We start from the raw sequence: 53,962 nt of genomic DNA, 5'->3' as shown, positions 1-53,962 counted from the left end.
GCCGCGCAGCACCCCGACCGCCCCGGGGACACCCCGCAGGCGGCCCCGGCATCCCCTGAATCCCCCGCAGCGTCCCCGAAATCCACCCCACCCCAAGGCCCCCTCGGAGCGACCCGATGACCACCAGCGGAACCGGCACCGGCCCCACCGGCATACGCCTCACCGCCCCCGCCCCCGGGTGGTCCGTCACGGCGGACGTCGTCGTGGTGGGCTCCGGGGTGGCCGGACTGACTGCGGCGCTGCGCTGCGCCGCCGCCGGCCGCCGGGCCGTCGTCGTCACCAAGGCCCGGCTCGACGACGGCTCCACCCGTTGGGCGCAGGGCGGTATCGCCGCGGCCCTGGGGGACGGCGATACGCCCGAGCAGCACCTGGGGGACACCCTCGTGGCGGGCGCCGGCCTGTGCGACGAGGCGGCCGTGCGGGCGCTGGTCACCGAGGGCCCGGACGCCGTCCACCGGCTGATCGGGGCGGGCGCCCGCTTCGACACCGCGCCCGGCAGCGAGGAGATCGCGCTCACCAGGGAGGGCGGCCACCACCGCAGCCGGATCGCACACGCCGGTGGCGACGCCACCGGCGCGGAGATCTCCCGCGCGCTGGTCGCCGCGGTGCGGACCGCGGGCCTGCGCACCATCGAGAACGCACTGGTCCTCGACCTCCTCACCGACGCCTACGGCCGCACCGCCGGCGTCACCCTGCACGTGATGGGGGAGGGCCAGCACGACGGTGTCGGGGCGGTGCACGCCCCGGCGGTGGTGCTCGCCACCGGGGGCATGGGGCAGGTCTTCTCCGCGACCACCAATCCGGCCGTCTCCACGGGCGACGGGGTGGCCCTGGCGCTGCGCTCCGGCGCCGAGGTCTCGGACCTCGAATTCGTCCAATTCCACCCCACCGTCCTGTATTTGGGGCCGGAAGCGGAGGGTCAGCAGCCGCTGATCTCGGAGGCCGTGCGGGGCGAGGGCGCGTATCTGGTCGATGCGGCCGGCACCCGTTTCATGGTCGGGCAGCACGAGCTCGCCGAGCTGGCGCCGCGCGACATCGTGGCCAAGGCGATCACGCGGCGGGCGCAGGAACAGGGCGTCGAGCACATGTACTTGGACGCCCGCCACTTCGGCGCGGAGATGTGGCAGCACCGCTTCCCGACGATCCTGGCCGCCTGCCGATCCCACGGCATCGACCCGGTCACCGAGCCGATACCGGTCGCCCCGGCCGCGCACTACGCCTCCGGCGGCGTCCGCACCGATCTGCGCGGCCGGACGACCGTCCCGGGCCTCTACGCGTGCGGCGAGGTCGCCTGCACCGGCGTCCACGGCGCCAACCGCCTGGCCTCCAACTCCCTTCTGGAAGGCCTGGTGTTCGCGGAGCGGATCGCCGCGGACATCGCCGCCGGCGGGGCGGCGGACGGCGCTCCGGAGCCGGTCCCGCCCGCCGTCGAGGAGCGCCGGCCGCCGCGCGCGCTGCCCCTCCTGGCGCCCGAGACCCGCGCCGCCGTCCAGCGCATCATGACCACCGGCGCCGGAGTCCTGCGCAGCGCCCGGAGCCTCGCCCGGGCCGCCGCCGAACTCGACGTCCTGCACTGCGAGGCGACCGAGGCGGCGCGGGCGCCCGGTGCCGCCGGGGGAGCGGACGTCCCGCCGACGTCCACCAAGGCCCCCGAGCCCGGCGTGGAGGCCTGGGAGGCCACCAACCTCCTGTGCGTCGCCCGGGTCCTGGTCGCCGCCGCGCAGCGCCGCGAGGAGACCCGCGGCTGCCATTGGCGCGAGGACCACCCGGAGCGCGACGATGCCTCCTGGCGCCGGCACTTCCGCATCACCCTCGGCGCGGACCGCGCCCTGAGCATCCGCACGACGGCGACCGCCGACTTCCCGCCGACCACCGGCACGACCTCTCAGCCCGCCCCCACCCCCGATACGGAGCCCGCCCCGTGAGCAGCACCCCCGGTACCCCCGATGGCCTTCCCCTCCTCCAGATCGGCCGGCCCGGTGCCGTCCCCGCCGGAGGCGGCTGCGGCGACGCCTGCGGGTGCGCCGGCGACGACGACTCGTACGAGCTCGACCCGCTGACCTGCGGGCTCGACCCCGACCTGGCCGCGCTCCTGGTGGCCGCCGGGCTCGACCCCGTACAGGTCGAGGACATCGCGCACATGGCCATCGAGGAGGACCTCGACCAGGGAGTGGACGTCACCACCGTGGCGACCGTCCCCGAAGACGCCGTCGCCACCGGGGACTTCACCGCCCGGCAGGCCGGTACGGTCGCCGGGCTGCGGGTCGCCGAGGCGGTGCTGTCCATCGTCTGCACCGACGAGTTCGCGGTCGAGCGGCACGTGGCGGACGGCGACCGGGTCACCCCCGGGCAGAAGCTGCTGTCGGTCACCACCCGCACCCGCGACCTGCTCACCGCCGAGCGCAGCGCGCTGAACCTGCTGGGCCGGCTGTCCGGTATCGCGACCGCGACCCGGGAGTGGGCGGACGTCCTCGCAGGCACCAAGGCGAAGGTCCGCGACACCCGTAAGACGACGCCGGGCCTGCGCGCCCTGGAGAAGTTCGCGGTGCGCTGCGGCGGCGGCGTCAACCACCGCATGTCGCTGTCGGACGCGGCGCTGATCAAGGACAACCACGTCGTCGCGGCGGGCGGCGTCGCCGCGGCGTTCGCCGCCGTACGGACCGAGTTCCCCGGTGTGCCGATCGAGGTGGAGGTGGACCGGCTCGACCAGATCCCGCCGATCCTCGCCGAGGGCGCCGACCTCATCCTGCTGGACAACTTCACGCCGGAGCAGACCAAGGAGGCCGTCGAACTCGTCGCCGGCCGCGCGATCCTGGAGTCCTCCGGCCGGCTCACCCTCGCCAACGCCCGTACGTACGCGGAGACCGGCGTCGACTTCCTGGCGGTGGGCGCGCTCACCCACTCCGCCCCGGTCCTCGACATCGGCCTGGACCTGCGCGAGAGCGCCGCCGACGATCACGAGTCCGCCGGCGAGAGCGCCGGCGCACGCGATCACGAGGACCGCTGACCACCATGCTGCTGACCATCGACGTAGGCAACACCCACACCGTCCTCGGGCTCTTCGACGGCGAGGAGATCGTCGAGCACTGGCGGATCTCCACCGACGCCCGCCGCACCGCCGACGAACTGGCGGTGCTCCTCCAAGGCCTGATGGGCATGCACCCGCTGCTCGGCGACGACCTGGGCGACGGCATCGAGGGCATCTCCATCTGCTCGACCGTGCCGTCCGTGCTGCACGAACTGCGCGAGGTGACCCGGCGCTACTACGGGGACGTCCCGGCCGTCCTCGTGGAGCCGGGCGTCAAGACCGGCGTGCCGATCCTCATGGACAACCCGAAGGAGGTCGGCGCCGACCGGATCATCAACGCGCTGGCGGCCGTCGAGCTGTACGGCGGCCCCGCGGTGGTCGTCGACTTCGGTACGGCCACCACCTTCGACGCGGTCAGCGCGCGCGGCGAGTACGTGGGCGGTGTGATCGCGCCGGGTATCGAGATCTCCGTGGACGCGCTGGGCGTCAAGGGCGCCCAGCTCCGCAAGATCGAGCTGGCCCGGCCGCGCAGCGTCATCGGCAAGAACACCGTCGAGGCGATGCAGTCCGGCATCCTCTACGGCTTCGCCGGCCAGGTGGACGGCGTGGTGCACCGGATGGCCCGGGAGCTGGCGGACGACCCGGAGGACGTGACCGTGATCGCCACCGGCGGGCTGGCGCCGATGGTGCTCGGCGAGTCCTCGGTGATCGACGAGCACGAGCCCTGGCTGACCCTGATCGGCCTGCGGCTGGTGTACGAGCGGAACATCAGCCGCGCGTAGCCGGCGGCGGGTCTTGCTGGCGCGCCCGTGTGACCGCACGGCCCGCTGCCGCGCCACCGCATGCGAATTAAGAGGCTTTTGTCCGAATCGGTCGTAAAGTCGCCGCATGCCAATGCCATACGGATCCCGCGGCGGCATGGCCTTCGGCGCCGATGAGCTGCGTGTGCTCCGTCGCGCCCTCGCCCATGCCCTCCAGTCGACGTCCCACACCGTCCCGCTGGACGTCCTCGGCCCGGACCGGTCGCAGGACGTCCAGGAATACCTGCGGCTGGCCGAGGCGGTGGACGAGGCGGTCCGCGAAGGGGCCCGCCTGCGCGCCTTCCTGCTCGCCGACCTCGACCGCTACCGCGCCGCCCTGCCCGGTGCAGCCGCCGGCTACCTCACCCGGCTCGGGGAGGCGCTGACGGCCGGCCACGTCCCCGGTCCCGACGACCTCGCCGCGCTGCGCTCCCTGCTGGCGCGGCCCACCGGCGCCGCCGAGCGCAAGCGCCGCAGCGCCCTGCTGGGGCACTGCGAGCGGCTGGCCGAGCACTCCGTGCGGGCGCGCCTGCGCGCGCTGCCGGGCGGGCGCTCGGGCGGCTCCCCGGACGGTCTCCCGGGCGGTCGCCCCGGCGCCCGGCCGGGTCCCGACTCGGGCCCCGGCCCCGAGCGGGACCCCCAGCAGGAGCCGCGGCCCGACCCACAGCGGGAGCGCCCGCGCCCCGCACCCAAGGAGCCGCGCCCGGACCGCCCCATCCCGACCCCGGGCGAGGTGTTCCCGCCGCGGCGCAAGCCCACCCCGCCCCCCGAGGCCCGCAGCGCATGAGCGCTGCGTACCCTGGCTGAGTACTTTCGCGGGCTCGCGCCTATAAGGAGGCCCATGCCATGGATTACGTCTCAGCGCTGCTGCCGCCCGTAGTGATGGCCGTGGCCTTCACTTGCCTGATCGTGACGATGATCAAGAGCCAGGGCGGCCAGAACAAGTCCAAGGAAGACGCGGCGGTCGACGAGGCGTTCGCCCGCGCCGAGGCCGCCGGGCAGAAGCCCAAGCCCTTCAGCGCCTGATCCGCCACCGCCATTTCCGGCGGTCCGCGCGCACAGTACGGCCCGGGATTGACCATCCCGGGCCGTACCTCCTTTTTCCGGGCCAAACGCAACGAGATCAACCGGCATTCGCGACATCTCCCACTATTCTTCTTGTGTGCCGAGACGCTTGGGTGATCTGGAAGACGCGGTGATGACGCGGGTCTGGGAGTGGAACCGCCCGGTCACCGTTCGAGAAGTCCTGGAAGATCTCCAGAAGGAACGGTCGATCGCCTACACAACGGTCATGACCGTATTGGACAACCTCCATCAGAAGGGCTGGGTACGCCGCGAAGCGGAAGGCCGCGCCTATCGATATGAAGCGGTCTCCACTCGCGCCGCCTACTCGGCCGCACTGATGAACGAAGCGTGGTCCGCCAGTGACAACCCCGCCGCCGCTCTTGTGGCGTTCTTCGGCATGATGTCGCCGGAACAACGGCATGCTCTGCGCGATGCCGTACGGATGGTGCAGGCCGACGATCCGGGCACGGCAGAGGAAGAACAGAGGCCCGCCCGGGAAGAACAGCGGCACGTACAGCCACAAGCCGTGGATGACCCCCCGCCCGGCGATGGAGATGAACCCGGAGCGGGCGCGGACAGCAAGGGGCGATAGCGTCCGGGCATGCCTGCGCATTCAAAAGGGCTCACCGTCCGCCGTGCCCGGACCAGCGATGTACCGGACGTACGCCGCCTCATCGACGCCTACTCGCGCGACGGGATCCTGCTCGACAAAGCCACCGTCACGCTTTACGAGGACATCCAGGAGTTCTGGGTCGCCGAGCGCGACGAAGACGCCGAGGTCGTCGGCTGCGGAGCACTCCACGTCATGTGGGAAGACCTGGCCGAGGTCCGCACCCTGGCGGTGGATCCGGAGCTGAAGGGATCGGGAGTCGGCCACCAAGTCCTGGACAAGCTGCTGCGTACCGCAAGGTGGCTCGGAGTGCGACGAATTTTCTGTCTCACCTTCGAAGTCGACTTCTTCGTCAAGCACGGCTTCGTGGAGATCGGCGAGACTCCCGTAGACGGTGATGTCTACAGCGAACTGCTGCGTTCCTATGACGAGGGGGTTGCGGAGTTCCTCGGCCTCGAACGAGTGAAGCCCAACACCCTGGGTAACAGTCGCATGCTTCTGCACCTGTGATCAGCGTTCTATGTCCGAATCGCTCCCCTATCTCATGGCTACGGAAGCATGCGTTCCCCGCTCACTGGGCAAGTGAACCCTACCCAAGGGTTTGTGTTTTTCCCGGAAAAGCGGTTTGCTTTCCGTCGTAATCCACATTCGATGAAAGGGAAACCCGGTGGCACAGAAGGTTCAGGTTCTTCTTGTGGACGACCTCGACGGCGGCGAGGCCCACGAGACCGTGACGTTCGCGCTCGACGGTAAGTCCTACGAGATCGACCTCTCCGACGCCAACGCCGACAAGCTTCGCGAGTCGCTCGCCGACTTCGTGAAGGCCGGCCGCAAGACCGGTGGCCGTTCCGGAGGTCGCGGCAAGGTTCGCGCCGCTTCCGCCGGCTCTCCCGACACCGCGAAGATCCGTGCGTGGGCCAAGGAGAACGGCTACAACGTCAATGACCGCGGCCGTGTCCCCGCCGAGATTCGCGAGGCATTCGAGAAGGCCAACGCCTGATCGCCGCACGCGCGATCAGATTGAGCATTACGAGCACGTACCAACCGGGCACGGTGGCACTCCGTCGCCGCCGCGCTCACGAGCCGTACGAGGTCGGGGGCGCCCCCACCGTCCCCGATTCCTGCCCCGAGCCCCGTGGTGGGCAGGGAATTCTCCGCCTCGTACCCAGGCCGGGGAGGCCGCACCCATCCCGCGGCCTCCCGCGCGCCGAATCCGCCTGACGCCCGGCCCCCCGAGGGCCACGCCGGCGCGGGCATGCGCTCTCCGGCGCCGCGTGCCGTGAGATCCGCCGCGAGTGCGCCCCACTCCAGCCATTCCAGGATTCCCGGGAGTTCCTCGGCGCCCCCGGCCGCGATGAGCATGAGCAATTTCGGCCGATCCCCGAGGTGTTTCCCGCCGCGTCCACCCCTGAGGAACGCGACCGGCCCCGTTTGCGGCACCCGCTGCAACACGGCGATTCCCGCGTCGGCCGGCATCTCCAGGGCGTCGAAGCACACGCCGGTGAGGAGTTCCACCGGCTCCGTGCCCGTGGTCGGCCAGCCCATTTCCTCCTCGTACCACCGGCGGACGGCGGAGAGGGGGGAGCGGGGTCGCGGAAGCGCGCGGGCCATGCCCGGTGCAACTCCCGCCACCGCGGGAAGTTACGTTGGGTATGCGTAAGGATGCGCTCCGTATATCTCCGGGGGGAGTGCGGGCGCGTCCGGTGGTGTGCGGATGTTCGCCCGTAGCGGATGGAAAAGGTCCACGCCGCATGGAGTGTCAGTGGCAGCGGGTAAGAAAGTCTCAGTGGGAAGAGACGCTGTGACCGGCGCTCGGAGCGGTCCGCCGCGGTCTTCGGCCGATGGCCGACGGCGTGTCGAGGAGGGCCGCGTTCGCCACGGGCGTAGTGGTGGCGGGCGTATATGCCTGGCCTGCGGGAACATCGTCTCGCACCATCGAGTTGGAGCAGATGTCAGCTGTTCGGCAGTAAATTTCCCCGTCGGAGCGGGGTGATCCGGACGGGTGTCGGCAGTTGGAATGAGCTGTCCCGCCCTGCGGGACTAGCATGCGGAAGGACAGGGAGGGGACCGACCCCTAACTGCCTGACCGCTCTGAGGAGCGATTAACGATGTTCGAGAGGTTCACCGACCGTGCGCGGCGGGTTGTCGTCCTGGCTCAGGAAGAAGCCCGGATGCTCAACCACAACTACATCGGCACCGAACACATCCTCCTGGGTCTGATCCACGAGGGTGAGGGTGTCGCCGCTAAGGCCCTGGAGAGCCTCGGCATTTCGCTTGAGGCGGTCCGCCAGCAGGTGGAGGAGATCATCGGCCAGGGCCAGCAGGCCCCGTCCGGCCACATTCCCTTCACTCCCCGTGCCAAGAAGGTCCTGGAGCTGTCGCTCCGCGAGGCCCTCCAGCTCGGCCACAACTACATCGGCACCGAGCACATCCTGCTCGGCCTGATCCGCGAGGGCGAGGGCGTCGCCGCCCAGGTCCTCGTGAAGCTCGGCGCCGATCTCAACCGGGTGCGGCAGCAGGTCATCCAGCTGCTCTCCGGCTACCAAGGCAAGGAAGCCGCCACCGCAGGCGGCCCGGCCGAGGGCACGCCCTCGACCTCGCTCGTCCTGGACCAGTTCGGCCGCAACCTCACGCAGGCCGCCCGGGAAACCAAGCTCGACCCGGTCATCGGGCGCGAGAAGGAAATCGAGCGGGTCATGCAGGTGCTGTCCCGCCGTACGAAGAACAACCCGGTCCTCATCGGCGAGCCCGGCGTCGGCAAGACGGCGGTCGTCGAGGGCCTGGCGCAGGCCATCGTCAAGGGCGAGGTGCCCGAGACCCTCAAGGACAAGCACCTCTACACCCTCGACCTGGGCGCGCTGGTCGCCGGCTCCCGCTACCGGGGTGACTTCGAAGAGCGCCTGAAGAAGGTCCTCAAGGAGATCCGCACCCGCGGCGACATCATCCTGTTCATCGACGAGCTGCACACCCTGGTCGGCGCGGGCGCCGCAGAGGGTGCCATCGACGCCGCGAGCATCCTCAAGCCGATGCTGGCGCGCGGCGAGCTCCAGACCATCGGTGCGACGACGCTGGACGAGTACCGCAAGCACCTGGAGAAGGACGCGGCCCTGGAGCGCCGCTTCCAGCCGATCCAGGTCGCCGAGCCGTCGCTGCCGCACACCATCGAGATCCTCAAGGGCCTGCGGGACCGCTACGAGGCGCACCACCGCGTGTCCATCACGGACTCCGCGCTGGTCGCCGCGGCCACCCTCGCCGACCGCTACATCTCCGACCGCTTCCTGCCGGACAAGGCGATCGACCTGATCGACGAGGCCGGCTCCCGGATGCGGATCCGCCGGATGACCGCGCCGCCGGACCTGCGCGAGTTCGACGAGAAGATCGCCGACGTGCGCCGGGAGAAGGAGTCCGCGATCGACTCGCAGGACTTCGAGATGGCCGCCGGCCTGCGCGACAAGGAGAAGCAGCTCCTGGCCGCGAAGGCGAAGCGGGAGAAGGAGTGGAAGGCCGGCGACATGGACGTCGTCGCCGAGGTGGACGAGGAGCTGATCGCCGAGGTCCTGGCCACGGCCACGGGCATTCCGGTCTTCAAGCTCACCGAGGAGGAGTCCTCGCGTCTCCTGCGGATGGAAGACGAGCTGCACAAGCGCGTCATCGGCCAGAAGGACGCCATCAGGGCGCTCTCCCAGGCCATCCGCCGCACCCGTGCCGGCCTGAAGGACCCCAAGCGTCCCGGTGGCTCGTTCATCTTCGCCGGCCCGTCCGGTGTCGGTAAGACCGAGTTGTCCAAGACGCTCGCCGAGTTCCTCTTCGGCGACGAGGACGCGCTGATCTCCCTCGACATGTCGGAGTTCAGCGAGAAGCACACCGTCTCGCGGCTCTTCGGCTCGCCTCCCGGCTACGTCGGCTACGAAGAGGGCGGCCAGCTGACCGAGAAGGTCCGCCGCAAGCCGTTCTCGGTGGTCCTCTTCGACGAGGTCGAGAAGGCTCACCCGGACATCTTCAACTCGCTGTTGCAGATCCTGGAGGACGGTCGCCTGACCGACTCCCAGGGCCGGGTCGTGGACTTCAAGAACACGGTCATCATCATGACCACCAACCTCGGCACCCGGGACATCTCCAAGGGCTTCAACCTGGGCTTCGCCGCCCAGGGCGACGTCAAGACCGGCTACGAGCGGATGAAGAACAAGGTCAACGAAGAGCTCAAGCAGCACTTCCGCCCCGAGTTCCTCAACCGTGTCGACGACACCGTCGTCTTCCACCAGCTCACCGAGGAAGACATCATCCAGATCGTCGACCTCATGATCGCCAAGGTGGACGAGCGGCTCAAGGACCGCGACATGGGCATCGAGCTCAGCGGCGAGGCCAAGTCGCTGCTGGCCAAGCGCGGGTACGACCCGGTGCTCGGCGCCCGTCCGCTGCGCCGCACGATCCAGCGCGAGATCGAGGACGCCCTCTCGGAGAAGATCCTCTTCAGCGAGCTGCGTCCCGGCCACATCGTGGTCGTCGATGTCGAGGGCGAGGGTGAGACCGCCAGGTTCACCTTCCGCGGCGAGGAGAAGTCGGCGGTGCCGAGCGCCCCGCCGGTGGAGTCCGCGGCGGGTGGCGGCTCGGGCCCGAACCTGAGCAAGGACGCGTAGTCCCTGACATACGCAGCCGCCCCGGAACCGTTCCACGGTTCCGGGGCGGTTTTTGCGTGGGAGGGCTCTTTTTACGTGCGGGGGCGGGGGTAGAGGGTGACGTCGATATGGGGCGGGACGGCGTAGCAGGGGGCCGGGGTGAGATACGAGAGATAGAGGCTCTGGAGGGCGGGGAGGGTCGCTACGGGCGAGAGGTCGATGGGGGCGCCGATCATGCCGTAGAGCCCGAGTCTGTGGACGGCGGGGAAGGCCGGGAGGGCGGTGCGCAGCTGCTCGGTCAGTTCGGTCGGGGAGCGGCGTGCCGGATTGAGCAGGCTGAGGTTCTTCACCTGCGGCAATGTCAGGCCAGGGGGAACACACAGGCCGCTCTCGCCCTCCGCCAGGCCGAGGGAGAAGTCCTCCAGCTCGGTGAGGTCGCAGAGTGCACGCCACTGGTCCTCGGCGAAATCGTCGGTGAGGCGTTGCAACTGCATGCCTTTCAAGCCCGGCCAGGAGGCGATACGCGTGAAGTCGGGGCGAATGCGCTGGCCGAGGACCAGGTGGGTCAACGGAGCATCTGCCGGGAAGGCGTCCAGGCCCTCGCGGGGAAGCGGGACGAGGAGTGTCAGGGACCGGAGATGGCGCAGGCGGTCGAGCCCGCGTGGTGTGCGCACGCCGCTGCCGTCCGCCCCGCTGATGGCCAGGATCTGTAGATGCAGGTCCGAGAGGGGCGCGGCATCGTCGACCCCGGGGCAGTCCCGCAGGGTGAGCGACCTCAGTGCGGGGAAATTCCGGAGGAATGCGAGATCGCTGATCGCCGGGTTGTCGAAGAGCATGAGGTGGGTGAGCTGCTCGGGGTGGATCGCGTCGAGGAGTTCCCCGGCCGTGAACCGGCCGCTCACGGTCGTCATCGGGTGACCACCGAGCGCCTTGAGGGCGGCCAGCTCGGCGGGGTTGGCGACGGTGGTGGGGGCATCGGTGCCGACGTGCCGGATGACGTCCTCGGCGTAGCGGCCGGTCTCGAACGCCGGCCAGTGCATGCTGAGTTGGCCGCGGACGGAGACCTCGGGGTGGTCCCGGAAGCGCTTGATGCATTCCAGGGCGGCGTCGGAGCCGATGGACGCGGCGGTGGCCACCACTTCCTGTGCCTCGTCGACCTCCAGGCCGTCCGGGCTGGGCAGGAGTTCCAGGACGATGGGGCCGGCCGCGGCCAGCATTTCGGACTCCTCGCGGGTACGCGGCGGCAGGATCGCCTTCGCGCGGGAGTTGACCTCCTCGCGGACCGTCGGGTCCAGTTCCGTCGCGTGTTCCAGGCAGGCGACGGCGAGGAGGTGGACGCGGAGACGGGCGCTCGGGTCGTCCAGTCCGTCGCCCTTGGTGATCAACTCCCGTAGCAGATCGGCCCGTTCGCGGGGGCGGGCGTGGGCCACGGCCATGCGGATGACGTCCTCCCACTGGGAGTCCGCCGCATGCGCCACCAGGAGGCCGAAGTCGCCCTCCTCGATGGCGGCTCTGGCGCCCAGGTAGTCCTGGAAGGTGCGGTGCACGAAGTCCACGGAACCGGGGGCGGGTTCGCGGAGGAGGCCGCTGCGGAGGAGGAGGTGGCGGAAGACGGCGGGGGCCGGGCCCTGGGAGGCGGCGGCGGGGACGGCGGGGAGGGCGTCGGCGACGAGGCGTTCGGCGCGGTCGCGGTCGAGTTCGGTACGGCCGTTGCGGATGAGCCAGTAGGCCAGGCGCTGGAGGAGCTGGATCTGCGGCTCGTCGCTGAGCTCGATGCCGTCCGGGCCGCGCATGTCGCGTTCCCGGTCGCGGCGGGAGAGCAGCATGCCCAGGGCGGCGTCGTAGAGCTCCTTGCGGCCGTGCGGGAGGTAGCCGCAGCGGTCGCGGTGCAGGGCGCAGATCAGGCCGCACATCAGGGGGTTGGTGGCGAGCCGGCCGAGGTCGGGCTTGGTGCGGACGGCGGTGCGGAGGGACTGCTCGTAGGCGTCGAGGCGGTCGGTGTCGTCGGCGTCGTGGCGTGCGGCCCGGTGCCAGCGGCCGATGAAGGCGGCGACCTCGTCGCGGCTCATGGGGGAGAGGGTCAGCTCGTCGAAGCCGTCGGCGGCCAGCCAGTCCTCGCGTACGGCGGAGGGGCGGGTGGTGACCAGCCAGAGGTTGCCCGGGAAGGCGTCGAGCAGATCGCGGAGCCAGCGGCGGGTGTGGTCGCGTTCGCGTTCCGGGATCTCGTCCAGGCCGTCGACGAGGAGGAGGCCGCGGCCGGAGGCGAGGACGCGTTCCGCCCAGCCGGCGGGCTGGGAGCCGGAGACCGGGCAGCCGGTGGCGGCGAGGAAGCGGTCGGGGGTGGGGAGGGCGGCGCCGGAGCGGGTGAGGGTGCGGAGCGGGAGGACGAAGGGGATGCGGCCGTAGAGGTGGGGGAGGGCGGTCTCGCCGGCGGGTTTGGTGCAGGAGACGGCCAGCCACTGGACGAGGGTGCTCTTGCCGGAGCCGGCGACGCCGCGGAGGAGGACCCGGTCGCGGCCGGCGAGCGCCTGGTCGGCGCGGACGGCGGCACGGGGCGGAAGGTCCTCGAAGGGGCCTTCCGCGATGTTCGGGCCGGTCGCCTCCAGGCTCATGTAGGCGGCGTCGAGCGGCCAGCGGTCCGGGGAGTTGTGCAGGTCGATGCCGTAGATGGTGAGGCGGCCGTGCTTGCGGGCGAGGTGGGCGAGGTATCCGCGCTCGAAGGCGGCGTCGGCGGTGCGGGGCGACGGATGCCGCTCGATGAACTCGTCGACGATCGTGATCAACGCGTCCAGGCTGCGGCTCTGCTGGACCAGCGTGCGGGCGACGAACGTCGAGCGCTGGGTGAAGAAGTGGACGATGTGCAGGCAGGCGGTGCCGACGAGGGTCTGGAGGAGGAGTTCGGCGTCCCGGGACAGCCCGCGGGCCGCGTGCGGGGCGGCGGCCGTCAGGCGCTCCGCCAGGGCGGTGGAGCCGAGGGCGACGGCCTGGACGTCGTCCATGTCGAGGGTGCCGAGGGCGGCGAGGGTGGTGGCCAGGGCGTCGGCGACGGCGGTCTCCTCGTCCTCGGGGACCGGGCGCTCGCCGGGGCCGGCGGACCGTACGGCGCGCCGCACCAGCTCCGCCGCCAGTTTGTGCAGGTCCCGGTCGGTGAGGGTGCGCTGCTCGCCCCGGAAGGAGACCAGGGCGGAGATCCGTACGGGGGCGTCGACGAGGCCGGCGCCCGGACCCTCCTTGACGAAGAGCTTCTTGACGAGCGGTGCGACGACGCTCGACGCGAGCTTGACGCCTACTGCTGACGGGTCCACGTGCGGTCCGCCCTCCCCCTGTGCTGTGCCGACCTGATGACGTGCCGACGCGGTGACGTGTCGTGTTCGGGTCAGGTTAGAGCGGTGGGCCGGTGCCGGTCAGGTGCTTTCGGGAATCCACCGGGCGGGAATCCACCGGCGGGGAAATGAGTAACCCAGGTCACATCCGCACTCGATTTCGCGTAATGCGGGTCACAGTGAATCCCTTTCGGCTGGTGACTTGAGGCACATGGATTTGTGGCCTACTAAAAGCTTTAGGGGGAGGGGGGCGGGGTGGTTCCGGGGGGTCGGATTCTCCCGGGGAGGGGTGCCGGGGCGGGGTGTCGGCGATCGTGACGCGCCCAGGCCCCGTACGGAGAAATGCCAGGTCAGGGCGATCACGTGCGCGGTGATCGAGTCGGTTTGAGGTGCTTTGTGCCCACCCTGGCAGAGGCGGGGCAACGCCCTTGATCGGCGTCCCCGCATACGGACTCCGATAGTAGAAAGGGCCCCTTGGCGTCATGGCGAACGCGGGTTACCAAGGAATGGCGCTCCCGGACCGCAGCCGGGAAAACACCCATTCACTTTCCCTGGAGGGAAAACCCGCATGTCCAAGTTTGCCGCGATACGTAATTCTCGGAAGTCCGCCAACGCCGCGAAGTCGGCGCTGCGCAATCGTGTGGCCGTCGTGGCCGCCGGTGCCGGTATCGCCGCCGCGCTGGGCGCCGGTGTCGCCTCCGCCGCGGACGCCGGGCTGCTGCATCTGACCACCGCCACCAGCTCGGTCGTCAGTGCTCAGGCCGATGCGCAGCTCAAGGCCGTCGCCGATGCCAAGGCAGCCGCGGCGAAGGACAAGGTGGACGCGGCGAAGAGGGCCAACGCCTGGGTGAAGCCGGTCGAGAAGTACGTCCTCGGCGAACCCTTCGGCATCGCCGGCGTCCACTGGGCGCACAAGCACAGCGGTCAGGACTTCGTCGTGCCGACCGGCACCGCGGTCCACGCCGTGCACAAGGGCACGATCGTCAAGGCGGGCCCGTGGGGCGGCGGCGACGGTCCGGCCTACGGCAACGCGATCGTGATCAGGCACGCCGACGGCATGTACACCCAGTACGCGCACCTCTCAAAGATCGAGGTCCACGTCGGCCAGCAGGTCGCCACCGGCCAGCAGATCGGTCTCTCCGGGAGCACCGGCAACTCCACCGGTCCCCACCTGCACTTCGAGGTCCGCACCGGCCCCAACTACGGGTCGGGCATCGAGCCGACCGGATTCCTGCGGGCTCACGGCGACGCCGTCTGAGCTGAATCCGGCCGGGCTGGCCGGCGGCTCGGCGGGTTTGCCGCCGTGACCAGTTCCGTGGCGACCCTGAGGATGGCCTCGCGCTTCTCCTCGGGGTCGCCCACGACGTTCTGCATCGCGAACATGCCCGCATGCATCGAGAACAGCGCCGTGATGCAGCGCACCTGGTCCACCAGCTCCGCGTCGGGCTCCTTGAGCAGCCCGTAGAGCGTCAGCATCCGCTCCTTGAAGCCCTGGCCGATGGTGAGGTCCCGCACGGTGGCCTGGTTTTCCTGCATGAATCGGAAAAGGGCCTCGGAGGAGCGCAGCGACTCGCTGTAGCGGCGGACCAGCTCCTGCTTGGTCTCCAGGGTGCGCGGCTGCCCCTCGGCCCAGGTGATCAGCTCGTCGATGGGCCTGCACAGGTCCTCGAAGAGGCTGATGATGATGTCTTCCTTGGTCTTGAAGTGGTAGTAGAGCGCGGCCTTGGTGACCTCCAGCCGCTCGGCGATCTCGCGCAGCGAGGTCTTCTCGTAGCCCTGTTCCGCGAACAGCTCCAGAGCGACGTCCTGAATGCGCTGGCGGGTGTTCCCCCTGCGCGTGTGCGATGTGCCCATGGTGCTCTCCTGCGGTGACTGCGGTGTCGTTGCGGGCTGACGGCCTGCCCGTCCAGCAGACACTGCCCCGCTGGTCAGGCGCTACCCACCCGGCCCTCAAGAAACTTACTTGACGCCCGGCTAGTTGATTCTCTACCTTACGCACTGTACTGAACTAGCCGGGCGGCAAGTAAGTAAGAAAGATGGGGAAGTGATGGGGATGTCGCGGACAGCGGCCCCGACGGGGGACATACCGGAGCAGAGCACGGGCAGAAAGCCCGCCGGCGTACGGATGGTGCTCTTCGCGCTGATGATCGCGATGCTCCTCGCGATGCTGGACAACATGATCGTCGGCACCGCGATGCCGACGATCGTCGGTGAACTGGGCGGGCTGGCGCACCTGTCCTGGGTCGTCACCGCTTACACACTGGCCACGGCGGCCTCGACGCCGATCTGGGGCAAGCTCGGCGACATGTACGGGCGCAAGGGCGTCTTCCTCACGTCCATCGTGCTCTTCCTGATCGGCTCCGCGCTGTCCGGCATGGCGCAGGACATGAACCAGCTGATCGGCTTCCGCGCCGTCCAGGGCCTGGGCGCGGGCGGTCTGATGGTCGGCGTCATGGCCATCATGGGCGACCTGATCCCGCCGCGGGAGCGCGGCAAGTACCAGGGCATGATGGCCGGCGTCATGGCCATCGCGATGATCGGCGGGCCGCTCGTCGGCGGCACGATCACCGACCACCTCGGCTGGCGCTGGAGCTTCTACATCAACCTGCCGCTCGGTGCGATCGCGCTGATCATGGTCACCGCGGTGCTGCACCTCCCGAAGAAGCGCTCGCGCGCCCGGATCGACTACGCCGGCGCCGCGCTGCTCACGATCGGCATCACGTCGCTCGTGCTGATCACCACCTGGGGCGGCACCCAGTACGCCTGGCTCTCCGGCCAGATCGTGGGCCTCGGCATCCTCGGCGTCGTCGCGCTGATCGCCTTCCTCTTCGTCGAGCGCAAGGTCAGCGAGCCGGTCCTGCCGCTGCACATCTTCCGCAACGGCAACTTCTCGCTCGTCACGGTCATCGGCTTCCTGGTCGGCTTCGTGATGTTCGGCTCGATGACGTTCCTGCCGCTGTTCCAGCAGTCCGTGCAGGGCGCCTCGGCCACCAACTCCGGTCTGCTGCTGCTCCCGATGCTGCTGTCGATGATGGTGGTCTCGCTCATCGCGGGCCGGGTCACCACCCAGACCGGCAGGTACAAGATCTTCGTGACCCTCGGCGGCGCGCTGATCACCGTCGGCCTGGCCCTGCTCGCCCTGATGGACACCGGCACCACGCGCTTCACGTCCGGTGCGTACATGGCGGTGCTCGGCGCCGGTATGGGCTGCCTGATGCAGACCACGATGCTGATCGCGCAGAACAGCGTGGAGATGAAGGACATGGGCGTCGGATCCTCGTCCGCCACGCTCTTCCGCACCATCGGCGGCTCCTTCGGCGTCGCGATCCTCGGCGCGATCTTCACCAACGAGCTCCAGTCGACGATGGTCGCCCGCCTCGGCAAGGCCGCCGCCGCCAAGATGTCCAGCGGCGGTGCCCAGATGGACCCGAAGGGCCTGGCCAAGCTCCCGGCGCCGGTGAAGGACGCGTACGCCCACGCGGTGGCCTCCGGTACGCACCATGTGTTCCTGTGGGGCGCGGCGATCAGCGTCGTCGGCTTCATCGCGGCGTGGTTCCTGAAGGAGGTCCCGCTGCGGGGCGGTCCGGCCAAGCCGGCGGATGGCGCGGATGCGGAGGCTCCTGCGGAGCGGGCGATGGTCGTCGAGGCCGTCTGACGGCGCGCCTACCGCAAGCGGCCCCGGTGTACGTACGTCACGTACACCGGGGCCGCAGTGCTGATCGGCTGAACGGCCTTCAGGCGGTGGGGATTTGGCTCCCCTTAACGGCGCCGACGAACGCCGCCCACCCGGCGGCCGGGAACAGTAGCGCCGGTCCGTACGGGTCCTTGCTGTCCCGGACGGGGACGATGCCGGGGAGGTCGTCCATGACCTCGATGCAGTTGGCGCCATCACCGTTGCTGTAGGTGCTCTTGCGCCAGGTGGCAGCGTCGAGGAAGTCGTCCGATACCTCGATGCAGTTGCCGCCGTCGGCATTGCTGTAGCTGCTCTTGCGCCAAGTGGCAGTGCTCAGGTCAATCCTGTTGCTGCGCTTCATGTCGATAGCCCCTCGCCGCATCTTCGACCATGGCCAGGGACGCCTCAGGTGACAGTGCGGCGGCCCTCAGCAGATCGTACGACCTCCGGTACTCCATCACGAGCGGTGGAAAGTCAATGACTTGGCCACTGTGGGCGTTCTCGGTGTAGGTGATGACAGGCGCATCGGGGAAGGTCATGACTCGCAGATCGCCCATCATGATGGGGCCAGTTGCCGCGGCTTCGGGCAAGAGCTGGAGGACGCTCTCGCTGCTCCGGATCACTGCGGCGATGTGGTCCAGCTGGTCAGCCATCTGGTCGGGAGGCAGAGTCGGTCGGCGGATGAGCGACTCTTGCAGGATGCCCCAGTAATAGGCGTGGTCGCCGCGCTTCCAGAAGTCGGCGCGCGCCACTCGTGCGCGGACGAGCCTTTCGACCTCCCTGGCCTTCAGCCAGGGCTTTCCCGTCTGCGCGAGTCGCCGGACATAGGCTTCGGTCTGCAAAAGGCCAGGAATGACGCCGGGCGCCCACTCTTCGATCGTCGTCGCGCGTACCTCCATCTCTGCGACGTCCGCGAAGTACGTGGCGAGGCCGGAGCGGCGTGCCTGTTGCACCTTCTCGCAGTGCCGCTCGAAGAAGCCGCCCGTCTTGAGTTTCTTGTCGACGTGGACCGCAAGATCCATCGGCATGCCCAGTTCGCCACGCTCGATGCGGCTGAGCAGCGGTGCTCCTCGGAAGCTGCCCTCCACTAACTGGTCGAGCGTGAGGCCCGCGCTTTCCCGCAGGAAGCGCAACTCGGCGCCGTAGAAGCACGGAACGCTCGCCGACGGGTCCGGATCCTTACGGGGAGACACGACTCACCACCACCGCTTGTCAGTTGGGCACGAAAGCCCGATTCCCTTCCAAAGTACGGCGCGTGACGCCAGTCTGTGAGCGATTCATCACAATGCGCACAGGAAAGGTGAACGGCCATGGATGACGTGCACGAATGCGCTGAAGGGCTCAAGGTCGCGCTGAAGGCGAACGGGATCACGCTCCCCTCCCTCGGTGTCGATATGCCCTCGTTCGCGGGAGATTACCCGCCTCCGCTCGTCGCGCTGGGCAACTGCAACATGGCCACCGCGCGCAGGCTCGCCGAGGTGCTGCACAAGGCGGCGGCGCGGTGATGACGGTGCGGCTGCTGGCCGTACCGAAGGAGGTGCCGTTGCTGCGGCAGGCCGTGCGGGCGCATCTCGGTACGGCGGCGTCCTGCGAAGTCGAGCTGTGTGTGAGTGAGTTGGTCGGGAATGTGATTCGGCATGTGGGGGAGGGGACGCCGGTCGTCGTTCATGTCGCCAGGGCCGGGGACGGGCGGATGCGCGTCGAGGTGACCGATCCGGACCCGCGGGCGCTGCCCGTGCTGCTGCGGGCCGCCGTGGACGACGAGAACGGGCGGGGGATAGCGCTGCTGGACGCCGTTGCGCTCCGTTGGGGCGTACGACAGGGAACGGCGGGTAAGACGGTCTGGTGCGAGGTGGCGGGGGCGGGCTGAGCCCGCGCGCCGCGCCTGCGGGCCGCAGCCCTACTATGGCTCGGACGTATAAGCGAAGGGACTCCGCCGCCGCCACCGCAGGCCCGGCTGGATCAGCCCGGATGAACGGGGGGTACTTCTCGTGGGCTTCATGGACCGTGTACGCGGCGAGTTCATCGACATCCTGGAATGGACGGACGACAGCCGGGACACGATCGTCTGGCGTTTCCCGCGCTACGAGAACGAGATCAAGATGGGCGCCAAGCTCATCGTGCGCGAGTCGCAGGTGGCGGTCTTCGTGAACATGGGCCGGATCGCGGATGTCTTCGCGCCGGGCATGTACGAGCTCCAGACGGGGAACCTGCCGATCCTGTCGACGTTGCAGGGCTGGAAGTACGGCTTCCACTCGCCGTTCAAGGCAGAGGTCTACTTCGTCACCACCCGGCAGTTCACGGACATGAAGTGGGGCACGCAGAACCCGGTCACCGTGCGGGACCCGGAGTTCGGCATGGTGCGGCTGCGGGCGTTCGGCGGCTACGCGGCACGGGTGACCGACCCGGCGAAGCTGCTGACCGAGCTCGCCGGCACCGACCCGATGTTCCGCACCGAAGAGGTCGAGGAGTACTTCCGGCAGCTGATCGTCGGCAAGCTCGGCACGCTGCTGGGGAGTTCGGGCATTCCGATGCTCGACCTCGCCGCGCGCCAGGCCGAGCTGGGCGACCGGCTGGGCAAGATGCTGACCGACGAGCTGGCGGTGTCGCACGGCATCTCGGTCCCGAAGTTCATCATCGAGAACATCTCGCTGCCGCCCGAGGTCGAGCAGGCCATCGACGCCCGCAGCCGTATGGGCATCATCGGGAACCTCGACAACTACGCGCGCATGCAGGCCGCGGACGCGGTGCGGGACGCGGCGAACAACCCGGGCGGCGCCGGCGAGGGCATCGGCCTGGGCCTCGGCATGGCCGCGGGGCAGCAGATGGCGCAGGCGTTCGCGACGCCGCAGCAGAACCAGCCGGCCCAGCAGCAGCCGTACGCGCCCGCCGCGCCGGCGCCGGGCGGTGGGGCCGTTCCGCCGCCGCTGCCGGGTCAGCAGCAGTACCAGTGGTACGTCGCCGTGGACGGGCAGCAGCAGGGTCCCTACGACCATGCGACGTTCACCGGGCACATCAGCTCGGGGGCCGTACGGGCCGGGATGCTCGCCTGGCGTGACGGTATGGGGAGCTGGCAGCCGGTGGAGAACGTGCCCGAGCTCGCCCAGCACTTCCGCGCCACTCCGCCGCCGCTGCCGCCGCAGGCGTAACCGACCGCCAGGAGCCGGTGACCCCATGAGCTATCAGCCGTACCAGCCGCAGCAGCCGTATGGCCAGCAGCCCAGCCAGCAGCAGCCGTATCCGCCGCAGCAGCAGGCGTATCCGCAACAGCCGCAACAGCCGTATCCGCCGCAGCAGCCCTACCCGCAGCAGCCGGCGTACCCGCAGCAACAGCAGCCCTACCCGCCGCAGCAGCCGTACCAGCAGCCGCCGCAGCAACAGCAGTATCAGCAGCCCCCGCAGCAGCAACAGCAGCCGCCCGCTCAGCAGCAGCAGAGTGAGCCGCAGTCCCCGCAGTCCTACGCGTGCCAGTCCTGCGGTTCGACCTCCGAGTACGCCCCGGGGACGAACGTCCTGCGCTGTCCGCACTGCCGCTTCGAGCAGCCCATCGTGCCCGTCAACCGCGAGGTGCGGGAGCACGCCTGGGAGGAGCTGGCGAACCTGGTGCCCAAGCCGCGGGTGTCGGGCGGGCAGATCCTCAAGTGCCCGAGCTGCGGTGCGGCCAACCAGACCGACGCGCTGTCCGGCAACTGCCAGTTCTGCGCCACCCCGTTGGTCGCCTCGGCCGCCGAGGACCGGATCGTGCCGGAGGGCGTGGTGCCGTTCCGGGTCGAGAAGCGGGACGTGCACGAGAACCTGCGCAAGTGGGCCCGGTCCCGCTGGTTCGCGCCGAACGCCCTGAAGAAGGTGGGCTCGGCGGAGTCCCTGCACGGGACGTATGTGCCGCACTGGACGTACGACGCCCAGACCACCTCCTCGTACAGCGGCGAGCGCGGCGAGGAGTACACCGTCGGGTCCGGTGAGGACAAGGAGACCAGGGTCCGCTGGTACCGGGTCAACGGCACGGTCAACCGGTTCTTCGACGACGTCCTCGTCCCCGGTGTCGGAACCGTCGACACCAACCGGCTGTCGGCGCTGGAGCCCTGGCCGCTGAAGCAGGCGGTGGCCTACCAGGAGGCGTATCTGGCGGGCTTTCGGACCCTGCGGTACGAGGTCGAGCCGGAGGCGGGTTTCCAGACCGCGCAGCAGAAGATGGCCAAGGTCATCGAGGAGGACTGCAAGCGGGACATCGGCGGTGACCAGCAGCGGGTGCACGCGGTCAACACCAGCTACGGGGCGATGACGTTCAAGCTGATGCTGCTCCCGGTGTGGTTCGCGTCGTACGTCTACAACGGCAAGCAGTGGCAGGTCATGGTCAACGCCGATACCGGCGAGGTCACCGGTGAGCGCCCGTACAGCCCGTTGAAGATCGCGTGCGCGGTCGTCCTGGTGGCGGTGCTGGTGACGCTCTGGTTCGTGCTGAGCCGGCACCACCGGCACTGACACCGGTCCCGTCACCGAGTGGTGAGGCGGCGGTGGGGGTCCTTGGGGTCCTCCCCGCCGCCGCTGGCGTCAGCGGGCCGGGAGGCCGTCGGTGGTCCGGGAGGCCGTCAGCGGTCCGGGAGCTGGATGACCGGGAAGCTGCCGGTCGCGGTCGGGGCGTTCTCGGGGAGCCAGAGGACCGATACGGCGCCGGTGGAGCCGTCGGTCAGCTCGTCGGCGTTGCGGAAGGTGAGGCGGGCGCCGAGCACCCGGGCCTGGCCGGCGGCGATGGTCAGGCCCAGGCCGTGGCCGACACCGGCCCGGTCGCTGCTGCCGGTGCGGAACCGGCTCGGCCCCTCGCGCAGCAGCGCCTCCGGGAAGCCGACGCCGTGGTCGCGGACCCGCAGGACCCGGCCCTCCACCGTGACCTCGATGGGCGGCTTGCCGTGCCGCGCGGCGTTGGCGATGAGGTTGCCCAGGATGCGTTCGAGGCGACGCGGGTCGGTGGAGACCTCCGCGTCCCGCACGATCTCGACGGTGACGTCGGGGTCCAGCGCCCGCACCCGGCGGGTGACGAACTCGCCGAGGCACACGTCCTGGAGCTCGGCCCGCTCCGCGTAGCCGTCGAGGCGGGCCACCTCCAGCACGTCCTCGACGAGGGTCCGCATGGCCTGTGCGCGGTCGCGGACCAGCTCCGACGGCCGTCCGGGCGGCAGGAGTTCGGCGGCGGTCAGCAGGCCGGTCACCGGGGTCCGCAGCTCGTGGGCGATATCGGCGGTGACCCGCCGCTCCGCCTCGATGCGCTGCTGGAGGGCGTCCGACATGGCGTCCACCGCCCACGCAAGATCGTCCGTCTCGTCGTGGACCCGGCCTCTGCCGACCTCGTCGCGGATCCGGACGGAGGTGTCGCCGTCGGCCAGCTTCCCGGCCGCGGCGGCGGCCTTCCGCAGCCGCTTGGAGAGCCGCCCGCCGACCAGCACACCGAGTGCGCAGCCGCCGACCACCACGGCCGTGGAGCCCATCAGCAGCGCCTGGTCCAGGTCGTCCAGGACGGCGAAGCGGTCCGGGAAGCGGTCGTGGATGGAGAGCACTCGCCCGTTGCCGAGCGGGGTGGCGGCCCACACCTCGGGGGCGGTCTGGCCGGTGTCCTGGAGGAAGGTGGCGCGCTCGCCTTCGGTGACCTCCTTGTGGAGGGCCTTCGGCAGCGCCGGGTCGTCGATCTTCGCGCCGAACTGGAGGCGGTTGGTGGACTCGAAGATCTTCTGCGTGAAGTTGAGCCGTTCTATTTGGACGTCGCGGCTGTTGTCGAGCATGGAGACGCGGGCGGCGTTGTGCACGACAATGCTCAGCGCCACCGCGACCAGCGCCCCGACGAGCGCGATCGCGGCGCTGAGCTTCCATCTCAGGCCCGTTCGCAGGGCCAGCCGTACCACTGGAGGTGTCAGCCTCTCAGCTTGTATCCGAAGCCGCGGACCGTCTCGATCCGGTCCTGGCCGATCTTGCCGCGCAACCGCTGGACATGGACGTCCACGACCCGGGTGTCCCCGCCCCAGCCGTAGTCCCAGACCCGCTCCAGCAGCCGGTCGCGCGAGAGGACCGTACCCGGGGCGTTGGAGAACTCCAGCAGCAGCCGCATCTCGGTCGGCGTCAGGGCGACCGTCTCGCCGCCCTTGCGGACCTCCATGCCCTCGGTGTCGACCTCCAGGTCGCCGAAGCGGAGCACGGTCTCCTCAAGGATCTCCGCCTCCGCGGGGCCGCCGCCGGTGCGGTTCTGGCCGGCGTGCCCGAAGCGGCGCAGCACGGCGCGGATACGGGCGACGAGCACCGCACCGTCGAACGGCTTGGTGACGTAGTCGTCGGCGCCGGCCTCCAGGCCCAGCACCACGTCGATGGAGTCGGCGCGCGCCGAGAGCATGATCACCGGAACGGTGGACTCGTCGCGGATCCGGCGGCAGAGGCTGACGCCGTCGAGCCCCGGGACCATCACGTCGAGCAGGGCGATATCGGGGCGGTTCGCGCGGAACGCCTCCAGGCCGGCCAGCCCGTCGGGCATGGCGGTGACCACGAAACCGTCCCGTTCCAGAGCGAGTTGGGTGGCTTCGCGGATGACGTCGTCGTCCTCGACGAAGAGGACATGGGTGTCGGCCATGCGGTGGTCTCAGCCCTCCGATCCCGTGCCGCCGTCCGGTGAGGCGCCGGCGGTGGTCTTGCTGTAGTCGGTGTGATACCGGTCGAACTCGGTGAAACGGTCGTTCGCCCAGCGGTAGGTCATCACATCCTCCCCCGATGGGCAGCACACCTTGTCACCCGTGGCGTAGGTCTGCTTGGAGATCTCCAGGTCGCCTTTGTTCACCCCGGCGTACACCGACGGCTGCTCATTGGCGTACACGTTGTCATACCCATCGGGGGCGCCGGCCTGCTCGCGGTAGACGTACGAACCGAGACCGACCGAATCCGCGCAGGTCATGACGTTGACGATCACGTCCGGGGCGGAGCCGCCGGTGAGCGAGGCGTAGGTCACTTCGACCGGGTACGCGTCCGCGGCGCACGGCTTGGCGATGGAGTGCTTCACATCCGCGCTGACCTTCGGGTCGTCCTTGAGCAGCTTGACCGCGTTGACCTTCTGGTAGTGGGCGGTCGAGCTGGGAGAGGGCGACGCGCTCAGTGCGCCCCGGGGGGCGGGCGTGTGGGTGGCGGAGCCTTCCTTGCGGACGCCCCCGCCGCCGGGATTGCAGCCGGCCAGCAAAAGACCGACGGCGGCCACCCCCGCCGTGGCCGCGCCGCCCTTGGTCAAGCTGTTCCTGGCCAGGCTCCTGCCCGGCCTGTATCTGGACAATCCGCTCCCGCTCACCGTGCTGCTCGCACTGCCGCCGATCGCGCCGCTGCCGCGTACCGGGCTGCTGTTCCTGTGGAGATTGTCGCGCGCCTTGCTGTGAGCCGTGCTGTGGCGTCCGTTACGCCGGTTCTGCCGCCGCGGTGCGGTGCTGCCTGCGCCGCGGCCGTGCTGCCGGTGCGTGTGACGGGTGTGCTGCCGGGGGATGTGAGCTGTGTGACGCCGCCCGTCAGGCCGCGCACCGCTCCCGCTCCCCGCGCTCCAGCACCCGTGCGTCTATGTCGCGGCTCTCCAGCTCCTGGCGGAGCCGGGCCAGCGCCCGGTGGAGGGTGCTCTTGACCGTGCCGGTGGACATGCCCAGCGCGGCGGCGGTCTCCTCGGTGCTCATCTGCTCCCAGTGCCGCAGCACGACGACGCTGCGCTGCTTGGGGGCCAGCACGCCGAGGATGTCCATCAGCAGGGCGCGGTCGGCGCGCTGCTCGGTGCCGTCGTCGACGCTCGCGTCCGGGAGCTGCTCGGTGGGCACCTCCTCCAGCTTGCGGGCACGCCACCACTCGGTGCGGGTGTTGATCATGACGCGGCGGAGGTAGGCGTCCGCGAGCGACTTGTCCGCGATGCCGTCCCAGCGGCCGTACGTACGCACCAGGGCTGTCTGGAGCAGGTCCTGGGCGTCGACGGGGTCCGGCACCAGGCGTCGGGCGCTGCGCAGCAGTGCCTCCTGCCGGGTCCGTACGTACTCCTCGAAGTCCAGTACCTGGCCGCCACTGGTCGTCATTCCGACCCCTCCGATCCGCTTGCGTTTCCCCACGTTGACCGTGCCGGTGGTCATCTCCAGCACGGGAATGACGCTACGGAGAGGGTGTTGCGACGTAATGTGCGTCGACCCCACAAGGAGTGCACGGAAAACCCTCGGTTGTGTAACAGCCCGCCGGGGGTCATACCTCGGACGGACGGGGCCGCTGTCGGGGTCATACTCCCGACGGACAAGGGGCCCGGCCCAAGAGGGACGAAAGTCCTGCGGCCGTGAAATAGCGCCGAGTTGGGCGGCATTTCTGCCAATTTGCCCGAGATTGTTATGGCGCTATGTCGGCGCCGTGCCGGGTTATGGCGTACCGAAATGCGCACGGGCGTGGCCACCGGAGTGGCCACGCCCGTATAGATGCGGAATTCGGTCTCCGCGTTACATGAACGACGGATGTATTGCGGAGGCGAGGGGAGGCGATGCGCCCGTCATGCGTGCGGCAGCCGGTAGCGCCCGCCGGTCAGCGGCTCCACCAGGCCGTCCGAGACCAGCCCGTCCAGCGCGCGGGCCCGCTGCACCGGCTCGTCCCACACCGCGTCCAGCACCCCCTGCGGCACCGGTGTGACCGCCTCGCGCAGGACGGCCAGCAGCTTGCCGCGGACCTGGCGGTCGGTGCCGGCGTAGGTCTGGGTGCGGCGCGGCGGGCCCTCGTGCGCCGGCGACCCGGCCTGCTGCCAGGCGCACTGCGCCGCGATCGGGCAGCGGTGGCACTCGGGGCTGCGTGCGGTGCACACCAGCGCGCCCAGCTCCATCGTGGCCGCCGCCCATCGGGACGCGAGCCCCTCGTCCTCGGGGAGCAGCGCGCGGGCCAGCTTGCGCTCGGCGGCGGTGGTGGCGTTCGGCGGGTACTGCCGGCCGGCGACCGCGCGGGCGAAGACCCGCCGCACATTGGTGTCCAGCACCGCATGCCGCTGCCCGTACGCGAAGGAGGCGACGGCTGCCGCGGTGTACTCGCCGACGCCGGGCAGCGCCAGCAGCTGGGCGTGCTCGCGGGGGACGTCGCCGCCGTGGCGTTCCTGTATGGCGGAGGCCGCGGAGTGCAGCCGCAGGGCGCGTCGCGGGTAGCCGAGCCGGCCCCAGGCGCGCACCGCCTCGCCCGGCGCCTCGGCGGCCAGGTCGGCGGGCCGCGGCCAGCGGGCCAGCCACTGCTCGTACACCGGCAGCACACGGCTGACCGGGGTCTGCTGAAGCATGAACTCGCTCACCATCACACCCCAGGCGCCCGCTGCGGGGCGGCGCCAGGGCAGGTCGCGGGCGTGCTCGGCGAACCAGTCGGTGACGGGGCCGTGCAGGCCGGTCCCGTCCGCGGCCTCCGCGGCCGATACGGCGGCGGAGGCGGTGTCGTCGGCGGCGGTCATGAGCGTGGGGATGGCAGGAGTCGAAGTCATGGCACCGTCGATCCTGGCACGCCCGCGGGCCCCCGGGAAACGCACCGGCCCCGCCCCGCCGCACGCCCACCCACACGCAGGAAGGGGGCGGGGTACTACCGCCGGTATGCCCCGGGCCGGTGCGCCCGGGGCGGCGGGGGCGTACGAGGATGCGGGTATGGAGGAGACGTGCGGTAGGGAAGGCGCCGGTGGCGCGGACGGTGCGGGCTGCCCCGCGGCGATCCGGCGGGCGCTGGACGGGCACACGACGGTGACGCTGGCGTACGTGGACGAGGACGGGCCGCAGGCGTGTGCGGTGCTGTACGCGGCGGGGGCGGCGGCGGACGGGGCGCCCGCGCTGTACTTCGTGACCGCGGACACCACGCGGCACGGCCGGGCCCTGGGGGAGTCCGGCGCCCGGGTGGCGTTCACCGTGCAGCGGGACGGCCAGGAGTGGAGCGGGCTGACCGGACTCCAGGGGCGGGGCCGGTGCCGCCCGCTGAGCGGGGCCGAGCGGGCCGCCGGGTGGCGCGTCTACACCGCTCGCTTCCCCTTCGTCGAAGCGAGCGACCGGCTGCGCGCGGCCCTGGAGCGGACCGCGCTGTGGGAGCTGCGCCCCGACTGGCTGCGGCTGATCGACAACGGGCAGGGGTTCGGTCACAAGGAGGAGTGGCAGGCGTAGCGGGCTCGGGAGGTGGCAGGTGCAGCCGGTCCCCGGGGGCGGATGTCCGGTCATGGGGCGGGCAGGGCCCGGCGGCGGCCGTGCCGCATCCGTGCTCGGCACGGGGCGCCGGCCGGTGAGGGGCGCCGCGTCGAGCACCGCGGCCGGCGCGGTGGGCGTCGGGAGCAGCAGTACGCCGGAGGTACCGGTATCGGCCAAGGTGCGGAGCCGGCCGGCCGCCCGGTGCGCGCGAGCGGTCACCTTGCGGGAGAGGGGTGTTGTTCGTGATCGATGACGGTGCGGAATCGTCACCGGTGCACGGTATTTGACGAAATGTCAGATAGGGGTGGGGTGTTCGGGGATCGGTGGGGATGCACCTGTCGAACGTGAAGGCGGGGCGGCGGGGCGGTCGGCGGCGGGGGCCGGAAATGCGGGCGCGCGGCGGTGCGCGGGGCGCCCGGCGGGCCGATGATGTGAAAAGTTGCAGCCCGATGCGGCGGGTACTGGCCGGTGCGGGTGCGGATCTCTCGTAGAGTTTCCGCGTGGGATCACTGCGCAATCCGATCGGGCCGCTTCCGTCCTCCATCTACTGGCGGCGGAGGGCCGTTGCGCTGGCCATCGTCGCGCTCCTGGTCGCGCTGGTCGTGTGGGTCCTCACCATGGGCGGCGACAGCCCCACCGCCAACGAAGGCAAGGGCGCGAAGGGAACGGGGCCCGCGGCGTCCATCACGCCGGGGCCCGCGCCCACCGGTCCCGTGATCAGCCAGAAGCCGGGCGGGCGCGATGTGTCGGGTTCCGGGGGGAGTTCGGGCGGGGACTCCGGTTCCGGTGACGGGGCCGCCGGGGGCGGGTCCGGGTCGGACGGCAAGGGCAGCGGGTCCGGCGGTGCCGGCGGCGGCTCCGGTTCGGGCGGCTCCGGTTCCGGCTGGGCGCCGATCGGCGAGGGCACCGGCAGCAACGCCGTGGCGGCGGGTCCCACCGTCCCCAACTGCACATCCGGCGCGGTGCAGTTGACCGTGCGCAGCGTCAAGGACTCCTACGCGCCCGACGACCGACCGAAGTTCGAGCTGACGATGGAGAACTCCGGTGACGCGGCCTGCAAGGTGGACCTCGGGCGCAAGGCGGCGCTGCTGACCATCAGCGACACCGCGGGCGGCGACCGGGTGTGGTCCTCCGGCGACTGCCCGTCGACCGGCGGCCCGGCGTGGCTCCAGGTGCCGGCCGGCGACTCGGTGACCCGGACCGTCGCGTGGGACCGCCGGGCGAGCGGCCCCCAGTGCGCGACGCCGAGCGCGGCGGCGGTGCCGGCCGGTTCGTATCGCATCGAGGCGAAGGTGCCGGGGCTGACGGCGGCCCGGACGTCGTTCGAGCTGGCGCAGGACTGACCGCGGCGGATCCGCCGCACCGTCCCCCGGCGGCCCGGAACTTTGCGCTCCGCAAGTTCCGCCCGTAGGGAATCCGCTCAGAGCGTGCACCGCTGGCACCGGCGGCGCCCGCTGCGGCACAGTCGCCGCCATGAAGCTACTGATGCTGGGCGGAACGGAGTTCGTGGGCCGGGCGGTCACCGAGGCGGCGCTGGCGCGGGGTTGGCAGGTCACGGTGTTCCACCGCGGGCGGCATCCGGCGCCGGACGGGGCCGCCGTGCTGCACGGCGACCGGATGGCACCGGGCGGGCTCGCCGCCCTGGACGACGGCGAGTGGGACGCCGTCGTCGACACCTGGAGCGGGGCGCCTTCGGCGGTGCGGGACACCGCCCGGCTGCTGGCCGGCCGGGTCGGCCGGTACGCCTACGTCTCCACCGGCTCGGTGTACGCCTATCCGCCCACCCAGCGGCTCAGTGAGCGGGCCCCGCTCGTCGACGGCTCGCCCGACGCCACCGACGCCGACGACTACGCCGCGGCCAAGCGGGGCGCCGAAGTGGCCGCGACCGACGCCTTCGGGGACCGGGCGCTGCTCGTCCGCGCGGGGCTGATCCTCGGCCCGTACGAGAACATCGGGCGGCTTCCGTGGTGGCTGGGCCGGATCGCCCGCGGCGGACCGGTGCTCGCCCCGGGGCCGCGCGAGCTGCCCCTCCAGTACATCGACGCCCGCGACCTCGCGGAGTGGACCCTGGACGCCGTACGGGACGGGCGGGGCGGGGCGTACAACCTGGTGAGCGAGTCCGGGCACACCACGATGGGGGAGCTGTTGGAGAGCTGTGTGCGGGTCACCGGCTCCGCGGCCGAACTGCGCTGGACCGCACCGGAGGACGTCCTCGCGGCCGGCATCGAGCCGTGGACGGAGCTGCCGGTCTGGCTGCCGCCGGGGCAGCTCCACGACGTGATGCACGGCGGTGACGTCGCCAAGGCGCTGGCGGCGGGGCTGCGGTGCCGTCCGGTGGCGGAGACGGTGGCCGACACCTGGGAGTGGCTGCGGAGCATCGGCGGGGTGGCGCCGCAGCGCCCGGACCGGCCGGTGCTGGGACTGCCGGCGGAGAAGGAGACGGTGGTGCTGGGCCGCTGAGGGCCGGCGCCCGTGGACACGTACGGGCCCGTGGGAGGGGGCACGTCCCAGGGGCCCGTACGGACGCGGCGACAGGTCCTAGACGTACCGTTCCAGGATCGACGACTCCGCCAGCCGCGACAGACCCTCGCGGACCGAGCGGGCGCGGGTCTCGCCGACGCCGTCGACCGCCTGGAGGTCGTCGACGCTGGCGGCGAGGAGCTTCTGGAGGCCGCCGAAGTGGTCGACGAGGCGGTCGATGACCGTGCCGGGGAGGCGGGGGACCTTCGCCAGTAGACGGAAGCCGCGCGGGGAGACCGCGGAGTCGAGCGTCTCGGGCGCGCCGCTGTAGCCCAACGCGCGGGCCACGATGGGGAGTTCGAGGAGCTCGGGGTGGCTGAGCGCGTCCAGCTCGGCCAGCGCCTCGGCGACCGTGCGGGAGCGCTTGGCGGTGGGCTCGGGGACGTAGTCGCGGGCGACCAGCTCGCGCTCCGGCTCCACGCCGGCGATCAGCTCCTCCAGCTGGAGGGCCAGCAGGCGGCCGTCGGTGCCCAGTTCGACGACGTACTCGGCGATCTCGGTGGCGATCCGGCGGACCATCTCCAGGCGCTGGGCGACGGCGGTGACATCGCGGACCGTGACCAGGTCCTCGATCTCCAGGGCGGAGAGGGTGCCGGCGACCTCGTCGAGGCGGAGCTTGTAGCGCTCCAGGGTGGCCAGCGCCTGGTTCGCGCGGGAGAGGATCGCGGCGGACTCCTCCAGGACGCGCCGCTCGCCGTCCACGTAGAGCGCGATCAGCCGCATGGACTGGCTGACCGAGACCACCGGGAAGTTCGTCTGGATGGAGACCCGCTGGGCGGTGCGGTGGCGGGTGCCGGTCTCCTCGGTGGGGATGGAGGCGTCCGGGACCAGCTGGACGCCGGCGCGGAGGATCTTGGTGATGTCCTTGTCGAGGACCAGCGCGCCGTCGAGCTTGCACAGCTCGCGCAGGCGCGTGGCGGAGAACTCGACGTCCAGCGCGAAACCGCCGGTGCACATGGACTCGACGGTCTTGTCGAAGCCGAGGACGATCAGGCCGCCCGTATTGCCCCGGAGGATGCGCTCCAGACCGTCCCGCAGGGCCGTACCGGGCGCGACGGCGCTCAGCGAGGCGCGCATCAGGCTCTCGGTGCCGGAGCTCCCTCCGGACCTGCCGGGAGACGATGCCCGGTCGTTGGCTGCCACTGCACTCCTCCGTCGCAAGGATCTGTCGGTCCGCGGGCCGCCCGGCCGGTGCCGCGGTGCGTACCAAAGGAGGGTATCCAGGAGCTACGCAGCCGGCGGTGAGACGGTGGTGACGGGCGAGACCGGGGCAAAGTCTACCGGCGTGCGTCCTCCTCCCGCGGGGCCTCCCGGCGTACCCGCTTGGGCAGCACGCTCAGCGCCTGGCCGACATCGGCGACCTCCAGGACCCGCATCCCGGCGGGGATCTTGCCGGGGTCGGTGGGGACCAGGGCGTGCGTGAAGCCGAGCCGGGCGGCCTCCGAGAGGCGGCGCTGGACGCCGGTGACCCGCCGCACCTCGCCGGCCAGGCCGACCTCCCCGATGGCGACCAGGTTCTTGGGCAGCGGGGTGTCGCTGGCGGCGCTGGCCAGGGCGAGCGCGACGGCCAGGTCGGCGGCCGGCTCGGAGAGCTTCACGCCGCCGACCGTCGCGCTGTAGATGTCGCGCTTGCCGAGGGCGCTGATCCGGCCGCGCTGCTCCAGGACGGCGAGCATCATCGAGACCCGGGAGGTCTCCAGGCCGGAGGTGGTCCGCCGCGGGGAGGGGATCTGGGAGTCGACGGTCAGCGCCTGGACCTCGGCGACCAGCGGGCGGCGGCCCTCCAGGGTGACCGTCAGGCACGTCCCGGGCACCGGCTCGTCGCGGCGGGTCAGGAACAGGCCGGAGGGGTCGGCGAGGCCGGTGATGCCCTCGTCGTGCAGCTCGAAGCAGCCGACCTCGTCCGTCGTGCCGTAGCGGTTCTTGACGCCGCGGACGAGGCGGAGCCGGGCGTGCCGGTCGCCCTCGAAATGCAGCACGACGTCGACCAGGTGCTCCAGGAGGCGGGGTCCTGCGATGGCGCCGTCCTTGGTGACGTGGCCGACCAGGAGGGTCGACATGCCGCGCTCCTTGGAGGCCCGGATCAGGGCGCCGGCGACCTCGCGGACCTGGGCCATCCCGCCCGGGGCGCCGTCGATCTCGGGGGAGGCGACGGTCTGCACGGAGTCCAGGATGAGCAGCGAGGGCTTGACCGTGTCCAGATGGCCGAGGACGGCGGAGAGGTCGGTCTCGGCGGCCAGATAGAGATCCTCGTCGAGGGCCCCGATGCGGTCGGCGCGCAGCCGGACCTGGCTCGCGGACTCCTCGCCGGTGACATAGAGCGTGCGGTGGCTGCCGGAGGCGGCCTTGGCGGCGACGTCCAGCAGGAGCGTGGACTTGCCGACGCCGGGCTCGCCGGCCAGCAGCACCACCGCGCCCGGGACCAGCCCGCCGCCCAGGACGCGGTCCAGCTCGGGCACGCCCGTCGAGCGGGCGGCGGCCTGCCTGCCGTCGACCTGGCCGATGGGCAGCGCGGCGGTGGTGACCCGGCCGGGGGCGGTGGTGCGCACCGCGGGGGCGCCGCCGAACTCCTCGACCGTGCCCCACGCCTGGCACTCCGGGCAGCGGCCGAGCCACTTCGCGGTGGTCCAGCCGCACTCCGTGCAGCGGTACGACGGGCGCTCCTTGGCCGACGATTTACGAGTTGCCATGACGCCACCGTAGCGGCGGGGTGTGACACCGGGCGGGGTCGGCGGCAGTTGCGCCGACCGGGCGGCGTGCGCCGAGCGCACTCAGGGGCGGAATAGCAGATGCGTGTCCCCCATTGAGGGAGATGGTCACCCGTAAGGGTTAAAACCGACCCTGCCAAGCGAGACCGGCTGCATCATCCGCCTACCGTCGCCGGGGTGATGAGCAGCAGGCCCGAGCACCCTACGCACACCACCGGCGCACACCGGTCGCGCGGCACGGCGCCGCGCCGACCCGAGGAACAGGACCGCGGGATCCGCCGGAACCGCGATACACGGCGGCACGACGAGGCCCGCCAGGACCGCTACGAGCCGTATCTGGACGGGCTGTTCACCTACTGCCTGTCCGTGCTGTGCGAGCACGACGCGGCCACCGCGGTGCTCGGCGAGGCGCTGGCGCTCGCCGAGCGGCAGCACGGCCGGCGCCCCGGCGACGCCGGCCTCTACGGCCCCTGGCTCTACGCCCTGGCCCGCTGGGCGTGCCTGCGCCGGCTCGCCGAGGCCGGCCAGGAACCCGCGGCCCCGCCCGGCGGGGAGCGGGAGCGGGAGCGGGAGCAGGAGCAGGAGCGCCGGCGGGAACTGGCCGTGCTGGCCTGGCCGGAGGCCGCCGGGACCACGCCCGAGCAGCGCGAGGCGCTGGAGCTCTCGGTGCGCCACCGGCTGTCGCCCGACGAGGTCGCCGCGGTGCTCGGCGCCGAACCGGCCGCCACCCGCGCGCTGCTGGCCGCCGCGTCCTGCGAGGTCGAGCGGACCCGGGCGGCGCTGGCCGTCGTCGAGTTCGGGCGATGTCCGGACGTGGGGCGGCTGGCCGGGGACAGCCAGATGCTGCTGGGCGCGGCGCTCCGCCGGGAGCTGGTGCGCCATGTCGACGACTGCGCCGAGTGCCGGCGGACCGCCGAGCGGGCCACCGCCGCCGGGCCCTGGCCGGGCACCGCGCCGGCCGACCAGGGCGCGCTGCCGCTGGTCGGCGTCGAGCGGGAGGCGGTGGACGAGGCGCTGGCGGCGGCCCTGAAGTCCCGTTCGGGGCGCGCGGAGGGCGTACCGGGCGCGACCGCGGCGCCGGCCGGCGGCCGGCACGGTGGAGCAAACGGTTCTCCTCGCTACGGCCGCAACGGATTCCCCGTGGGCCCCACGGACCGGGTCGCGCGCCGCCGCCGGCTGCGCAGCCGGGCGCTGACCACCACCATCGTGGCGACAGTGCTGGCGGCGCCGGTGCTCGCCCTGTGGGCGGCCTACCGCGGCGCCCCGGAGACCGGCGAGACGGACGCCACGACGGTGGCGGCCAACGGCACGGAGGCCGACCCGGACGCCGGCGCCCGGCTCGACGGCCGCCCGTACGAGAACGCCGGCAACGCCCGCCCGGCGACCCCGCGGCTGTCGGCCGGCGACTGGACGCCCGACGTGTCCGTCGAGGTGGCGGGCCCGGACAGCGGCCCGACGCCGCCGCCCGACCGGGAGGAGCGCGGCCCGGGGCGGCTGACCGTCGACGCGCAGCCCTCCTCCGGGACGACGGTCATCACGATCCGGGCCTCGGGCAGCTCGCCGGTGCGCTGGCGGGCGGCGGCGGCAGCGCCCTGGCTCCAGATGAGCCATACGGCGGGGGAGCTGCGGCCCGGCCAGACCACGACGATCACGGTGTACGTCGACCACGACCGGGAGCCCGAGGGGCACTGGAAGTCCAAGATCGCCATCGAGCCGGGCGGCACCGTCGTCGCGCTGGAGGGCCACGGTGTGACCGAGCCCGCTCCGGGGCCGGGCCGCCCCTCGCCCGGTGGTCGCACCCCGGCACCGCCGCATCCGGCGCCCGGTCCCGGCCGTCCCACCCCGACGCAGCAGCCGGCGCCGTCCCCGACGCCGCCGTACCCGGGACCGACGGCGAACCCGACCGCGAAGCCGACCACGAGGCCGACGGCGGATCCGACCGCGAGGCCGACCGGGTCCGGCCCCGCGGCGCCGAGCGGACCCACGACGTCGTACCCCGCCCGCCCGCCCCACTGAGCGGGCGCGGCGGCCCCGGCTAGTCGCGCCGCTGGCTCCGGCGCCGCTAGCCCTTCGGCGGCTTCGCCTCCCGCGCAGGCTTCGGGTCGGCCGGGTGCGGCGCCATCGGCAGCGTCGCGGCCAGCCGCTCCTCGCACAGCTCGGCGAGCTTGGCGTACCCCTTCTTGCCCATCAGCTCGGTGAGTTCGGGCTTGTAGGAGACGTAGACCGGTTCGCCGGCGCCGTGCGCCGACGTGGCGGACGTGCACCACCAGTGCAGGTCGTGGCCGCCGGGGCCCCAGCCGCGGCGGTCGTACTCGCCGATCGTCACCTGGAGGATCTGGGTGTCGTCCGGCCGGTCGATCCAGTCGTACGTCCGCCGGACCGGCAGCTGCCAGCAGACGTCGGGCTTGGTCTCCAGCGGCTCGCGGCCCTCGCGCAGCGCGAGGATGTGCAGCGAGCAGCCGGCGCCCGCCGGGAAGCCGGGGCGGTTCTGGAAGATGCAGGAGCCCTGCCAGCGGCGGGTCTGCCGCTCGCCGTCCTCGTCCTCCTCGGTCCAGCCGGTCCTGCTGCCGACGTCGTGGAACTGCCACAGCTCGGGCGTGAGCCGCGCCACGTGCTGCGCGACCCGCTCCTCGTCCTCCTCGTCGGAGAAGTGCGCGCCGAGCGTGCAGCAGCCGTCGTCCGCGCGGCCCGCCTGGATGCCCTGGCAGCCGCTGCCGAAGATGCAGGTCCACCGGGAGGTGAGCCAGGTCAGGTCGCAGCGGAAGAGCTGCTCGTCGTCGCCGGGGTCGGGGAAGGTGACCCAGGCGCGGGCGAAGTCGAGACCGACCTCGTCGGCCGGTGCCCCGTCGCCGGAGCGCGCTGCCGCAGCCGCCTGGGCGCGTCGCTTTTCTTCCTTCTTCAGGGCTTTTTGGTTCTTCGCCTGTTTCGTCTTTGCCACGGGTCCAGCGTAAGGCGGGCCGCAAGTGTCCCCTGCGGCGGCAGTAGGTTTCACCTCATGAGACTCGGTGTCCTCGACGTGGGTTCGAATACGGTCCATCTCCTGGTGGTGGACGCGCACCCGGGCGCGCGCCCGCTGCCCGCCTACTCGCACAAGGCGGAACTGCGCCTTGCCGAGCTGCTCGACGACAGCGGCGCCATAAGTGACGCCGGTGTGCACCGCCTGGCGGCCACCATCCGCGAGGCGATGCAGGTCGCCGAGGACAAGGGCGTCGAGGACGTGCTCCCGTTCGCCACCTCCGCGATCCGCGAGGCCGCCAACGGGGAGGACGTGCTCCGGCACGTCACCGAGGAGACCGGGGTCGCACTCCAGGTGCTCTCCGGCGAGGACGAGGCGCGGCTCACCTTCCTGGCGGCCCGCCGCTGGCTGGGCTGGTCCGCGGGCCGGCTGCTGGTCCTGGACATCGGCGGCGGCTCGCTGGAGATCGCGTACGGCCTGGACGAGGACCCCGACGTCGCGGTGTCGCTGCCGCTCGGCGCGGGCCGGCTGACCGCTGGCGACCTGCCCGGCGACCCGCCGGACCCGGAGGCCGTCCGGGCGCTGCGCCGCCGCGTACGGGCCGAGATCGCCCGGGTGGTGAGCGACTTCTCCCGGTACGGGACCCCCGACCAGGTCGTCGGGACGTCCAAGACCTTCAAGCAGCTGGCCCGGATCGCGGGTGCGGCGCGGACCGCGGACGGGTTGTACACCCAGCGGGAGCTGACCCGCATGAAGCTGGAGGAGTGGGTGCCGCGGCTGGCCGGCATGTCCACGCGGGAGCGGACCGAGCTGCCCGGGGTGTCCGAGGGGCGCGCCCGGCAGCTGCTGGCCGGGGCGCTGGTGGCCGAGGCGGGGCTGGACCTGTTCGGCGTGGAGACGCTGGCGATCTGCCCGTGGGCGCTGCGCGAGGGCGTCATCCTGCGGCGGCTGGACCATCTGCCGGAGCACTAGGGCCCGCGCCCCGGGTACGCGGCGGGGCGCGGCCGGTGCCGTACGGACGGAGGGACGGTCTCCGTACGGCGGGAGGGGGCGGCGCCCGTACGGCGGGAGAGTCGGCGCCCGTACGGCGGCGGTGGGAGGGCCGACTCCCTCCGGCCGCGCGGCGGCGCGTTCCGGCCGTTCCCGCCGAGTGCGGCGGAGATCACACCGCGCACCGCACGACGGCCGCGCCACACCGGTAGCCCCTGTCCCACCTGCCCCTGGAGTGCCCCGGTGGCCTGCGATGGCGGCCCGGACCTCCTGCCCTGCGGCGGGCCCCGGCCCGTACCCTGTCCCTCGTGACAGAGCCTGTGGTGCGCATTCCCGATGCGAAGGTCGCGCTGTCCACGGCTTCGGTCTATCCGGAGTCGACGGCGACGGCCTTCGAGATCGCCGCGCGCCTGGGCTACGACGGCGTCGAGGTCATGGTCTGGACCGACCCGGTCAGCCAGGACATAGAGGCGCTGCGCCGGCTCTCGGACTACCACGGGGTGCCGGTGCTGGCCGTGCACGCGCCCTGCCTGCTGATCACCCAGCGGGTGTGGTCCACCGACCCCTGGGTCAAGCTCCAGCGGGCCCGGCAGGCCGCGGAGAAGCTGGGCGCCTCCACGGTGGTGGTGCACCCGCCGTTCCGTTGGCAGCGCAACTACGCCCGGGAGTTCGTCCGCGGCGTCTGGCGGATGGCGAGCGAGACCGACGTCCGGTTCGCCGTGGAGAACATGTACCCCTGGCGCTACCGCGACCGCGAGATGCAGGCGTACGCCCCGGACTGGGACCCCACCACCGACGACTACCGGCACTTCACCGTCGACCTCTCGCACACCGCCACCGCGCGCCATGACGCGCTGGAGATGGCGGCGCGGATGGGCGACCGGCTGGCCCACGTCCACCTCGCGGACGGCAACGGCTCCGCCAAGGACGAGCACCTGGTGCCGGGGCGCGGCAGCCAGCCGTGCGCCGAGCTGCTGGAGCGGCTGGCCGCCAACGGCTTCGACGGCCATGTGGTCGTCGAGGTCAACACCCGCCGGGCGATGTCCGCCGCCGAACGCGAGGCCGACCTCGCCGAGGCGCTGGCCTTCACGCGGCTGCACCTGGCGTCGCCGACGTGGGTGCCGGGCAAGTGACCGGTTCCGGGCGCGCGCACGATTCCGGACGGGCGAGCGGGGACACCACGGACCCCACGGACACCACGGACTCCGCCCCGCGCCGCCGCCGGGGCCGCCCGGCCCGTACCGAGGCGGCCGAGGGGCCCGGCACCCGGGAGCAGATCCTCGCCGCGGCCCGTACGGAGTTCGCCGAGCGCGGCTACGACAAGACCTCGGTCCGCGGCATCGGCAAGGCGGCCGGGGTGGACGCGGCGCTGGTGCACCACTACTTCGGCACCAAGGAGCAGGTCTTCGCGGCGGCCATCGAGCTGTCCTTCGCGCCCGCGCTGACCATGCCGGACGCCGTAGCGGGCGGCGACGAGGCGGGCGTGGGCGAGCGGATGGCCCGCTTCATGTTCGGCGTCTGGGAGAACCCGGTCAGCCGGCCGGCGCTGCTGGCGATCATGCGCTCGGCGGTGACCAACGACACCGCGGCGGCGGTACTGCGCGGGCTGGTCGAACGCCGGCTGCTCCATCGGGTCGCGGGCGAACTGCACGTCCCCGACCCGGAGTTCAGGGTCCAGCTGGCGGCGAGCCAGCTCATCGGGATCGCCATGCTGCGGTACGTCGTCAAGATGGAGCCGATGGCGTCCGCGGACCTGGAGGAGATCGTGGCGATGGTCGCCCCGACGCTCCAGCGGTACCTGACCCAGCCGTAGGACGGGCGGGGGCGCACCGCCGCCGTCGGCTCCGCTGTCCGCACTCCGGTCGGGCATCTCACATACCGGCGTGAGCGTCCGGATCTTGGATCAAGAGCGTAATCTCGGGATCAGCTGCTGTATGGCGCCACTGCCGTACGTACGTATCCCGAGGGAGTGACCATCGTGCCCGAGCTGAGGTCCCGCACCGTTACCCATGGCCGCAACATGGCGGGCGCCCGCGCCCTTATGCGGGCCTCGGGCGTAGCGAGCGAGGACATCGGTAAGCCGATCATCGCGGTCGCCAACTCCTTCACGGAGTTCGTGCCCGGCCACACCCACCTCGCCCCGGTCGGCCGGATCGTCTCCGACGCCATCCGGGCCGCGGGCGCCGTCCCCCGCGAGTTCAACACCATCGCGGTCGACGACGGCATCGCCATGGGCCACGGCGGCATGCTGTACTCCCTGCCCTCCCGCGACCTGATCGCGGACTCGGTGGAGTACATGGTCGAGGCGCACTGCGCCGACGCGCTGATCTGCATCTCCAACTGCGACAAGATCACCCCCGGCATGCTGATGGCCGCGATGCGCCTGAACATCCCGGTGGTCTTCGTCTCCGGCGGCCCGATGGAGGCCGGCCAGGCCACCCTGGTCGACGGCACGGTCCGCAAGCTCGACCTGATCAACGCCATCGTCGACTCGGTCAACGACAGCGTCTCCGACGAGGACGTCCTCCGCATCGAGGAGAACGCCTGTCCCACCTGCGGTTCCTGTTCCGGCATGTTCACCGCCAACTCCATGAACTGCCTGACCGAGGCCATGGGCCTGAGCCTCCCCGGCAACGGCTCGGTCCTCGCCACCCACACCGCCCGCCGCGCGCTCTACGAGAACGCCGGCCGCACGGTCGTCGAGGTCACCAAGCGCTACTACGAGGACGGCGACGAGTCCGTCCTGCCGCGCAACATCGCCACCCGCGCCGCCTTCGAGAACGCCATGGCCCTCGACATCGCCATGGGCGGCTCGACGAACACGATCCTGCACCTCCTGGCCGCCGCCCAGGAGGCCGGACTCGACTACGACCTCAAGGACATCGACGCGGTCTCCCGCCGCGTCCCGTGCCTGGCCAAGGTCGCCCCGAACGTCGCCCCCGGCGGCACGTACTACATGGAGGACGTGCACCGCGCCGGCGGCATCCCCGCGATCCTCGGCGAGCTCTACCGCGGCGGCATGCTCAACGAGGACGTCCACTCGGTCCACTCCGCCACCCTCGCCGAGTGGCTCAAGACCTGGGACGTGCGCGGCGGTTCGCCGTCCGCCGAGGCCGTCGAGCTGTGGCACGCGGCCCCCGGCTGCAAGCGCTCGGCCACCGCCTTCTCCCAGTCCGAGCGCTGGGACACGCTGGACGTGGACGCGGAGGGCGGCTGCATCCGCTCCACCGAGCACGCCTACTCCAAGGACGGCGGCCTGGCCGTCCTCAAGGGCAACATCGCGGTCGACGGCTGCGTGGTGAAGACCGCCGGCGTCGACGAGTCCATCTGGACCTTCGAGGGCCCGGCGGTGGTCTGCGAGTCCCAGGACGAGGCCGTCGACAAGATCCTCACCAAGCAGATCAAGGAAGGCGACGTCGTCGTCATCCGCTACGAGGGCCCCAAGGGCGGCCCCGGCATGCAGGAGATGCTCTACCCGACGTCCTTCCTCAAGGGCCGCGGCCTGGGCAAGGCGTGCGCCCTGGTCACCGACGGCCGCTTCTCCGGCGGCACCTCCGGCCTCTCCATCGGCCACGCCTCTCCCGAGGCGGCCTCCGGCGGCACGATCGCCCTCGTCGAGGACGGCGACCGCATCCGCATCGACATCCCCAACCGCTCCATCGAACTCCTGGTCAGCGACGAGGAGTTGGCCGCCCGCCGGGAGGCCCTCGGCGGCGTCTACGCCCCGAAGAACCGCGACCGCAAGGTCTCGGCGGCCCTGCGCGCGTACGCGGCCATGGCGACCAGCGCGGACAAGGGAGCGGTACGGGATGTGAACCAGCTGGGCTGAGCCCCGGGGCCGTGCCCCATGCCGTAAGGGCCCCGTCCGCCGTGACCTCCGGCGGACGGGGCCCTTCGCGCCGCAGTACCTCCATCACGCCGATTACATCGGTCTTTCATGCGGGCCGTTCAGGATGCCGGCGGGCCCTCCGCCAGCAAGACGCCAGCAGGAAAGGAACGACACGTGATCGGGAAGACCAGGAAGAAGACTGGGAAGATCAGGGCATTACCGGGCCTCGTAGCGGCCCTGGCGCTCACCGGCTCCCTGGGCGCCGCCGCGGCCACCGCACACGCCGCCGCGCCCGCCGGCCATGCCCAGCAGACCAAACGCGTCTACAACGGCATGCAGATCGCGTTCCCCCCGAACTCGACCGACCTCTTCTGCACCATCGGGGCCGTGGGAACCGACGACCACCAGCGCAAGATAGCCATCTCGGCCGGCCACTGCATCCGCGACAAGTCCGGGAAGTACGCCGACCACGAGATCCCGGACGACATCATCCCGGTCGTCGACCGGAACGACGCGAAGTTCGGCCCGATCGGCTATGTCCGCTACTTCAAGGACCCCGAGGGTTCGCAGACGGGCCATGCCACCAAGGACTACATGGTCATCGAGCTGCTTCCGACGGTGACGCTCTCCTCGCAGGGGCCGTACCTCAAGCAGACCGGAGTACTGAAGTACCCCAAGGGGCCGGTCAGTCCGAACGCCATGAAGCCCGCCCTCGACACCGAGCGCCTGCTGACGACCGGCAACAACGAGATCATCACGTCGGGGCAGACGGGTGTCTGGTACGGCACCGTCATGAACAACGACAACGGCATCTACCGGGCACCGGCCGTGAACAAGCCCGGCGACTCGGGCGGCCCGGTCATCTGGCACGTGCCGGGAACCGATCTCCCGTCCCAGGCCAACAAGTTCCAGGCGGCCGGCCCCTGGGCCGGAATCACCAAGGCGATCACCCTCCAGTTGCCGCCCTTCAACTACACCAGCTCGGCGAACATCCTGGCCGACCTGCGCACCCGCGAGGCCGCCGACCCCAAGCACGACATCTACGGCGCGGGTTTCGAGGTGACCCCGAACCCGTAACGCCCGTAACGTCCCGAGGAGCCCTACGGGAGTGGGAGCGCCTTGACGCCGGCGACGAAGGACCCCCAGGCCGCCGCTTCGAAGACGAGCGCAGGGCCCTGGGGGTCCTTGCTGTCACGGACGGGGACGAGGGCGGGGACGTTGTCGGCGACCTCGATGCACTGGCCGCCGTCTTGGTTGCTGTAACTGGACTTGCGCCAGGTGGCGTTGGCGAGGAAGTCGTGGGAAACCTCGATGCACGCTCCCCCGTCCTGGTTGCTGTACGAGCTCTTGCGCCAAGTGACAGCGCTCAGGTCGATGGATCGCACGGCACTTCCTCCAACGTCTGAATGATGAACTTCTGCGAGTCGGCCGGGCTCAATGCCAGGTCACGCACCGCATCGTACGCATGTTGCAGACGTTCAACTGAAGCCGTTTCCTGGACGAGTTCGCCTGAATACCCGGTCTCCACCCACGCCACGGTGCGACCGTCCGCGCCGCGCAGGAACATGGTGTCGGTGTTGGTCAGGGCATGGAGCCCGGCGGTCTGCGGCAGCACCTGAATGACAACGTTCTTGCGCTCACGCATGCTCACCAGGTTTTCGAGTTGTTTCCGCCACTCGTTGGTATCCCCCAGCGGGGTACGCAGCACGGCCTCGGACAGGATCGTGCGGAACGGCGGCGCGTCGTCGCCCATCAGCACCTCGCGCCGCCCCATGCGCGCTTCGACCTGCCGCGTCAGCTCCTCCCCATCCAGGCCACCCGCCGCGAGCAAGGCACGTGCGTAGCCTTCCGCCTGAAACACACCGGGCAGGTTGGCGACGGCGTAATGCCAAAGACTCGCCGCTTCCTGCTCCAGCGTCATGTAACGCCGGTACCGCTCCTTGAACTGCGTCGGGTCCCCCGCTGCCAACTCCCAGAGCGTCAGCAGCAGTCCAGCCGTCCCGTAGTGCTGATCAAGTGCCTCGGCGACCTCCGGGCCGCCGATCGTCTGCCCGTTCTCCATCTTGCCGAACAGGGACGCGTCCCAGCCCAGCGCCTGGCCGAGCTGCCGCAGGCTCTCCCCTCGCTGCCTGCGTAGTAACCGCAACTCTTCCGCGAACCGTCGGCGCGGCTCCTGACTTCGACCGGTGACGACCCTTCTCGGCGGCACGGCGACCTCCTGCGTGGAAGGTGTTGAACTAATGGACTCAGGGCGCAGAAGTACGCCCCGCAAAACGGGTCCTATGCCCACTTCCGGTGCCATTCTCGTGACGGCCGGAACACCCACCGTAGTCACGTTCCGGCGCGTCAGGCAGGCAAACGGCAGAAGGAGCACCCCCATGACGACGGAGAAGGCCGCCGAGGCGGAAGCGGCGCTCGACGAGCTGGCCGACGCGCTGAAGCGGAACGGCATCGTGCTGCCGTCGCTAGGCCTCGACCCAGTGACGTACAGCGGCCAACGGTCGCTTCCGCTCGTCGAGTTGGGGCGCTGCAACCCGCAGACCGCGCGGAAGCTGGCCGCCGCCCTGACGGGGATGGAGCGCTGATCATGCGGCTACCGCGGCATCGCACGCCCGGGTACATCTCACCGATGTGTCACACGGGGCGCCATGCCCAGTGCACCCAGGGCACCGTCGAGGCGGTCGTGGTTCCCGGGGTCCGGCGGGAGGTGTGCTGCTGCGCGTGTCACGCGGAGAGCGGGGCGGCCGGTCACCACCGCCGTGGGTCCGTCGTCGGTACGCCGAAGACCGTGCCGTCGGGGGAGGCCGCGTAGATGCGGTTGCGGTCGGTGTCGAGGCTGGGGGCGGGCAGGGCCTGGAGGAAGCCGTTGTGGCGGGCGGCGGCCAGGCGGGGCGGGGTCTGGCCGAGGAGCGCGCCGGAGGTGGTGTCGACGGCGATCAGGCGGCCGTCGGCGGCGGTGAAGTAGAGGCGGTCGCCGCTGACTATCGGGGCCGAGCCGCGGCTGACCGAGGTCTCGGTGTCCCAGGTGCGTGCGCCGACGGCCTGGAGGGCGCCGCCCTCGGCCAGGAGGTAGACCGTTTCGCCGCGGACGACGGCGGCCACCCCGCGCAGCGGTGCGGCGAGCGGGAGCGTGCGGACCTGCCGGGTGCCGGGGTCGTAACGGACCACGCCGGTGGTGGAGTTGACGAAGGTGGGGTCGGTGGCGGTCAGGTAGAGCGCACCGGAGGAACCGGTTCCGGCGAGGGCGAGGGAACCGGGGAGGCGGCGGGACCAGTGGATGGTGCCGTCGGAGGGGTTGATGGCGGTGACCTGGGTGGTCGGGGTGCGGCTGTCGGGGGCGGCCTCCGCGGCGTAGGCGGTGTGCGGGTCGCCGTAGGCGGTGAAGAGGGGCAGCCGGTGCCCGGGGAAGCGTGTGCGCCAGCGCTCCTGGTGGGTGGTGCTGTCCAGGGCGGTGACCGTGCCGTCCCCTGAGGACAGCAGGATGCGGTCGCCCACGACGGCGGCGCCGCCCTGGTAGGACGAGACGTCCTTGGTCCAGCGGGTGGCGCCCTTGCCGTGCGCGGACGGGTCGAGTGCCAGCAGCTGCCTGGCGTCGGGGGAGAAGACGTAGAGCAGGCCGCCGGAGAGGACCGGTGCGGTGGGGGAGGCGGCGGGCTTGTGCGTGGTGTCGCCCTTGTGCTGCCAGGCCGCCGTGCCGGTGTCCGGGTCGATACGGGCGGCGAGCAGCCCGGACTGCCCGCAGAAGAGGCCGCCGGCGCCGGACGTGCAGAACGGCATCTCGGCGGCGTAGCCCACGGGGCGCTTGACGAGCGTGGTCCGCCAGGGGTGGAAGGCGGTGCGCGGGGAGTTCTGGGCGCGGGTCTGGAGGGCCGGGTCGGTGTCGGCGTCGGTGGCGGTGAGGGCCCGGACGCCGGCGACCGCGCCGACGGCGGTGACGGCCAGCGCCAGGGCGGCCCAGATGAGGCGGCGGCGGGGGCGGCCGGGCCGGGCGGGGGCGGACTCGCCGGTGTCGGCGGTGTCGGCGGGTGGGGCCGGGGTGTGGGACGGGGTGGTCTCACGGACTGTCGCGGTCTTACGGGGCGGCTCGGGGGCGGCGGGGAGTTCCGGCGTGCGGGCCCGTACGTGTGTGGCTTCGGCCCGCGGCGGGGTGGACGCGTCGCGAACGGGCTGCCGCTGGCCGGGTATTCGGGCGCCCGTGCCGGCGGCTGCGGCTGCGGCCGTGGACGAGGACGCGGATGCCGACGCGTCCGCGCCGCTGTTCGTGCCTCTCTCCGTATTCGCGCCGGTGTCGGGGGGCGGGACCGGGAGCGCCGTGGGAACCGTCACCGGGGCGTCCGTGCGCAGCAGTTCCATCAGCGCGCCCGGTGTCGGGCGGTCGGCCGGATCCTTCGCCAGGCAGCCCTCGACGAGCGGAACCAACTCCTCCGGTACGCCGGACAGGTCCGCGTCGTCGTGCACCACCTGGTACGCGACGAGATACGGGCTCTCCGAGTCGAACGGGCCGCGCCCCGTGGCGGCGTGCACCAGCACCGACCCGAGCGCGAACACATCGGCCGCCGGGCCCACCTCGCGCGGGCGCTGGAACTGCTCGGGCGCCATGAAGGGCGGCGTACCGATCAACTTGCCGGTCTCGGTGCGCATTTCACTGTCCGAAGGACGCGAAATACCGAAATCGATGACTTTCGGGCCATCGGCGGCCAGCAGCACATTTCCCGGTTTGAGATCGCGGTGGACGACGCCCGCGCGATGGATGTCGCGCAGTGCCTCGGCGAGCCCCGCGGCCAGTCGGCGAACCTCGACGGGGGCCATCGGGCCATTCCGCTTCACATGATCGGAAAGGGTCGGGCCGGGAATGTGCAGGGTGGCCATCCAGGGCCGTTCGGCCTCCGGATCGGCGTCCACGACCGGTGCCGTGAAGGCCCCGCTGACCCGCCGGGCGGCGGTCACTTCCTGCCTGAACCGCCCCCGGAATTCCGGGTCCTGGGCGAATTCGGCGTGAATGACCTTGACCGCGAGCAGCAGCCCGGAGGACGAGCGGGCCAGGTGGACCACGCCCATTCCACCGGCGCCCAGCCGCGTCTCCAGGCGGTATTGCCCGGCGTATTCCGGACGCTCCGCTTCCGGGTCGATCCCGGAATCGCGCAGCGGCGGCATCGTTCCACCCCCGAGTCATTCCCCAGCACATCAGGTCGCAGGTGCGACGCGCGGAGCCTAGTCGATTGTTCGTACGAGACGAACAAGGCTTGCTAGCGTGCGCCGTGCGGTTGCCGAATGACTACCGGTCAAACGGCAGGCAGCGGTATCCGGCACGGGAACTGTCACCGGAACCGTCACCGGATCCGCCAACAACATCCATCAACGGGGGGAACACGGAATGAGCACACAGGACTTCCAGGGCTATGCCGAGCCGGTCGGCGAGGCCCTCGCCGGCGGCGTGACGTATCCGATCGCGCCGGGTTACCACGTCAATGTCCGCCAGGGCCCCGGCACCGACAGCCCGGTCGTGCGGCGGCTGGCGGCGGGCGCCCAGGTCGAGATCCGCTGCCAGCAGCACGGCCAGTGGGTCAGCGGCCCGTACGGCACCTCCGACATCTGGGACAACATCGCACCCGGTGAGTACATCTCCGACACCTACGTCCATACGGGCAGTGACGGCATGGTCGCGCCCAGCTGCGTGGGCTGAGCGGGGCAGGCGGGACCGCCGCCCTCGGGGGCGCGGCCGGGCCCCGGGGATAATCGATGCCATGAGCGACGAGCGGCAGACGACGTCCCCGGACGGCCCGGCGCACGGCCCCGGTGACGGCGGTCCGGTGCCGGAGGAGATCCGATTCTTCGGGACCACCTGGGTCCACCACGACGGCGGCTACGCGCTGCGCCGGGCCGGCGTCGCGGTCGGCTCGCTGGCGCTCGCCGCGGCCGGTGCGCTGGTGCTGCGCTTCGCGTTCCAGGGGCTGGACAGCGCCGCCGTCGGCCCGCTCGTGAGCATCCTGGTCGTGGTGGGCTTCGCGGTGTGCAGCGCGCTGGCCTTCCGCCGCACCTGGGACGGTTTCGTGCGGCGGCCCGATCCGGCATCCGAGAGCGCGGCCGACAAATCCGCCCAGAGCCTGATGCTGATCGGTTTCATCGGCTCGCTGCTCGCCTATTTCTGCCGCAGCCTCATCGAGGCGCCGGGGGAAAAGCTCCACCGCACCGAATACGACGCGGCGTGCGAGCGCCATGCCCGCCGCCGCGAAGCCCGTACGGGCAACCCGGCGGCGAAGAAATCCCGGCCGAAGGGAAAGAAGCGCCGGTAACGGCAGGAGTTCCCTGGTTCCCCAGCCGCCCGGTTGCCCAGTTCCCCAGCCGTCCAGTTGCCCAGATCCCCGGCATCGGGGCGGGCCCGTTCTCCCCCGACCCACCGGGCTTCCGTAATGTCAGACCTCGGGCCGTCACACCGCGGGCCGCCGAGTCGTCCCGCTGTCACACCTCGGGCCGCCGCGTCGTCCCAAGGGCGGTGGCCGCCGGCGAACGGTGCGGTGGCCGGGCATCAGGGGAGAGCGGGGAGCGCGCGATGGCGGAGCAGGGGAGCGGTACGGCGAGGGAGCCGGGAAGCGGTACGGGGGCGGAGCGGCCGGACGGGGCGCGGGACGAGCTGCGGCTGGCGCAGTTCGAGGAGCAGCGGGCCCGGCTGTGGGGCGTTGCGTACCGGATCATGGGGACGGTCAGCGACGCCGATGACGCCGTCCAGGAAACCTGGTTGCGCTGGCAGGCGCTGCCCGACGAGCCACCGATCGCGAGCCCGCGCGGCTTCCTCACCACCGTCGTGAGCCGGATCTGCTACGACCTGCTGGGCTCGGCGCGCGCCCGCCGGGAGTTGTACGTGGGGCCGTGGCTGCCGGAGCCCCTGCTGGACGGCAGCCGGGGTGCGCCCGGCGGTGCCCTCGGCGGCGGCACCGGCGGTTCCGGTGCGCCGGGCGACCCCCAGGACCGGGTGACCCTCGACGAGTCCGTGGGGATGGCGCTGCTCACCGTCCTGGAACGGCTCACCCCGGCCGAGCGCACCGCCTTCGTGCTGCACGACGTCTTCGCCGTCCCCTTCCCGGAGATCGCCGATGCGGTCGGCCGCACTCCGGACGCGGTACGGCAGTTGGCCTCGCGCGCCCGTAAGCGGGTACGTGCCGAGGCGCCGCGCCGCACCGTGGACCCGACGGAACACCGGCGCACCGTCGAGGCGTTCCTGGGGGCCGTGATGGGCGGGGACTTCGCGGCGCTGCTGGAGACCCTCGACCCCGAGGTGGTCTGGCGTTCCGACGGCGGCGGCAGGGTCACCGCGGCCCGCCGCCCGGTGTTCGGCCGCGACAAGGTCGCCCGCTACGTATGGGGCCTGCTCACCCGCAACTTCGACACGGCGACGATGCGGATCGCGGTACGGGAGGTCAACGGCGCGACCGGGGTCGTCTTCACCGACACGACGGGGGAGTACCCGGCGTCGGTCCTCGCCTTCACGGTGCACGACGGGCGGATCACGGAGGTGGACGCCGTGATCAACCCGGAGAAGCTGGGGCACCTGGCACTCGGGGAGTGAAGGGAGCGAAGGGAGCGAGGGGAACTCGGGTAGTGGGGCAGCGAGGGGGATTCGGGGAGTGAGGGGGGCGGGGCATCCGCCCCCGACACCCTCGGCCCTCAGTATTCCCAGTCCGGCCGCCCCTCCCCGTACAGCCAGTCGTCGAAGAGATCGGTCAGATCCTCGTCGGTGCGCTGCTGGCAGAAGGCGATGAAGTCCTTCGAATCGGCGTTGGCATGGCGGTACTTGGCGGGCCACTCCTTGAGGATCGAGAAGAACGTCTTGTCGCCGACGGCCTTCCGCAGCTGCTGGAGCACCATCGCGCCGCGCTCGTAGACGGGCGTCGCGGTCACCTGGGACGCCTTGGCCGGCTCGCCCGGCGGGAAGTCCCAGCGCGGGTTGTCCTCATCGGAGTCGTAGAGCTTGTCGAACTGCTGCTGCGGCGTCCTGCCGCCCTCGTGCTCCTGCCACAGCCACTCGGCGTAGGTCGCGAAGCCCTCGTTGAGCCAGGTGTCCCGCCAGGTCTTCGGCGTCACCGAGTCGCCGAACCACTGGTGGGCCGTCTCGTGCACGACGGTCACATCGTGCGGCGCCCGGGCGTAGACCGGCTTGGTCTGGGTCTCCAGCGCGATCCAGTCGATGCGGGTCGGCGTGTGGTCCACGATGGCGCCCGCCGACGAGAAGGGATACGGGCCGAACAGCCCGGTCTCCCAGTTGAGGATCTCCGGCAGCCGCTCCAGCGGCTCCTTGCTGGCCTTGGCCTCCGTCGGGTCCACCGCGACGTACAGCGGCATCCCCTGCGGCGTACGGGACTCCCGGACGTCGAACTTCCCGATGGTGGCGGTGGCCAGATAACTGGCCATCGGCTCCTCGCTGTGCCACTCGTACGTGGCCTGCCCGCCGGCTTCCCGCTTCGACCGCAACTCCCCGTTGGCCACAGCGGTATAGCCGCTGGGCACCGTGATCCGGAAGTCGTACGCGGCCTTGTCGCTGGGGTGGTTGTTGCCGGGGAACCACGTCATCGCGCCGGCGGGCTCCCCGGAGACGAAGACGCCGTGGCCGGTCTGGATCCACCCCTCCCACGCACCGTCCGCGTCCCGCATCTCCTGCGGCGTACCGCTGTACGCGACGGTCGTACGGAAGGTCGCGCCCTTCTTGAGCCCGGCGGGCGGCCGGACCGTCAGCTTGTGCCCCTTGCGGCTGAAGTCCGCGGCCCGGCCGTCGACGTGCACGCCGGACACCTTCAGCCCCTGGAGGTCGAGTTGGAAGGAGCGCAGGTCCTGGCCGGCCCTGGCGGTGATCGCGGCGGTGGCGTCCAGGTGCTGCTTGGCGACGTCGTAGTCGAGGTCGAGCCCGTAATGGCTGACGTGGTAACCGCCGTTGCCGAGCGCCGGGAAGAGCGGGTCGCCCACTCCACCTCTGCCCGCCGCCCCATTGGCGGTCGCCGTGCCGCTCGTACAGGAGGACAGCAGCAGGGCTACGGACAGCGCGGCGGTCGCGCCGCAGGAGCGGTGGGGGCGGCGGTTCACGGCACTCCTTAGGGCCGGGGACGGAAAACGGACACAAGTTCCCCGACCCTACGGGCATTTCCGATGTAACGCCGCTCATCTCCGGATTCAGCGCATTACGGGACGAGCGGCAGGGCTGTGCCGGGGTCGGGTGGGGCCGTGCGGGACTTCGTGGAGTCATGCGCGGACTTCGTGGGGGGATGGATGACGGACTTCGTGGAGCTGTGCAATGGCTGCCCACCAGGGAGGGGGCGTCATGCCACCGCGGCCGGGTCTTGACGCTCCGCTGCCGCCGCGCGCATTATTCACCGCATGATGAATTATGCGCGCGACCGCGCCCGCGACCCCGCAGGCGACCCGCCCGAGACCGCCCCCGCCCTCGCCGTCCACGCCCACGGCCTGACCGTCGTCCGAGGCGGCCGTACCGTCCTCGACTCCCTCGGCTTCGACGTCCCCCAGGGACAGATCACCGGCCTGCTGGGCCCCTCCGGCTGCGGCAAGACCACGCTCATGCGGGCCGTCGCCGGCACCCAGGCCAAGGTCGCGGGCACCCTCGACGTCCTCGGCGCCCCCGCCGGCCACCCCCGCCTGCGCCCCCGCATCGGCTATGTCACCCAGGCCCCGTCCGTCTACGACGACCTCACCGTCCGTCAGAACCTGGACTACTTCGCCGCCGTGCTCCAGCCGGGCCCGGCCGCCCGCGCCGAACGCCGGGCGGCCGTGACCCGCGCCATCGAGGACGTCGACCTCACCGACCATGCCGACGCCCTGGCCGGGCACCTCTCAGGAGGCCAGCGCAGCCGCGTCTCCCTGGCCGTCGCGCTGCTCGGCGACCCGGAACTCCTCGTCCTCGACGAACCCACCGTCGGCCTGGACCCCGTCCTCCGCCGCGACCTCTGGAACCTCTTCCACACCCTCGCCGCCCGCGGCACCACCCTCCTCGTCTCCTCCCACGTCATGGACGAGGCCGACCGCTGCCACCGGCTCCTCCTCCTGCGCGACGGCCGCCTCCTGGCCGAGGGCACCCCGGAATCCCTCCGCGCACGGACGCACTCGGCCACGGTGGAGGAGGCGTTCCTCCACCTCGCCGCGGACCCGCGCGCCCAGGAGGCGACGGAGGCGGGAGCGGTCCCCACCGGCGCCCCCGGTGCCCCCGCCGCCGACGCGCCGGGAGCCCGGGAGCGTACGGCCGTCACCACCGCCCGCCCCCACGGCGCCGCACCGCCCCCCTCAGGCCCGGCTGCGTCTCGCCCGTCGGCCACTGGCCCATCGGCCGCCCGCACCGCTGCCACCGCGGCCCGCGTCCTGCGCCAACTCCGCCACGACCCGCGCACCATCGCCCTGATGCTGCTCGTCCCCTGCGCGATGATCGCGCTGCTCCGCTACGTCTTCGACGCGTCCCCGCGCACCTTCGACGGCATCGGCGCCTCGCTCCTCGGCATCTTCCCGATGATCACGATGTTCCTGGTGACCTCGATCGCCACCCTGCGCGAACGCACCTCCGGCACCCTGGAACGCCTGCTCGCCCTGCCCCTCGGGAAGGCCGACCTGATCGGCGGCTACGCCCTCGCCTTCGGCCTGCTGGCGATCGTCCAATCCGCCCTCGCCACCGCCCTGTCCATCGGCCTCCTCGGCCTGGACGTCACCGGGTCCCCCTGGCTGCTGCTGCTCGTAGCGGTCCTCGACGCGCTCCTCGGCACCGCCCTCGGCCTGTTCGTCTCGGCCTTCGCCGCCTCCGAATTCCAGGCCGTCCAGTTCATGCCCGCGGTCCTGATGCCCCAACTGCTGCTCTGCGGCCTGTTCACCGCCCGCGACACCATGCAACCCGCCCTCAAGGCGCTCTCCGACGTCCTCCCCATGTCCTACGCCGTGGACGGTATGGACCAGGTCCGCCACCATGCCGATGCCACCCCCGCCTTCGTCCACGACACCCTCATCGTCACGGCATGCGCCCTGCTCGTCCTCGCCCTCGGCGCGGCCACCCTCCGCCGACGGACCCCGTAGACGTCCGCACCCAGGTGGGGACCATCGCCCCACCATCGCGGCCCGGCGCCCGAACCGCCCGCTCCGTGGACACCGCCACCCCCCACCCGCCGACGATGCGAGGATGGCCACGCAACCCGACCCCACCGAACACGCCCCACCGGCGAGGTGAACGCATGACCCAGAAGGTCGCCGTCCTAGGCACCGGAAAAATCGGCGAAGCCCTGCTCAGCGGCATGATCCGCGGCGGCTGGGCGCCCTCCGACCTACTGGTCACCGCCCGCCGCCAGGAACGCGCCGAACAGCTCCGCACCCGCTACGGCGTCGAAGCGGTCAGCAACGCGGAGGCCGCCAAGGCCGCCGACACCCTGATCCTCACCGTCAAGCCGCAGGACATGGGCAGCCTCCTCGCCGAGCTGGCCCCGCACGTCCCCGCCGACCGCCTGGTCATCAGCGGCGCCGCGGGCATCCCCACCGCGTACTTCGAGGAGCGGCTGGCCCCGGACACCCCGGTCGTCCGGGTCATGACGAACACCCCGGCCCTGGTCGACGAGGCGATGTCCGTCATCTCCGCCGGCACCCACGCCACCGCCGCGCACCTCACCCTCACCGAGGAGATCTTCTCCACGGTCGGCAAGACCCTGCGCGTCCCGGAGTCCCAGCAGGACGCCGCCACCGCGCTCTCCGGCTCCGGCCCCGCCTACTTCTACTTCCTCGTCGAGGCCATGACCGACGCCGGCATCCTGCTCGGCCTGCCCCGCGACAAGGCCCACGACCTGATCGTCCAGGCCGCCATCGGCGCCGCGGTGATGCTCCGCGACAGCGGCGAACACCCCGTCAAGCTCCGCGAGAACGTCACCTCTCCCGCCGGCACCACCATCAACGCCATCCGCGAACTGGAGAACCACGGCGTCCGCGCCGCCCTGATCGCCGCCCTGGAGGCCGCTCGCGACCGCAGCCGCGAACTGGCCTCCGGCACCGGCTGACCCGCACCGGCGCCGAGAACCCGGCAACCGGCACGGCCCCGGAACCCTCACCCCTCCCGGGGCCGCACCGTTCCCCCAGCCGCTCCTAACCCCCCGCGGCCATCAACCCCACCGCCTCGTACGCCGCATCCACCCGCGGCCGAGCCATCCCCCGCGCCCGCCCGGCCCCCTCCCGCAGGACGGAATCGACGTACCCCGGATCGGCCGCCAGCTCCGCATGCCGCTCCCGCACCGGCCGCAGCAGCTCCACCACCGCCTCCGCGGTGTCCTTCTTCAGCGCCCCGTACGACCCGTACGAGCCCGCCAGCTCCGCCGGATCGGCCACCCCCGTGCACGCCGCCAGCACATCCAGCAGATTCGCCACCCCCGGCCGCTCACCCCGGTCGTACACCACCTCGCTGCCGCCGTCCGTCACCGCCCGCAGCACCTTCCTGCGCACCGTCTCCGGCTCGTCCAGCAGATAGACGATCCCCGCCGTCCTGGCCTGCTCCGACTTCCCCATCTTCACGGTGGGCTCCTGAAGGTCCATCACCCGCGTCGCCACCCGGGGAAGCGTCGCCCGGGGCACCACGAACACCCGCCCGTACCGCCGGTTGAACCGCTCCGCCAGATTCCGCGTCAGCTCCAGATGCTGCGCCTGGTCCTCCCCCACGGGCACCTCGTGCGTCCCGTACGCCAGGATGTCCGCCGCCATCAGCGCCGGATACGTCAGCAACGACAGCCGCACCCCGCCCCGGCCCTCTTCCTCCCGCGCGGCCTTCTCCTTGTACTGCACCATCCGCCGCATTTCCCCGACACCGGCCGTGCACTCCATCAGATACGCCAGCCGCGCATGCTCGTCCACATGGCTCTGCACGAACACCGTGCAGAGCGCCGGATCCACCCCCACCGCCAGCAGCAGCGTCGCCGCCTGCCGGCTGAGCCGCCGGACCCGCGCCGGATCGTGCTCCACGGTCAGCGCGTGCAGATCCACCACACAGAACAGCGCCTCCGCCCGGTGCTGGTCCTCCGCGGCCCACCGCCGCATCGCCCCGAGGTAGTTCCCCAGCGTCAGATGCCCCGTCGGCTTCACCCCGCTGAAAACCCGGGTCCGGCCCGCCCCCGGAAGCCGCTTGGTCTGCACTGCCATCTCGCTCATCCGTCCCTCTCACATCGGGACCGCCGCCTGCGCCGGCCGGCTACGAGAGGAGGAAACGCGAACGGCCGCCGAAGCGGCGGCCGTGGTCATGCATGCGCTGCTGGATCGGCCGCCGTCAGGCGGGCCACCACAGCTGTACGAGCACATGCGCAGTCATGCGCCCCAACCTACCCGGACACCCCACCACCCGCACCGGTTTGAAGAACCCCACCCGCTCGTGTAGTGTCCTCCGAGTTGCCACGGAGCCGACGGCCCCGGACAACCATCCCGCCGCTTCGCGGCACACCACTACTGCACGGACCCTCGCGGGGCTCGATTTCGCATGCCGAAATTCGATTCCCTCGGCGCGATCGACCTGATTAGGCGTCAACGAGGAATTCCGCTAAAGTAGTGATCACGCCGAAAGGCGCGAACAACCCCCTCCGACGGGGAAACGGAACGGAATTCGAACCGATCTCGGTGAGAAAGAAGATCTGCTAAAGTCGGAAAGGCCGAAAAGCGAAAGCGAAGCGGTCGACCC

Annotated in this window: 48 protein-coding genes and 2 pseudogenes; 32 read left to right on the top strand and 18 right to left on the bottom strand. The window is 71.5% G+C overall.

Annotated elements, in window-relative coordinates:
- The first annotated feature begins 116 nt into the window (after window positions 1-116).
- The 8 genes from IEZ17_RS33740 (at window position 117) to IEZ17_RS33705 (ending at window position 6,503) form a co-directional block, all read left to right on the top strand.
- Window positions 117-1,925 carry an L-aspartate oxidase gene (locus IEZ17_RS33740; protein WP_189306900.1) on the top strand — a complete coding sequence of 603 codons (1,809 nt, stop codon included), beginning with the start codon at window positions 117-119 and terminating at the stop codon, window positions 1,923-1,925.
- Window positions 1,922-3,007, top strand: a complete 1,086-nt coding sequence (gene nadC, locus IEZ17_RS33735; protein WP_189306898.1) for a carboxylating nicotinate-nucleotide diphosphorylase — start codon at window positions 1,922-1,924, stop codon at window positions 3,005-3,007. Before IEZ17_RS33740 ends, nadC begins: the two co-directional genes overlap by 4 nt.
- Window positions 3,008-3,012: 5 nt before the next feature.
- The gene (locus IEZ17_RS33730; protein WP_189306896.1) at window positions 3,013-3,810 is read left to right on the top strand and encodes a type III pantothenate kinase; all 798 of its coding nucleotides are present in this window, start codon (window positions 3,013-3,015) and stop codon (window positions 3,808-3,810) included.
- A 106-nt stretch (window positions 3,811-3,916) separates the two neighbouring features.
- Entirely contained in the window at window positions 3,917-4,615 is a 699-nt protein-coding gene (locus IEZ17_RS33725; protein ID WP_229852887.1) for a hypothetical protein, read from the top strand.
- A gap of 59 nt (window positions 4,616-4,674) precedes the next feature.
- Window positions 4,675-4,854, top strand: a complete 180-nt coding sequence (locus IEZ17_RS33720) for a hypothetical protein (protein ID WP_189306894.1) — start codon at window positions 4,675-4,677, stop codon at window positions 4,852-4,854.
- A 172-nt stretch (window positions 4,855-5,026) separates the two neighbouring features.
- The gene (locus IEZ17_RS33715) at window positions 5,027-5,485 is read left to right on the top strand and encodes a BlaI/MecI/CopY family transcriptional regulator (RefSeq protein ID WP_229852889.1); all 459 of its coding nucleotides are present in this window, start codon (window positions 5,027-5,029) and stop codon (window positions 5,483-5,485) included.
- Window positions 5,486-5,494: 9 nt separating this feature from the next.
- Window positions 5,495-6,013, top strand: a complete 519-nt coding sequence (locus IEZ17_RS33710) for an amino-acid N-acetyltransferase (RefSeq protein WP_189306890.1) — start codon at window positions 5,495-5,497, stop codon at window positions 6,011-6,013.
- Between the two features lie 157 nt (window positions 6,014-6,170).
- A complete protein-coding gene (locus tag IEZ17_RS33705; RefSeq protein WP_189306888.1) occupies window positions 6,171-6,503 on the top strand; it encodes a histone-like nucleoid-structuring protein Lsr2 in 333 nt (110 codons plus the stop codon).
- On the opposite strand, the gene IEZ17_RS43240 is transcribed toward IEZ17_RS33705, so the two are convergent.
- Window positions 6,434-7,114, bottom strand: coding sequence for an SCO3374 family protein (locus tag IEZ17_RS43240; RefSeq protein ID WP_229852886.1), 681 nt, complete (start codon window positions 7,112-7,114; stop codon window positions 6,434-6,436). The genes IEZ17_RS33705 and IEZ17_RS43240 overlap by 70 nt on opposite strands.
- Window positions 7,115-7,611: 497 nt before the next feature.
- Between IEZ17_RS43240 and IEZ17_RS33700 the strand changes: the two genes are divergently transcribed.
- A complete protein-coding gene (locus IEZ17_RS33700; RefSeq protein WP_189306885.1) occupies window positions 7,612-10,140 on the top strand; it encodes an ATP-dependent Clp protease ATP-binding subunit in 2,529 nt (842 codons plus the stop codon).
- Between the two features lie 71 nt (window positions 10,141-10,211).
- Here IEZ17_RS33700 and IEZ17_RS33695 read toward each other — a convergent pair whose 3' ends face one another.
- A complete protein-coding gene (locus tag IEZ17_RS33695) occupies window positions 10,212-13,424 on the bottom strand; it encodes an NACHT domain-containing protein (protein ID WP_189306883.1) in 3,213 nt (1,070 codons plus the stop codon).
- A gap of 586 nt (window positions 13,425-14,010) precedes the next feature.
- Between IEZ17_RS33695 and IEZ17_RS33690 the strand changes: the two genes are divergently transcribed.
- Window positions 14,011-14,700, top strand: coding sequence for a M23 family metallopeptidase (locus tag IEZ17_RS33690; RefSeq protein ID WP_189306882.1), 690 nt, complete (start codon window positions 14,011-14,013; stop codon window positions 14,698-14,700).
- On the opposite strand, the gene IEZ17_RS33685 is transcribed toward IEZ17_RS33690, so the two are convergent.
- On the bottom strand, window positions 14,682-15,296 hold the full coding sequence (locus tag IEZ17_RS33685) for a TetR/AcrR family transcriptional regulator (RefSeq protein ID WP_189306880.1): 615 nt from the start codon (window positions 15,294-15,296) through the stop codon (window positions 14,682-14,684). The genes IEZ17_RS33690 and IEZ17_RS33685 overlap by 19 nt on opposite strands.
- Window positions 15,297-15,489: 193 nt before the next feature.
- Here IEZ17_RS33685 and IEZ17_RS33680 point away from each other — a divergent pair, with 193 nt between their 5' ends.
- Complete coding sequence (locus IEZ17_RS33680) at window positions 15,490-17,097, top strand: MDR family MFS transporter (protein WP_189306878.1); 1,608 nt, start codon at window positions 15,490-15,492, stop codon at window positions 17,095-17,097.
- A gap of 79 nt (window positions 17,098-17,176) precedes the next feature.
- On the opposite strand, the gene IEZ17_RS33675 is transcribed toward IEZ17_RS33680, so the two are convergent.
- Both IEZ17_RS33675 and IEZ17_RS33670 read right to left on the bottom strand, forming a co-directional pair.
- The gene (locus tag IEZ17_RS33675) at window positions 17,177-17,476 is read right to left on the bottom strand and encodes a DUF397 domain-containing protein (protein WP_189306876.1); all 300 of its coding nucleotides are present in this window, start codon (window positions 17,474-17,476) and stop codon (window positions 17,177-17,179) included.
- Window positions 17,454-18,308, bottom strand: a complete 855-nt coding sequence (locus tag IEZ17_RS33670; protein WP_189306874.1) for a helix-turn-helix domain-containing protein — start codon at window positions 18,306-18,308, stop codon at window positions 17,454-17,456. Before IEZ17_RS33670 ends, IEZ17_RS33675 begins: the two co-directional genes overlap by 23 nt.
- A gap of 117 nt (window positions 18,309-18,425) precedes the next feature.
- Between IEZ17_RS33670 and IEZ17_RS33665 the strand changes: the two genes are divergently transcribed.
- From IEZ17_RS33665 to IEZ17_RS33650, 4 genes are all read left to right on the top strand, one after another.
- Window positions 18,426-18,620, top strand: a complete 195-nt coding sequence (locus IEZ17_RS33665; RefSeq protein WP_189306872.1) for a hypothetical protein — start codon at window positions 18,426-18,428, stop codon at window positions 18,618-18,620.
- Complete coding sequence (locus tag IEZ17_RS33660; RefSeq protein ID WP_189306869.1) at window positions 18,620-18,985, top strand: ATP-binding protein; 366 nt, start codon at window positions 18,620-18,622, stop codon at window positions 18,983-18,985. The genes IEZ17_RS33665 and IEZ17_RS33660 overlap by 1 nt, the downstream gene beginning before the upstream one ends.
- A 130-nt stretch (window positions 18,986-19,115) precedes the next feature.
- On the top strand, window positions 19,116-20,264 hold the full coding sequence (locus tag IEZ17_RS33655; protein WP_229852885.1) for an SPFH domain-containing protein: 1,149 nt from the start codon (window positions 19,116-19,118) through the stop codon (window positions 20,262-20,264).
- 25 nt (window positions 20,265-20,289) lie between these two features.
- Entirely contained in the window at window positions 20,290-21,597 is a 1,308-nt protein-coding gene (locus IEZ17_RS33650; protein WP_229852884.1) for a TFIIB-type zinc ribbon-containing protein, read from the top strand.
- A gap of 107 nt (window positions 21,598-21,704) precedes the next feature.
- Here IEZ17_RS33650 and cseC read toward each other — a convergent pair whose 3' ends face one another.
- The 3 genes from cseC to IEZ17_RS33635 are packed head-to-tail and all read right to left on the bottom strand — an operon-like array spanning window position 21,705 to window position 24,370.
- Window positions 21,705-23,009, bottom strand: a complete 1,305-nt coding sequence (gene cseC / locus IEZ17_RS33645; RefSeq protein ID WP_189306864.1) for a two-component system sensor histidine kinase CseC — start codon at window positions 23,007-23,009, stop codon at window positions 21,705-21,707.
- A gap of 8 nt (window positions 23,010-23,017) precedes the next feature.
- Window positions 23,018-23,725: a two-component system response regulator CseB gene (cseB, locus tag IEZ17_RS33640; RefSeq protein WP_189306862.1), complete on the bottom strand. Its 708-nt coding sequence runs from the start codon at window positions 23,723-23,725 to the stop codon at window positions 23,018-23,020.
- A gap of 9 nt (window positions 23,726-23,734) precedes the next feature.
- Window positions 23,735-24,370: a hypothetical protein gene (locus IEZ17_RS33635; RefSeq protein WP_189306860.1), complete on the bottom strand. Its 636-nt coding sequence runs from the start codon at window positions 24,368-24,370 to the stop codon at window positions 23,735-23,737.
- Between IEZ17_RS33635 and IEZ17_RS33630 the strand changes: the two genes are divergently transcribed.
- Window positions 24,363-24,512, top strand: coding sequence for a hypothetical protein (locus IEZ17_RS33630; RefSeq protein WP_189306858.1), 150 nt, complete (start codon window positions 24,363-24,365; stop codon window positions 24,510-24,512). The genes IEZ17_RS33635 and IEZ17_RS33630 overlap by 8 nt on opposite strands.
- A 126-nt stretch (window positions 24,513-24,638) precedes the next feature.
- On the opposite strand, the gene IEZ17_RS33625 is transcribed toward IEZ17_RS33630, so the two are convergent.
- Together IEZ17_RS33625 and IEZ17_RS33620 are read right to left on the bottom strand one after the other, a co-directional pair.
- On the bottom strand, window positions 24,639-25,238 hold the full coding sequence (locus IEZ17_RS33625; protein WP_373300024.1) for a SigE family RNA polymerase sigma factor: 600 nt from the start codon (window positions 25,236-25,238) through the stop codon (window positions 24,639-24,641).
- Window positions 25,239-25,639: 401 nt separating this feature from the next.
- Window positions 25,640-26,599, bottom strand: coding sequence for an iron-sulfur binding domain-containing protein (locus tag IEZ17_RS33620; protein ID WP_229852883.1), 960 nt, complete (start codon window positions 26,597-26,599; stop codon window positions 25,640-25,642).
- Window positions 26,600-26,756: 157 nt separating this feature from the next.
- Between IEZ17_RS33620 and IEZ17_RS33615 the strand changes: the two genes are divergently transcribed.
- The 3 genes from IEZ17_RS33615 (at window position 26,757) to IEZ17_RS33605 (ending at window position 29,741) form a co-directional block, all read left to right on the top strand.
- Window positions 26,757-27,260, top strand: a complete 504-nt coding sequence (locus IEZ17_RS33615; protein WP_189306856.1) for a pyridoxamine 5'-phosphate oxidase family protein — start codon at window positions 26,757-26,759, stop codon at window positions 27,258-27,260.
- Between the two features lie 521 nt (window positions 27,261-27,781).
- Window positions 27,782-28,624: a hypothetical protein gene (locus IEZ17_RS33610; RefSeq protein ID WP_189306854.1), complete on the top strand. Its 843-nt coding sequence runs from the start codon at window positions 27,782-27,784 to the stop codon at window positions 28,622-28,624.
- 130 nt (window positions 28,625-28,754) lie between these two features.
- Window positions 28,755-29,741 (top strand): NAD-dependent epimerase/dehydratase family protein, encoded by a 987-nt coding sequence (locus tag IEZ17_RS33605; protein WP_189306853.1) that lies wholly within the window; start codon window positions 28,755-28,757, stop codon window positions 29,739-29,741.
- Between the two features lie 78 nt (window positions 29,742-29,819).
- Here IEZ17_RS33605 and disA read toward each other — a convergent pair whose 3' ends face one another.
- Window positions 29,820-30,944, bottom strand: a complete 1,125-nt coding sequence (gene disA / locus IEZ17_RS33600; protein WP_189306851.1) for a DNA integrity scanning diadenylate cyclase DisA — start codon at window positions 30,942-30,944, stop codon at window positions 29,820-29,822.
- 134 nt (window positions 30,945-31,078) lie between these two features.
- Window positions 31,079-32,491, bottom strand: a complete 1,413-nt coding sequence (gene radA, locus IEZ17_RS33595) for a DNA repair protein RadA (protein ID WP_189306849.1) — start codon at window positions 32,489-32,491, stop codon at window positions 31,079-31,081.
- Between the two features lie 198 nt (window positions 32,492-32,689).
- Between radA and IEZ17_RS33590 the strand changes: the two genes are divergently transcribed.
- A complete protein-coding gene (locus tag IEZ17_RS33590) occupies window positions 32,690-34,525 on the top strand; it encodes a BACON domain-containing protein (protein ID WP_189306847.1) in 1,836 nt (611 codons plus the stop codon).
- A gap of 46 nt (window positions 34,526-34,571) precedes the next feature.
- Here the strand turns inward: IEZ17_RS33590 and IEZ17_RS33585 are convergent, their stop codons facing one another.
- Entirely contained in the window at window positions 34,572-35,447 is an 876-nt protein-coding gene (locus tag IEZ17_RS33585; protein WP_189306845.1) for a DUF3109 family protein, read from the bottom strand.
- 57 nt (window positions 35,448-35,504) lie between these two features.
- On the opposite strand from IEZ17_RS33585, the gene IEZ17_RS33580 reads away from it, so the two are divergent.
- The 5 genes from IEZ17_RS33580 (at window position 35,505) to IEZ17_RS33560 (ending at window position 41,361) form a co-directional block, all read left to right on the top strand.
- The gene (locus IEZ17_RS33580; RefSeq protein WP_189306843.1) at window positions 35,505-36,437 is read left to right on the top strand and encodes a Ppx/GppA family phosphatase; all 933 of its coding nucleotides are present in this window, start codon (window positions 35,505-35,507) and stop codon (window positions 36,435-36,437) included.
- A 326-nt stretch (window positions 36,438-36,763) separates the two neighbouring features.
- Complete coding sequence (locus IEZ17_RS33575) at window positions 36,764-37,588, top strand: sugar phosphate isomerase/epimerase family protein (protein ID WP_229852882.1); 825 nt, start codon at window positions 36,764-36,766, stop codon at window positions 37,586-37,588.
- Window positions 37,585-38,268, top strand: a complete 684-nt coding sequence (locus IEZ17_RS33570) for a TetR/AcrR family transcriptional regulator (RefSeq protein ID WP_189306841.1) — start codon at window positions 37,585-37,587, stop codon at window positions 38,266-38,268. Before IEZ17_RS33575 ends, IEZ17_RS33570 begins: the two co-directional genes overlap by 4 nt.
- Window positions 38,269-38,433: 165 nt before the next feature.
- Window positions 38,434-40,284, top strand: coding sequence for a dihydroxy-acid dehydratase (ilvD, locus tag IEZ17_RS33565; RefSeq protein WP_189306839.1), 1,851 nt, complete (start codon window positions 38,434-38,436; stop codon window positions 40,282-40,284).
- 174 nt (window positions 40,285-40,458) lie between these two features.
- Window positions 40,459-41,361 carry a chymotrypsin family serine protease gene (locus tag IEZ17_RS33560; RefSeq protein ID WP_229852881.1) on the top strand — a complete coding sequence of 301 codons (903 nt, stop codon included), beginning with the start codon at window positions 40,459-40,461 and terminating at the stop codon, window positions 41,359-41,361.
- 23 nt (window positions 41,362-41,384) lie between these two features.
- Here IEZ17_RS33560 and IEZ17_RS33555 read toward each other — a convergent pair whose 3' ends face one another.
- Both IEZ17_RS33555 and IEZ17_RS33550 read right to left on the bottom strand, forming a co-directional pair.
- On the bottom strand, window positions 41,385-41,669 hold the full coding sequence (locus tag IEZ17_RS33555) for a DUF397 domain-containing protein (RefSeq protein WP_189306837.1): 285 nt from the start codon (window positions 41,667-41,669) through the stop codon (window positions 41,385-41,387).
- A complete protein-coding gene (locus IEZ17_RS33550; protein WP_189306835.1) occupies window positions 41,651-42,493 on the bottom strand; it encodes a helix-turn-helix domain-containing protein in 843 nt (280 codons plus the stop codon). Before IEZ17_RS33550 ends, IEZ17_RS33555 begins: the two co-directional genes overlap by 19 nt.
- A 169-nt stretch (window positions 42,494-42,662) precedes the next feature.
- Between IEZ17_RS33550 and IEZ17_RS33545 the strand changes: the two genes are divergently transcribed.
- On the top strand, window positions 42,663-42,869 hold the full coding sequence (locus IEZ17_RS33545) for a hypothetical protein (RefSeq protein WP_189306833.1): 207 nt from the start codon (window positions 42,663-42,665) through the stop codon (window positions 42,867-42,869).
- 163 nt (window positions 42,870-43,032) lie between these two features.
- Here IEZ17_RS33545 and IEZ17_RS33540 read toward each other — a convergent pair whose 3' ends face one another.
- On the bottom strand, window positions 43,033-45,438 hold the full coding sequence (locus tag IEZ17_RS33540; RefSeq protein ID WP_189306831.1) for a serine/threonine-protein kinase: 2,406 nt from the start codon (window positions 45,436-45,438) through the stop codon (window positions 43,033-43,035).
- 220 nt (window positions 45,439-45,658) lie between these two features.
- Here IEZ17_RS33540 and IEZ17_RS33535 point away from each other — a divergent pair, with 220 nt between their 5' ends.
- The 3 genes from IEZ17_RS33535 to sigJ all read left to right on the top strand — a co-directional run bounded on the left by IEZ17_RS33535 (window position 45,659) and on the right by sigJ (window position 47,848).
- Window positions 45,659-45,967, top strand: a complete 309-nt coding sequence (locus IEZ17_RS33535; RefSeq protein WP_189306829.1) for an SH3 domain-containing protein — start codon at window positions 45,659-45,661, stop codon at window positions 45,965-45,967.
- 61 nt (window positions 45,968-46,028) lie between these two features.
- Complete coding sequence (locus IEZ17_RS33530; RefSeq protein ID WP_189306827.1) at window positions 46,029-46,577, top strand: hypothetical protein; 549 nt, start codon at window positions 46,029-46,031, stop codon at window positions 46,575-46,577.
- A 257-nt stretch (window positions 46,578-46,834) separates the two neighbouring features.
- Complete coding sequence (sigJ, locus tag IEZ17_RS33525) at window positions 46,835-47,848, top strand: RNA polymerase sigma factor SigJ (protein ID WP_189306825.1); 1,014 nt, start codon at window positions 46,835-46,837, stop codon at window positions 47,846-47,848.
- Window positions 47,849-47,946: 98 nt separating this feature from the next.
- Here sigJ and IEZ17_RS33520 read toward each other — a convergent pair whose 3' ends face one another.
- A complete protein-coding gene (locus IEZ17_RS33520) occupies window positions 47,947-49,356 on the bottom strand; it encodes a M1 family metallopeptidase (protein WP_189306823.1) in 1,410 nt (469 codons plus the stop codon).
- 291 nt (window positions 49,357-49,647) lie between these two features.
- On the opposite strand from IEZ17_RS33520, the pseudogene IEZ17_RS43235 reads away from it, so the two are divergent.
- From IEZ17_RS43235 to proC, 3 genes and pseudogenes are all read left to right on the top strand, one after another.
- Window positions 49,648-50,421, top strand: a pseudogene (locus IEZ17_RS43235) (ABC transporter ATP-binding protein); the annotation flags it as partial.
- A 99-nt stretch (window positions 50,422-50,520) separates the two neighbouring features.
- A pseudogene (locus IEZ17_RS43230) lies at window positions 50,521-51,339 on the top strand (ABC transporter permease); the annotation flags it as partial.
- A gap of 155 nt (window positions 51,340-51,494) precedes the next feature.
- Window positions 51,495-52,304: a pyrroline-5-carboxylate reductase gene (proC, locus tag IEZ17_RS33510; protein WP_189306820.1), complete on the top strand. Its 810-nt coding sequence runs from the start codon at window positions 51,495-51,497 to the stop codon at window positions 52,302-52,304.
- 85 nt (window positions 52,305-52,389) lie between these two features.
- Here proC and trpS read toward each other — a convergent pair whose 3' ends face one another.
- The gene (trpS, locus tag IEZ17_RS33505) at window positions 52,390-53,442 is read right to left on the bottom strand and encodes a tryptophan--tRNA ligase (RefSeq protein WP_229852880.1); all 1,053 of its coding nucleotides are present in this window, start codon (window positions 53,440-53,442) and stop codon (window positions 52,390-52,392) included.
- Between the last annotated feature and the right edge of the window lie 520 nt (window positions 53,443-53,962).

The sequence above is a fragment of the Streptomyces albospinus genome, from assembly GCF_014648695.1.
Taxonomy (GTDB): domain Bacteria; phylum Actinomycetota; class Actinomycetes; order Streptomycetales; family Streptomycetaceae; genus Streptomyces; species Streptomyces albospinus.
The sequence above is the reverse complement of the archived record's forward strand: the minus strand, read 5'-3'. Positions and strand labels throughout refer to the sequence as shown.

Excerpts from the sequence above, each read along its gene's own strand:
- IEZ17_RS33545 (WP_189306833.1), top strand. The coding sequence starts at position 42,663 with ATGACGACGGAGAAGGCCGCCGAGGCGGAAGCGGCGCTCGACGAGCTG.
- IEZ17_RS33730 (WP_189306896.1), top strand. The coding sequence starts at position 3,013 with ATGCTGCTGACCATCGACGTAGGCAACACCCACACCGTCCTCGGGCTC.
- IEZ17_RS33590 (WP_189306847.1), top strand. The coding sequence starts at position 32,690 with ATGAGCAGCAGGCCCGAGCACCCTACGCACACCACCGGCGCACACCGG.
- IEZ17_RS33690 (WP_189306882.1), top strand. The coding sequence starts at position 14,011 with ATGTCCAAGTTTGCCGCGATACGTAATTCTCGGAAGTCCGCCAACGCC.
- IEZ17_RS33675 (WP_189306876.1), bottom strand. The coding sequence starts at position 17,476 with ATGAAGCGCAGCAACAGGATTGACCTGAGCACTGCCACTTGGCGCAAG.
- IEZ17_RS33720 (WP_189306894.1), top strand. The coding sequence starts at position 4,675 with ATGGATTACGTCTCAGCGCTGCTGCCGCCCGTAGTGATGGCCGTGGCC.
- IEZ17_RS33660 (WP_189306869.1), top strand. The coding sequence starts at position 18,620 with ATGACGGTGCGGCTGCTGGCCGTACCGAAGGAGGTGCCGTTGCTGCGG.
- IEZ17_RS33580 (WP_189306843.1), top strand. The coding sequence starts at position 35,505 with ATGAGACTCGGTGTCCTCGACGTGGGTTCGAATACGGTCCATCTCCTG.
- trpS (WP_229852880.1), bottom strand. The coding sequence starts at position 53,442 with ATGAGCGAGATGGCAGTGCAGACCAAGCGGCTTCCGGGGGCGGGCCGG.
- IEZ17_RS33530 (WP_189306827.1), top strand. The coding sequence starts at position 46,029 with ATGAGCGACGAGCGGCAGACGACGTCCCCGGACGGCCCGGCGCACGGC.
- sigJ (WP_189306825.1), top strand. The coding sequence starts at position 46,835 with ATGGCGGAGCAGGGGAGCGGTACGGCGAGGGAGCCGGGAAGCGGTACG.
- IEZ17_RS33680 (WP_189306878.1), top strand. The coding sequence starts at position 15,490 with ATGGGGATGTCGCGGACAGCGGCCCCGACGGGGGACATACCGGAGCAG.
- IEZ17_RS33665 (WP_189306872.1), top strand. The coding sequence starts at position 18,426 with ATGGATGACGTGCACGAATGCGCTGAAGGGCTCAAGGTCGCGCTGAAG.
- IEZ17_RS43240 (WP_229852886.1), bottom strand. The coding sequence starts at position 7,114 with ATGGCCCGCGCGCTTCCGCGACCCCGCTCCCCCCTCTCCGCCGTCCGC.
- IEZ17_RS33535 (WP_189306829.1), top strand. The coding sequence starts at position 45,659 with ATGAGCACACAGGACTTCCAGGGCTATGCCGAGCCGGTCGGCGAGGCC.
- IEZ17_RS33615 (WP_189306856.1), top strand. The coding sequence starts at position 26,757 with ATGGAGGAGACGTGCGGTAGGGAAGGCGCCGGTGGCGCGGACGGTGCG.
- IEZ17_RS33715 (WP_229852889.1), top strand. The coding sequence starts at position 5,027 with ATGACGCGGGTCTGGGAGTGGAACCGCCCGGTCACCGTTCGAGAAGTC.
- IEZ17_RS33700 (WP_189306885.1), top strand. The coding sequence starts at position 7,612 with ATGTTCGAGAGGTTCACCGACCGTGCGCGGCGGGTTGTCGTCCTGGCT.
- IEZ17_RS33605 (WP_189306853.1), top strand. The coding sequence starts at position 28,755 with ATGAAGCTACTGATGCTGGGCGGAACGGAGTTCGTGGGCCGGGCGGTC.
- IEZ17_RS33540 (WP_189306831.1), bottom strand. The coding sequence starts at position 45,438 with ATGCCGCCGCTGCGCGATTCCGGGATCGACCCGGAAGCGGAGCGTCCG.
- IEZ17_RS33625 (WP_373300024.1), bottom strand. The coding sequence starts at position 25,238 with ATGACCACCGGCACGGTCAACGTGGGGAAACGCAAGCGGATCGGAGGG.
- proC (WP_189306820.1), top strand. The coding sequence starts at position 51,495 with ATGACCCAGAAGGTCGCCGTCCTAGGCACCGGAAAAATCGGCGAAGCC.
- IEZ17_RS33620 (WP_229852883.1), bottom strand. The coding sequence starts at position 26,599 with ATGACTTCGACTCCTGCCATCCCCACGCTCATGACCGCCGCCGACGAC.
- IEZ17_RS33650 (WP_229852884.1), top strand. The coding sequence starts at position 20,290 with ATGAGCTATCAGCCGTACCAGCCGCAGCAGCCGTATGGCCAGCAGCCC.
- IEZ17_RS33725 (WP_229852887.1), top strand. The coding sequence starts at position 3,917 with ATGCCAATGCCATACGGATCCCGCGGCGGCATGGCCTTCGGCGCCGAT.
- cseB (WP_189306862.1), bottom strand. The coding sequence starts at position 23,725 with ATGGCCGACACCCATGTCCTCTTCGTCGAGGACGACGACGTCATCCGC.
- IEZ17_RS33685 (WP_189306880.1), bottom strand. The coding sequence starts at position 15,296 with ATGGGCACATCGCACACGCGCAGGGGGAACACCCGCCAGCGCATTCAG.
- IEZ17_RS33710 (WP_189306890.1), top strand. The coding sequence starts at position 5,495 with ATGCCTGCGCATTCAAAAGGGCTCACCGTCCGCCGTGCCCGGACCAGC.
- radA (WP_189306849.1), bottom strand. The coding sequence starts at position 32,491 with ATGGCAACTCGTAAATCGTCGGCCAAGGAGCGCCCGTCGTACCGCTGC.
- IEZ17_RS33655 (WP_229852885.1), top strand. The coding sequence starts at position 19,116 with ATGGACCGTGTACGCGGCGAGTTCATCGACATCCTGGAATGGACGGAC.
- IEZ17_RS33740 (WP_189306900.1), top strand. The coding sequence starts at position 117 with ATGACCACCAGCGGAACCGGCACCGGCCCCACCGGCATACGCCTCACC.